The organism is Phycisphaerae bacterium (genome assembly GCA_018003015.1).
Classification (GTDB): Bacteria; Planctomycetota; Phycisphaerae; order UBA1845; family PWPN01; genus JAGNEZ01.
The window spans coordinates 53430-111100 of the sequence record JAGNEZ010000004.1; the positions used below are offsets into that span (position 1 = coordinate 53430).

A 57671-nucleotide genomic window follows, 5' to 3' on the forward strand; every position below is an offset into this window, starting at 1 on the left:
GTGACCGTGACCATGGCGGTCGCGGTTGCCTGCCCACCCTGGCCATCGCTGACCTGATAGGTGAACGTGTCGGTGCCGCTGAAGTTGGCCTCTGGTGTATAGGTGAACGAGCCGTCGGCATTCAAGGTTACATGGCCGTGCTCGGCATCCTGGGTGAGGCTGGCCGACAGGGTGTCACCGTCCAGGTCGGTGTCGTTGGCGAGCACGCCCTGGGCGGCATCCACGTGCGAAGCCGTGTCCTCAGTTGTGGCGAATTCATCAGCTTGGGCATTTGGTGCGACATTGGTCGGAGTCACGGTGATATCGACTGTATCGGTGTGGGTCGTATGGCTGTCGCTCACCTGAAGTTCGAAGGTTAGCACGGTTGAATTGGCCACGTTGGGCGCCTCGAACGTCGGTTGTGATGATGTGCTGTCGCTCAGTTCGACAGCCGGCCCGCTGACCTGGGTCCATTGGTAGTTCAAGGTCGGGCTGTCGGGATCCGTACTGCCTTGTCCGTTCAGGGAGACGATCGCGTGCTCTTCAACGACCTGATCAGGTCCAGCGGATGCGGTAGGGCCGTCATCGACAGCGTTGATGAACACGTTGACCGTATCGACCGAGGTCTTGGCACCGTCGCTGACGTGCAATTCGAATCGGACTGGCTCACTGCTGTCCAACTCTGGTGCCGCGAAGGTCGGGTTGGGGTCATGGGCGTCGCTCAACTCGACTGTCGGGCCGGATACCTGTATCCACTCATAGGTCAGGCCGTTGCCGAGCGGGTCGGTGCCGTTCCCTTCGAGGCTAACGACGTCGCCTTCGGTAACGCCCTGATCAGGGCCGGCATCAGCTTTCGGGGCAAAATCGTCCCGGTTGACGACAATATGCGTGTTGTCGGTCGACACGTGAGTGCCGTCAGACACCTCAACCTGGAAGTCCAGGCTCATGTTGACGTAACCGTCGGGCGCGGTGAATGTCGGGCCGACCGCGCTGGCGGAACTCAATTCCACGGACGGACCCGAAGTCTGGGTCCAGGTGTAATGCAGCAAGTCGCCGTCGGCATCCTGGCTGGCGGAAGCGTCCAGAGTCACGAATGCTCCACCGGCGACGTTCTGATCATCTCCTGCACTGGCCACGGGCGCCGTGTCGGTGGTAAGGACGGTCCCGTCACCGAACTTCAGTGAGGCGATGTTGCTGTAATCGATCGTGAAGTGCTGTCCGTCGTCCATGTTCACAATGACGGTATCGGCGGCCTTGTCGATCGAAGCATCAGCCCGTGAGAAGCTGGACAGGTCGATTGTGTTGGTGCCACCACCGCCATCCACGATGTAGTGAGCTCCGTCGGTTGGCTGGCTGAACGCGAAGGTGTCGCTGTAATTGCTGCCGACGACGCTCTCGATGCTCACCAAGGTGTCGGTGCCTGAACCACCCGTACTCTGAGCGACCGCCTTGGTCAGATCCACGCTGACTGCCGAGGAGGCGGTGCTGTAATCCGCCGTGTCGTGCCCGGTACCGCCATCGAGCGTGTCATTGCCGGCCCCGCCATCGAGCCGGTCATCGCCGGAGCCACCCAAGAGCACATTGGCGTTCACGTCCCCCGCAAGGGTGTCGCCATAGTCGGATCCGGTCACATTCTCGACACCAGTCAGTGCGTCGTTCCCCGCGGCCCCCGTTGCCTGTCCAGCAGCCAGGCTCACCGTCACTGCTCCACTGGCCCCGGCATACGAGGCGGTGTCGGTTCCCGCGCCGCCGTCCAGGGTGTCGTTGCCCAGGCCACCGTCCAGGGTGTCATTACCCGCGCCGGCGGACAAGGTGTTGGCACCATCGTCACCGGTCAGATTGTCGGCGTGATCTGATCCGGCGAGATTCTCGATGTTGACGAGCGTGTCATTGCCGGCCGCGCCGCTGGCAGTCCCCGCAGCAAGATCGACGGTCACCGCGCCGCTGGCTCCGGCGTACGATGCCGTGTCCACCCCGGCACCGCCGTTCAGTGCGTCATCACCCAGGCCGCCGGTCAGCACGTTGGCGTTCGCGTTGCCTACCAGCATGTCGTCATAGGCAGAACCGCTCAGGTTTTCAATCTGAAGAAGGGTATCCTCGCCCGCGGCGCCAGAAGAAGTCCCGCTGGAGAGATCGGCATTCACCGCGCCAGTGGCACTGGCGTAAGATGCGGTGTCTGTGCCGCCAGCGCCGTCCAAGATGTCATTGCCTGCGCCGCCCTCCAGTGTGTTCGCGCTACTGTTGCCCGTTATTACATCGCCGTGCCCGGAGCCCTGCACGTTCTCGATGCTGACCAGTGTGTCCGAACCGGCAGCGCCCGTCACCTTGTTGGTCGAGAGATTGACCGTCACCGATCCGGAAGCGTCGGCGTACGAGGCTACGTCTGTTCCGCTTCCGCCGTCCAGCGTATCATTGCCTAGCCCGCCATTCAGCACATCGTTGCCGCTGCCACCGGACAGCACGTTGTTGCCGTCATCGCCTGTCAGGATGTCCGCTCCGGACCCGCCGGTGACATTCTCAATATTGGCCAGTGTATCGTTGCCTGCGCTGCCGGTTGCCGTGCCCTGGGCGAGGTTGACGTTGACGCCGGCCGAAGTCGATGAATAGTTCGCGGTATCAGTGCCGCCGCGCCCATCCAGGTTGTCGTTGCCCGAGCCGCCGACCAGTACGTTGTTTCCATTATCACCGAGAAGGGTGTCGCTGTAGTAGGATCCGGTGACGTTCTCGATACCGCTAAGTGTGTCGTTACCGGCGGCTCCGCTGGCTGTCCCGTTGGCCAGATCCACTGTAACCGCGCCCGATGCCCCGCTGTAGCTCGCCGTGTCTGTGCCCCCGCCGCCGATCAGCGTATCATTGCCCGTCCCTCCGTCGAGCGTGTCGTTGCCCGCTCGTCCGTCGAGCACGTCGTCTCCGCCCGATCCGGACAGAGTGTTGGCGCCGGCATCACCCTGGAGTGTGTCAGCGTAGTTGGAGCCGGTGAGGTTCTCGAAACCGCTGATAGAGTCCGATCCGTCCGCTCCGCTGGCGGTTCCGGTGGTGAGATCGGCCGTGACCCCGCCCGTGGCTGAACTGTGGCGAAGGGTGTCGGTTCCGGTACCACCGAGAAGGGTATCGTCGCCCAGGCCGCCTTCGATGGTGTCGTTGCCAGATCCTCCGTCGATGGTGTCGTTGCCGGCTCCGCCGACAAGCACGTTGGAGTTCCCGTCGCCGACGATATTGTCATCGTAAGCCGACCCGGTGACGTACTCGATGCTGCTCAGAGTATCGCTTCCAGCCGCGCCGTTGGCGCTGCCGGTTGTCAGGTTAACATCGACGCTTCCACTCGCACTCGCGTACGAGACGGTGTCCGATCCGGAGCCGCCACCGATGGTGTCATCGCCCAATCCGCCGTTCAGCGTGTCGTTGCCGCTTCCGCCCTGTAGGGTGTTGTTCTGATCGTCGCCCGTCAGAACGTCGTAACCGGAACCGCCCACGACGTTCTCTATACCCACCAGGGTATCGGTGCCGGCGGCTCCCGTGGCCACACCGGCTGCGAGGTTGACGTTGACCGTAGACGCCATGCTCGCGTAGGAGGCGGTGTCAGTGCCGGCTCCGCCGTCGAGGACGTCGTTGCCAAGACCACCGTCCAGTGTGTCGTTGCCTAGACCGCCCGACAGCGTATTGGCACCGCCGTCACCGGTCAGCGTGTCGCTGAAATCCGAACCCACCACGTTCTCGAAACCAGAGAGGCTGTCGGAACCGTCGCCGCCCGAGGCTGTCCCGGTCGCGAGGTTGACGTTGACCGCCGAGGCCGCATGGTCATAGTGGACCGTGTCCGCACCTGCTCCGCCGATGAGCGTGTCATCGCCTACGCCGCCTTCCACGTTGTCATCTCCGCCGTCTCCGTCAAGCCGGTTCGCCGTGCCATCGCCGACGAGGAGATCATCGTAGCCCGAACCGGTCACGTGCTCGATGCTGGACAAGGCATCGTGCCCTCCGCCGCCATCGGCCGTTCCGGCGGCAAGGTTCACGTCAACGCCGCTCGTCGCTGATCCGTATGACGCCGTGTCGGATCCGGCGTCGCCGTAAAGCGCATCGTTTCCTGCGCCGCCATCGAGCACGTCATTTCCCTCGCCACCATGCAAGGTGTTTTCTCGAGCGTCACCAGTGATCTGGTCGTGGCCCGATCCGCCGGTCACGTTCTCGACATTGATGAGCGTATCGTGTCCGGCAGCCCCGGTGGATTCCCCCAGGGCCAGGTTGACGGTGACGCTGCCTATGGTGTCGGTGTAGTACGCTGTGTCCAGGCCGATCCCACCGTCAAGGACGTCGTCGCCCTGGCCGCCGACAAGGACGTCATCGCCGTCGCCGCCGGTCAGCACATTGGCGCCGCCGGTGCCGGTCAGCACGTCGTTGTGATTCGATCCGACGACGTTCTCGATGTCTGATAGTGTGTCGCTTCCATCACCCCCGCTGGCGATACCCGCTGCCAGATTGACGGCTACGCCTGTGGATGCATTCGAGTAGACCGCGGTATCCACGCCCTCACCGCCGATCAGCTCATCGTTGCCCGCTCCACCCTCGAGCACATCGTTACCGGTACTCCCGTCGAGCGTGTTGGTGCCTTCGTCGCCTCGAAGCGTGTCATCGTGGGTGGATCCGGTTACGTTCTCGATTCCGATCAGGGTGTCGTCGCCCGCGCCGCCGGTCGCGGTGCCGCTGGAGAGGTCGGCATTCACGCCACTTGTCGCCGAACCGAAATCGGCGGTGTCGCTTCCGCTCCCACCGAGAAGGACGTCATCACCCGACCGGCCGTCAAGGACATCGTCGCCGGCTCCCCCGTCCAGGGTGTTGTTCTGTTCGTCACCGGCAATCTGATCGTCCCCCGTCCCTCCGGTGACGTTCTCGATGTTGACGAGCATGTCGTTCCCTGCGGCGCCGGAGGATGTGCCCGCGTTGAGATCGACGGCCACGTCGCGACTGATGCCGGCGTAGGAGGCTGTATCCGTACCATCACCGCCGTCGAGTTGATCGTCACCGACGCCGCCGTCGAGCGTGTCGTTGCCTGAGCCTCCCAGCAGGGTGTCGTTCCCGGCGAAGGCCGAGAGCACGTCGTCGCCAGCCAGTCCGTCGGCCACGTTGTCGGCAGTATCGCCCATGAAGGAGTCAGCCTGGTCCGTAGGACCGGGATTAACGGTACCCGTTGCGACGTCGGTCCAGGTCACTGACCGGAGGATGCGAGGTTCGAGCCGCACGCCCTTGAGAGGTGCCGGTGTCCGGACCGATGACTCGGTCTCGACACCGGGCGCTGCGGCGGGAGTGCTGGGCTTGGTGGGCTCCTTGACGGGTTCTGTCGCGGAGGTTGTTTTCACCTGTGTGTCCACATTGCACCTCGTTGCGGCCATAGTCTGCGCAGTCCGTGTATCCGGGGCGATTGAGCGGCGAAACTCCCTGGCTGGAGCATACGATACGTGGATGACGGAAGGGGAACTCCCTGGGAGCGATCTGTCGCTGCTCAGTATATGGGACGTGTTTGGAGCAGCTCTGTCCGGGGCAAGCCGCCGCGAGCAGCCGTTATCGGCCAAGTTCAATTTCATAGCCGCAGCGCTTCGGTGGCCTCGTCAACAGCGACGTGCCAGTCGCCGAAGGGTATCATCTCCATGACCGCCGAACCGGCATGCGCTTGGCCTGTGATCTCAGACCCAATCGTCGCGGCCATCGCCTGCCCGAGGGCTCAGGTTCGTGTTGGCGGGCCGTATGCTGCCTGATCTGCGGCCTGGGCGATGTGATCATTGTCGAGCTGTGCGGCGACGACCTCAGTGCAGCCTCCAGAGGTATCCTGATTGGCGGTCGGGGCGGGCCTGCTTGGTCAGGTTCGGAAAGTACGTGTCGCGCGCGAGCTGCTCCGGCCAGGCCAGATGGGCTGAACCCAGGTGGACGGGGACCCAACCTCGCTGTGTGACCCAGTCCACGTGGCCGTCGAGAAAGCCGATGTTTCCGCCCGCCTGCCCGTGATTGTTGGTGGCCTGGTCCGGCCAGTTGTTGTACACATGCGCGCCCAGGACGACTCCTCCCGCGCCGGAATCATCCGGGTCCTGATCGCTGTCCACGAGGATGAACTGGACGGACGGTCTCTTGGTTGTCTTGAGCGTGATTCGTCCGGTTTCATCATAGCGCAAACCGTTAGGAAAGATGCCCGCGCTGTGCCAGGCGAAGACCTCGTAACTGTGGCCGCCCCGATTGGTGAGACGCGTGCCGTTAGTCGGTCCTCTACCGTCGTCGAAGCGGTGCCAGGCGGCGTGCGAGAGGTCTGGGTGGACGGTCAATTCCAGGTAGTACTCGAGTCGGGTCTGCCACGCTCCGCTGTTGTCCTTGACGAGATCGCCGATGGCCAGCTTCTGCTTGGAGGCCGGTCTGGAGAGGCTGACCACGTTACGCGTGGAGGGGCAGACGGCGGTGCGGCCTTCCTTCAGGTACTTCGGGTAAAGGTAGTACAGACCGTCGTCTGCACCCTCACTTGTATAGACATAGACGCCTCTCTTGGCGTCATCCATGGCGTGGAGAATCATGGCCGTCGTGATCTGTTTGACATTGGACCGGCATACCACGCGGTGGCTGCCCTCCCGCGCTCTGTTAAACGATGGTACCAGTATCGCGACCAGAAGGGCGATGATCGCCACGACGACCAGGACCTCGATGAGCGTGAACGCGCCGCATCGGATTGTCTTGAGTCCAGCCAATGCACTCACCTTCAGAGGCAGCCCGGCTCTGCCAGTTCTGTGCCGCTGTAGCAGGCCTGAAGAATGCCGAAGTCGACCTGGTCGACATCCTGATCGCTGTCCAAATCGGCCATCGCGCACTCGCCGCTATAGGGAATCGCCGGGCCCGAGGCGCAGTTGACGAAGAGGGTGACGTCCGCTTGGTCCACGTAGCTGTCACCATTCAGGTCCGGGACTCGGCTGGGAACCAACACCACCAGTTGAGGTGGGAAGGCACCTTCCTTGAGCCAGTGGATCTTCCATCCGTCGTCCGATGCGGACTCGATGATGAGTCCCTTGTCGACTTCGCCGGCCTGCCAGCCCTTGACCGTGTCCGTGATTTCGAACCAGGCTTGGCTGTCCCAGATCAGGCTTTCGGCGCTGGCAATCATCGGTCCGATTGTGCCGCCTTCCTCAGTGGGGCCATTCTCGCCGAAGTCGCTCCAGAACCGCAGCCCGGGTGCGCCATCGGTCAGTGTCCAGTTGAAGTCCACCAGCAGCTGCCGGACATTGAATGGGCCGCCGGTCCGGGTCTGGTAGCTCTCTGAGCGAGGAGCGGTTGTGACGACCAGGTAAGCCTTGAGGATCTGGGCGAGGGGGGGGACCTTGCCGGTACCGTTGCCGAACAAATCGTCGAACTTGACCAGCGCGTGGACCGTGTTTGTTGTGTCGGGCGCCGCGCCGCGTTTGTCAAGATACTCGGTGACGTACTCCTCGCCGAGAGCCGTGAGACCGTCCATCCGCAGCAACGAACACGGCCTCAACCGCCTTGTCTTTGACCAGCTCTTCAAGCGAAGGGTACGTCTTCTCGCAGCGGCACGCTTTGGCCAGCTGGGCACACCGCTCGGGCATGAGATCGCTTACGGCTACGACTCTGACATTAGGATGGTCCTGGAAGCTGAACGCTGCTCCAAATTTGCAGACTCCGTATCCGACAATGCCGACGCGGATCTTGCGGTCGGAGAAGGGCTTCCAGCCCTGAGTGCTGTCCGCGTCGGCAGGCGCTGCCGCAAAACCCGGGATTGGCTTTTCCTCGGACCGGGCAGAGCCCTGAAGTCCCAGCGAGGCGGCGCCGACACCCATTGCCTGCAGGAACGAACGGCGCGTCGAAGAGTCATACATCGCATGTCCTCCTGGAATGTGTCCCCGATGACGATGACTACCCAGCTTTGCCTCGGGAGTCAACAGGAGGAGGTGGTGCTGGGTCCCCGGGGCAGGGCAATCGCATCTGAATCCCCTGGCCCAGGATCCTGATGAGGTAGTCTTCCCGTAAGCCAGCTCGTAGTCGTTTGCTTTTGAGGCTGGCTTTGCAGGCATGCAGCAGGGAGGGGCCTTGAATCTGACCAGAGGAACGGGACGGGGGAACGCCACCATTTGTGGAGCGCGGGGTGAGCAGGGCAGCCCGAGGTCGACGACGGTTCGGCAATCTGGCCGCGGTAGCCCGAGGAACGGGCAACCAGACCGGCACAATGGATCGCCCGAACCGGCCGGTGCCTGGCCACCCAGCGAACCGGCCGAACCCTCCCAATCAGAGCCGCTGGACGGCTGGGAATCCAGGAACGCCCACTGGGGAGACCGACAGTCGACCCGGATCGGATCGGTTTGCCTCAATTCTCGACTCGCTCGGCTACGATAATAAGGACATGGCGGTACGGACCGCCCACTAAGCTAGACGCCCGGGGCAGGATGCGACTGGCGAAGATCTGATCCGATCCGGCGGCACAGAGAATGCTGTCCCGTGAGGCACCTGCGCCCCGTTGACACCAGCGGCTGGAGATGCAGAAGGGAGAACGAGATGTCCAAGTTGAAGCAATGGATGCTGATCGCGGCGGTCATCCTGGGTGGGGTCGTCTCCATGGGTGCCGATTGCGACTTCACACTCCGCGGAAGCGAGGACGGCCTTCGGCTCGACGTCGGCAACGACGACGACGACAACAATCTCCTTGAAGATCTCGAGGACCTCTTCGATTGAGTTCTCCAGCATCCTCAGGTCCGGCATCTGCGGCAACCGGCTGCCGCTCCTCCATTTCCCCTCGTTTTCCGCTTGGCCACCCAACGCGGCGGGGTGACCCCGGCGTGAGGCGGCTTCGGTCTCCAAGCGGCCTGGAGCCTCGGCCAAGAACGGATGGTTGATTCAGCTCGCAATTCGCGTTCCAGGTTCGGCACCCACGACGATTCGGGGGCCCTTCACGGTAAGCCGGGTTGTCGATGGCACGGATCAAGCGCTGTCTCTCGGAGCGGTGGAGGATCTTTGACGGCAGGAAGGGCGAGCCAAGCCGGCGGCTCAGCTCGCGACAACCGTCGTCTGTTGCCGGCAGAGTCCCCCTTCATTCCGATTTCAGCCCCGCCTTGTCCAGAAGGGTCTCGGCTTCCTGCGTCCGGCCGAGTTCCTTGATGGCCCCCGCTCTGGAGCGGATCTCATCTGCACCTGACGCTCTCGATTCGGCGGCAGCCTTGTGAAAGTACTCGTCGGCCTGTTGCTTCCTCGCGAGGGCTTTGTAGCAGCAGCCCAGCTTATAGTGCTCGACGACGTAGACTGGATTGTCGGGTTTGCCCGTTCCGAGGTTCTCCGGATACTCCATCGCAGCCAGAAGGTCCTGGATCGCTTGCTCGTGTCGCCCCTCGCGCATGAGAGCGTCGGCACGTGTACGGTGAGCGCGCAGATAGACCTCCCGCGCCCCCGTCCATCCTTCCCACGGATGGAAGGTGGCGTTTCGCAGGATCTCGAGAGCCTCAGCCTGGCGGTGGTCATCGATCAGAAAGGCTGCTCTCCTGAGCAACAGATTGCAGTTGCGGCCGACGTCGGCAGGAAGCTGGGTGAACAGCTCGGCTCGCCTGTCCTTTCGCCCGGATAGCTCATAGAGGCGATCCAGCGAAACATACAGGTTGGGGTCCTCAGGATCGCACGCGATCGCTCTCTCGTACTCGGCCGCCGCCTTGTCATGTTCCTTCAGTTTGGTCCAGTAGATCTCTCCGAGGTTCCGATACAGGGTCGCGTATTTCGGCGCCCCGGCCCGCGATTGCTGGAGATGGACCAGACCTTCCTGCCATCTCATCCGGGCGCTCAGGAGCGTGCCCAGGTAGTAGTGCAGCTTCCAGTCGTCCGGGAACCACGACAGACCCATCCGAAGAACAGTCTCGCTTTCCGTCCGGAACGGGAAGACATAGTCAGGAGACAATTGCGAGCCCTTGGAGAAGTAATCGCGAGCGGCTGCATCCTCTCCGCGCTTCTGGCAGTAGTACCCGAGATGATAGTATACGAACGGATGCCGGGCCGCGTTTCTTCGCTCCTCGTACAGTTTGAGGGCGGCGATCGCATCATCGATCAGGTTCATCTCTCCGTAATCACACGCCGTCTCGATGTAGTACTGCGGATCATCGCGGAGCAGCCCGAGCTCGTCGGCGCCGCCCTGCAGGTGGCTTTCCACCGCGGCCAACGCGTTCAGCGGATCGTCCTCGAGGACTCCCCGAACGATGGCGGCCGCCTCGTCAGCTGAAACCCGCCGTCTCAACGCCGCGGCGAGAAGGACACGGGCCTTAGGATCGTCCGGGTTGTGCCGAACCGCCTGGCGAAGGTACCGCTCGGCCGCGACCAGATCGTTGCGGCCGACCGCCATCGAGGCCAGGACCAGCGGCGCGACGTGCCGGTGGGCCGCCCGCCGCCCAACCATGTGAAGGTCCTCCTCGGTTCTCTCGCCAACGCCGAGTCCGATCTTGCACAGCGCCCGGTAGTAGCGTGCGGCATGCTGGTCCTCATTTCGTTCCAGGGCACGCTGGAACAGGTCGAGTGCCTCCTTGAGGCGGCTCGTCTTGTAGTAAACGAGTCCGAGCGACTCCGAGGCCGTCGCGAGCCCGGGGTCTTTTCGCAGAGCCTCCTGGAAGCACATCACCGCCTTCTCGATGTCCCATTGTTTCAGGGCGTAGTGGCCCGCCAGCTGCGCCTGCTCTGCGGTGAGCTCGCCGCGGTCAGGCATGACGGGCTGAAGCTCGGGGCGGGAAATCGGCGGCTTCTGGGTCGAGTAGAAGATGATCTCGCGGTCGCCAGCATCGAGGACCAGCAGACGGTACACCGTACCGGTGCCGTGCAACGGGATCTGCCTGACCAGCGGTGTCGAAGGGCTGATATCGACTCGCTCGCTGTGTATCTCCGTCTCGCCACGGAATACCTTGACGCAGCTGTTCGGAAAAGGCCGGGTCACGTTGACCGCCGCGATGACGTCGCCACCCTCAACACGGAAGTTGACCGCGGCATCAGAATTCGCTTTGACCAAGCCCTTCATTTTCTTGAGGGCATACCAGTACTCGTCCCAGCTCTCCTGCATATGAGGCTCGAAGATCCATGTATCGCCCTGAGTGGGGCATCGGCCGGACTGGACTTCGATATACTGTCCATCGTTGTCGGTCAGCATGTCCTCCCATATCGCTCCGCTTCGAGCGGTTCCCCAGGTCCAGAACTTCTTGCCGGGCGATTCCAGGGAAGAAGCGCAATGGGCCATCCCGCAATCGCGGTCCATGTTGTAGACGCCGTTGAAGTCGCCGGGGACACCGCAGAAGTAATCAGCAGGGTAGGGGATGTTCTTGTACCAGGATTTGTCGATCCCTCCGTGGAGAGGCCACGGTTCGGGATTGGCCCGCCGGCTCGCGTAAGTGTAGTCCGTGGGTGGGAAGATGACCTGGGTGTCCGCCCAGGCGTGGCTCGCGGCGTTGGCCCAGAAGTAGCCGTTGTTGTGCGTCAGCGTCGGATTGAACAGGGTGATCCGGGTCCTGAACCAGGACCGCTCCGGACAGACAGTCGTGGCCACGGTCCAACGCATGCGGCGAACCCACTCCGTGGCCCCCACGACGCAGGTCACGCTGCCGTCCTTGCCGCGCATGATCTTGTACTGCACCGGCGAGACCGTGTTCACCGTGTGCCCGAGCGTCGGGAAGTTCCATTCGATGCCGCCGGACAGCCACGCGCCGCGCAACGCCACCAGCCCCGGCTTGATGACGTGGTTGTGGTAAATGAAGTCGAAGTCGCCGTGGGTCTTGTCGTGAGCCGCATAGAGCCGCCCTCCAAGATCCGGCAGAATAAGCACGCGCGTGAAATCGTTTTCCAGAATGACGACTCGATGAGAGACCATTCGCTTGTCTCGCGTGATGTCCGTCTGAGATGGATAGGGGTAGACGTTCTGGTTCCACAAGGGCGGGCTCTTGTCCTCCGGCCCCAGAACGTAGGTGGGTATGTCAAGCCTCGTCTCCTCGATCGAAACGCCGCCCGCCCCAAAGAGCAGGGGGCCGATCGCCAGCATTATCCCTGCTGCCAGGGCAATCGTGTTCGTCATCGCATCCTCCTCCCATCTGGATTACCACGGCTCTCTCACCTCGAGACATCTCAGGCATCTATGACTCGAACGTCGAGCGGCGTCCGTCATTCTACAGCGATTCGTCCCCGTCGCGCTACTCGTCTACAGGAGACACCCTCGTCAGCCGGTATCACCAGCCTCTCGGTCGGCTCCTGGAGGCCGCGGACGCTCCGGCTTTCCCGACCCCCGGCCGATCTCATCTGTCCGCCGAACAACCTCTGGCGACACGGGAGGTGAGCCACGCCGCCGTTCTCATGCCCTGAAAGCAGGGACCGGGCCCTCATCAAGGTTGACGGGTGGTGCCGGATCGCGGCGCAAGCGCCGGCACGGTCTTTCTGCCGGGCCAGGGGTAGTTGTCTCGTCCCGCACTCGCCTCGATCGGACCCTCGGGCAGACTTCTGTGCCAAGCCAGGACCTTGGCCGCCAGCTGTTCCACCAGGTCCTGACGGCGTTCGGCGAGGTTGTTGAGTTGTGTCGGATCGCTGGGAATGTCGTACAGCTCCGTTCGGCTGCGGTCCGGGTTTGTGAGCAGCTTCCAGTCACTTTCGCGGATGGCCAGCATGGGGCTGCGGTGGAACGGTTCGCCGGGTATGTTGAATCGCCATTCCCACATCAGCGGTGTTCGCCGTGGCCGCGCTGATCCCAACAACACATCGCTCATGTCCTCGCCATCCAGGGGGTGTGATGCCGGCGGCTGAATTCCCGCCAGCGAACACATCGTCGGCAGAAAATCGACACCGGCGACGACGGACCGGTCCTCGACTCGTCCGGCGGGAACGTGTGACGGCCAGCGCACGATGAAGGGCACGCGAATGCCGCCTTCGTACAGGCTTCGCTTGCGGCCTCGAAAAGGCCCGGCCGAGCCGACACCGCTGTGCCCCGCGTTCACGATATGGATGTCCTCTGGTCCGTTGTCGCTGGAGAAGATCACCAGCGTCTCATCCGCCAGGCCGAGCTCCTCCAACCCCTCCAGAAGTCGCCCGATCTGCTCGTCAAGGTCGCCAACGGAGGCATAGTAGATGGCCTCTGCGCCCTTGTGCCGGATGCCCGAACCCGGATTGAGGTGGTTGTAGGGCCGCATCTGCTCTTCCGTCGGATTCAGCGTTGCGTGCGGCAGCAGCGTCCAGAGGTTGACGTAGAAAGGTCGATCCTTGTTGGCTCTGATGAAACGCAGGGTCTCATCCACGAGCAGGCGGGTGGATTTCGGCCAGAACTGATCCGGCGGCTCGGACCAGCCGGGATTCACCGAGACCATCGTCCGGGCCTGGTCAAAGCCGTAGGCGGTTGGGTCCGGGGCGCCCAGCCCGGCTCCCAGGTGCCATTTGCCGAAGTGCGCAGTGGCGTAGCCCGCCGTCTTGAACAGAGCGGCCACGTTCGGAACCTCTGGGTCCAGCCAGTTGGACATCCCGCGACGGGCGTTCAACTCATGGCTGGCGAAGTGGCCGTGGATGCGGTGCCGGGCGGGATACTGGCCGGTCATGAACGCGCAGCGGCTCGGGGAGCAGACCGAGCCATTGACATAGAACTGGGTGAACAGCATGCCCTGGGTGGCAAGCCGATCAAGCCACGGTGTCTTCAGCTGCCGGTGGCCGTAGCAGCTCAGATCCCCCCAACCCAAGTCGTCAGCCAGGATGAACAACACGTTGGGGCGCTCGACGGGTTGCCTGGCCCAGGCGAGCTCGGAACCGAAAACAAGAAGCAGCAAAACGAGGGTCCTCATAGACGGTCCTCATGGTCGCCGGCGGAACCACGATCTACGCTACTGCGGCAGTGCCTTTCCGCCCTCTGCGGCTCTGTCGTCGCTGATCGACTTCAGCCAGGCGGCGTGTTCTCTCAGTAGTGCATCGACCACCTCGGGATGCCTGAAGCGCAGGTTAACCTGCTCGCCCGGGTCGCTGTCCATGTCGGATAGAAAGATGCCATCCACTCCTTGAGCGCGCCTGGCCTTGGCGCCTGGATTGTCCTTTGAATGGACCAGATCGACGTAGCCATTGCGAACCAGCTTCCACTTGCCCTGGCGCACCGCCGACTGATTGTCCCACTCAAAGCACAGCGTCTTGTGGCCGGGGGCGTCGGGGTTGAGGAGGAACGGCACCCAGCTTCGGCCTTCGATGGCGCGGTGGACGGGTGCTTCGCCACCAAGGACTTCGGCTACGGTGGGGAAAAGATCCATAGCGATGGCCAGTTGGGAGCGAGTCTGGTTGCCCGTCACGGCGGCCGGCCAGCGCAGAACGCAGGGCATGTGGATGCCGCCATCGAAAAGGCTGCGTTTGTACTCACGGTACGGGTGATTGCTGCCGCCACCCTCGCCGCGCAGAGAAGGAGGCGCGCAGCCGTTGTCGCTGGTCAGGATGACCAGGGTATTCTCGGAAAGCCCGCGTTTGTCCAGATGCTCCAGGATCACGCCCACGGCTTCATCCAGACCAGCGACCAGGGCTGCGTACTCGGCTCTAGCCTTGGGCACTCCGGGGTAGGTCTGGCGGTGCCTTGCCTGCGGGACCATGGGGTAATGCGGGGCGTTGAACGCGACGTAGAGCAGGAACGGGTCCTTCTGATGCTTGTCGATGAACTGGATAGCTTCCCCGGTGAACAGGTCGGTGGTGTGTTGACCCTCCAGGTGGACTTCTTCGCGGTTGCGATAGAGGTCATGAAAGTACGAGTCGGTCCAGTAGTTCATGTGTGAGTAGTAATCCACCAGCGAGGAATAAAAACCGAAGAAGAAATCGAAACCCTGATTATGGGGTGAGGATTCCGGCGTGAAGCCAAGGTGCCATTTGCCGATCGCCCCGGTGGCGTAGCCGGCGGCTCTGGCGAGTTCGCCGAGGGTGGTCTCTTCGGCCGGCAGGCCCGGCTCACCCGACCGGCCGGCCATGTTCTTCTCGAGCGAAAGACCAATGCGGGCGGGGCTTCTGCCGGTGAGCAGGGCGGCGCGCGAGGGGGCACACAGCGGGGCGGCGCTGTAGTAGTGGGTCAAGCGGATTCCGTCGCGGGCGAGCAGGTCGATGTGGGGCGTCCTGATATCCTTGCAGCCGTAGCATCCGATGTCCCCAATGCCCAGATCATCGGCCAGGAAGATGAGGATGTTGGGCTTCTTCCCCGAAACATCCGACGGGCTGAACGCAAGATTGCGTCTGGCCCTGGAATCGATGCCACTCTCTTCCTTTCCCCTCTCCGGATGCTGAGGAAAGGGCAACGATTGACCGCTCGGGAGCGAGTCAAGGGCCGCCATGAGCCTGGTCTGGGCGGCCTTCGCTTCCGAGTCAAGGCTACTGGCGAGGTCCCGCTTTTCCTCCGGGTCGGCGTACAGGTCGTACAATCTGCCGTCGGAGGTCAGCTTGAATCTCCGGTTGCGAATGACCCGTTTCCGGCCGTACTGCGAGTAGATCCAGCCGCGGCGAGGTCGGGGCTCCGGCTCGCCCAGCAGGGTGGCCGCAAAGGACTGGCCGTCGATGGCGATCTCCTTGAGCGGCCTCACGCCGGCGAGTTCGAGAAGCGTGGGTAGAAAATCGGAGAAGTCAATCAGTTCATCGCTCACCCTGCCTGCGGGCGTCTTGCCGGGGTAGCTGATGATCAGCGGGACACAGATGCCGGTCTCCAGGAGCGTGGCTTTGCCGCCGTCGACCAGCCGGCCATTCATCCGGCAGGGCACGCCCTTGACGGTGCCGTTATCCCCGACGAGGATGACCATCGTCTTGTCGCGGATCTTGAGATCGTCGAGGACTTCGAGCAGCTGGCCCACCTGGTGGTCCAGGTAGTCCACCATGCCGGCGAAGAGAGCAGTGCCCTTCAGATTCCGGTCGCGGTTGAGCGGGGTCGTGGTCAGCGGCGTGTGGGTGAGTACCATGGAGTGAAAGGCCAAGAACGGACCGTTGCGGCGGCGCCTCATGAAGTCAATGAGGTAATCGTTGAACACATCAGGGCCAAACTTGCCCGTGCAATCAGGCCGCCGGCCGTCGGTCTGCACGAAGGGGTCGAAGTACCGTTCGGTGACGCGGTTCTGGCCGGCCTCGGCCCCCGGCCAGACGCAGTGTTCGTCAAATCCGTGGTGCCAGAGGGCGTCCGGCTGACGGCGGAGGTCGTTGAGCTGCCACTTGCCGCCGATAGCCGTCGCATAGCCGGCATCACGCAGGTAACGGAAGAACGTGACCTCCTTGGTCCAGTCGAAGTACGGCTCTCCCCAACGCGGCACGTCGTGGTGAATGACCCAGCCGGTGCGGAATGGGTAGCGACCGGTGTAAAGCACGTGGCGACTCGGCGTGCACAACGGCGTGGCATAGCAGTGGGTGAAACGCACACCCGACTTGGCCAGACGGTCAATACTGGGCGTGGCGTGCTCACTGCCGAAGCAGCTCAGCCACTCCGGGCCGAGGTCATCGACGAGAATGAAGAGGATGTTCGGTCGCTCGGCACCCCGGGCGGCGGGGGCAACCAGAGCCAGCAACAGCCAGGCGAAAAGCGAACAAAACCGAACCAGTGCATGGATTCCGGGTCCGAGCATGTGAGGCTCCAGCCTGTACGGTTTACCTGTGCGGGCCGCTTCGGTCAACAAGTGTGACGAACGACAGGGGCCCACCGCGAGCCGGAGGCGATGGGGGCTTGGTCATTACCCCGGATACCGGCGGTATCCGTCGAAACAGGCGGTATCGTGGTGCCATGCCTCGGCGTGTCGGGCTTCAGCTGGCTCAGGTCGGTCGGGTAGCAGTCAACGCAGTGGAGGATTATTCCCGAGGGTCTTCGCTGATGCAACTCCATCGACTCACGCAGTTGTCCGTCACAAGCTTCCCCAAATCTCCGAACGCGTCGAGGCGCCACGCGTTGTTCGCCGGGCCATCACTGCGGACGGCGGGGTGAGGGAGGGGGGCCCATCACGATCGTTTCGCTGTCGGCCATCGGGCACTCCGTTTTCGTTGATTCCGCCATGCAACGTGCGTATGCTCGCCAAGTGATTGGCCCGCGGATGCCGGTCGGTGTGACCGACGGCGGGGGGCAAACACCGGGGTATGGGCCTGTCTGTGGAGGCCGTGACTCCCGGTGTAAGAAGAAGGTGACGCCTGGGATGCGATGGACATGCGCCTGGTCGACAACGCCGAGGTTTCGGTAGATCTGCCATCCTGGCTGGGACTCCGTCACGCGTTTACGATTGATGCCGCCGAGCTGCAGAGCATCTCGCTCAAGCCAGGGGATAGCCAGTCTCGATGTCACGTGGAACACTTGCCCTCATTCGGTTGGTGGCTATCCCGGCCGCCCCGTCGCTACAGAGTGAACTGTAGAGTTTCAACACGGGCAGGTTCGCCCCTGCGTGTGGGAGCTCTTCAACCCGGCGGCGGGTCCGGCTGGTTGAATGGGATGTGCGGACCCGATACGGGTAATCGTGAGCCAGAGCCTCGTAGGCAACGGCCCGAGTGATCGCAGGAGGACATCATGCAACGCTCACGCTTCCTTGGCTCCGGACACGGCCGGAAACGCCAATGGTCGGCATTTTTCATCTCACTGGCCGTTACTTTGGCCGGTGTAGGGCCACATGCACGGGCAGACGACCAGCCTTCGCCCGCCGAAGTTCAGACAATCCTACAACGCGAGGCCCGGCGCAGCAGACCGGACTACATCATCTACATCCCGCGCCACTGGGACGGCTCGGCCCAGGACTCGCACAACGAGCACCTGCTGGTCTTCGAAGGCCCCCGCGGCTGGCTGATGGCGGTCTGGACTCAGTCCCTCAAGAAGCCAGGTCCCGCCAATCGGATCGTCTTCGCACGCTCGAAGGACGGCGGCGCAACCTGGTCGCCACCCGTGCACGTCGCCGGCCCACGCTCAGCCGAAAGCCCATCCCATATGGCCAGTTGGGGTTTTCCCATGGTCTCCCGATCCGGCCGGATCTACGTGATCTACAACCAGCATCAGGGCCTCAGCGGCTGGATTCCCATGCACACCGGCACGATGGACGGCACCTATAGCGACGATGACGGCCAGACGTGGTCCCGGCCCCAGACCATCCCCATGCCCCACAGTCCCTATGATGATCCGGAAGGAAAGACGCCCGCTGAGTGGATCGTCTGGCAGATCCCGAGCCGCGATCTGGACGGCAAGTACTTCGTGGGCTACTCGCACTGGATCAACCGCGAACGGGCATGGCTCAAGGAACCCGAGAACTGGACGCAGATCGAGTCTGTGTGCGAGTTCATGCGCTTCGAGAATGTGGACAACGACCCGGAGGTGAGGGATCTCAAGGTGAGCTACTCGGGATGGGGTGACCATGCGTTGCGCGTGCCGCACTACCTCTATCCCCAGATGAGTATCGCGCAAGAGCCCAGTACGGTCCGCCTGCCCGACCAGCGGCTGTTCTGCGTGATGCGCACAAACACCGGCTACATCTGGTATAGCCTCTCGGCGGACGACGGCAGGAATTGGGGTAACCCCCGCCCGCTGCTTCGTAAGGATCACGGCCGGCCGATCCTGCAGCCGGTCGGCTGCTGCCCGATCTACCGCTTGGCTGACGGCCGGTACGTGCTCCTGCATCACAACAACCGGGGCGACATCACGACAAAGCCCGACCGAACCTCCGAGCCGCGCCGGCCAGCCTTCATCGCTCTGGGTGCGTTCCGCCCGGCCGCCGACCAGCCCCTCTGGTTCAGCGAGTCCAAGCAGCTCATGGACAATGACGGCGTTGGACCGGATGGAGCGAAGGCCAGTCCCGGCCGTCGGGTCAACACGAACATCGGCGTCTACAGCAGCTTCACGACATACGGTGGCAATGACGTGCTTTGGCATCCCGATCGCAAGTGCTTCCTGCTCGGCAAGAAGATCACCGCCGAGTTCCTGGCCGATCTGGTTGTGCCGGGAGGATAGGGGTACGGCTCGGATGCTGCCGCGCCGGTATCCGTCGATCACTGCGTCGGGATATTAGCGCAGTCCACCGGCTGGCCGTTCTCGTAGCAGAACCGCTCAATGGTGCTGGTGGTGCTGAAACCCCCGAGACCACCGGTCAGCAGGTTGGCCAGAAACGTGCCCACAAACGTGGATGTGCCCCAGGCAAGGAACTTCTCGCCCTTGCAGCCGGCGCCCATCAGGCTGACCGTCACCAGAACCAGCAACAACCGAGCAAGCCGTCGTTTCCTAACTACACGCATTGGATACTCCTCTCGCTGAGCCCTTGCGGTGCGTCGACCATGACGTACCCATTGCCTCGCGCCGTGAATCAGGACCGCTACCCGGCGGCCGATCGGCCAGAAGCCGCATCCAGATCCGGCAATTCCACCCTCCGGAAGGATCATCCGTCCGCGCCTGACGGTGAGCCACGCCACTCACCGCCGGGCCTCCTCGGAAGAGACCGCCGGGCGTCCGCGGGCAGTCCCTGCCCCACGATCGGAGGACGATTCCATCTTACCCGGAATCACGCTTGAGTTCCCTCTGCCCGCCGGAGCTTTTCGCAGAACCAGCCGGACCGGCGTCCACTTGGCCTGAAGTGGCCTTGCTGACCTCCAGGTCAGGGGCGTCCTTCCGGTACAGATTCCCGACACCCCGGATCAGGTTCAACAGACAGGTGGGGCCGTACTACAGGGTGATCACTGTGTCCTCCGCAAAGGCGGGAAAGTACTCCCGTCTGGCGGTCTTGTCCTTGGCGAAGAACGAACCAGTGAAGGCCCTGATCATCCGGTCGGTAGCCTTGCCGGTTTGCCAACAGCCCGTTTCAAGAGGCTCCACGCCCCAGTCGTGCTTGGCCCGATCGCACATCACACCCGTCCGTCGAAAACTGGACGCTGTCGGTGGCCTTTTCCCCCTTCTTCAGGGAAAGACCCCATAGGAACAGCTTACGCCGACAGTAGTTCTGAGACACTCGCCCCGAGGCCCCAAGGGGCAAGGAGGGCAAGGGCAGCACGCCTTATCGCGGCGCCCTCCCGTGTTTCAGAATCGAACAGGAAAGCGGGAATCCTGGTCGGGAACCGACAGCCATATAGGGAGAAGGAGAAACTGACTCACCTCGGCGGCCAGACAAACGGAGATCGTCGCCGAGCCTTGATAGAAGGAGATCCGCACATGGTAGCTCCCGCCTCTGCAGAAGTCGTCTTGAGCACCTTGGCCATGAAGCCGTCACGGGCCTCCGCCGCGGCCATCGGGCATCACTATGTCCTCGACGGTGCCCCGTCCGCGATCCGCCTGCGGGCCGTGGATTTGCTCTGCGGCATGGTATGCGATTGGAGCGTGGCCCTGCTCGATGAGTTGATCAACTCACCGCACGCCGACTACGTCCTCCGACAATACGCTCTGCACCGGGTTCACGAACTGCTTAAGGTGGCGATGAGCCGCGGATACGCACACCTGGGCCCGCCCGAGTGCCGTCGCTTGATGACCCGAGCCCGGTGCGAGCTGCAGCACCGCTGCATGCGGGATGGGCAGCCGGGCATGCCGGCGGTGGACGCACTCTGCAGCCACCTGGGGCAAGCGGTGGCCGACGGTCTGTTCGGGGCTCTGCCGGACTTCTGAGATGACGTTGTGCCAGGCCACGTGAGACGGGTACAATGTCCGTCGCCATTTCCTGGCCGATGACCGGGGCGTGGAGAGACGTCGACAGGGACGGAGCCCTCACGTGGCCACGACGACAAGCACCGTCTTGCTGAGCCAGCTGAAGGATGCCCGCAACGACCGGGCGTGGTCGGATTTCGTGCAACGCTACTGGAGATTACTGAACGCCTTCGGCCTGAAACTCGGCCTCGGCCGGGAGGATGCTGCGGATGCCGCACAGGAGGCCTTGGTCGCTTTTGTCGAAGCCTACCGGCAAGGGCGGTATGAACGTGACCGAGGCCGCCTGCGACATTGGCTGTTTGGCATCGCCCGGAACAAGGTCCTGCACATGCTCCGCAGCCGCGCCGCCCAGCACGTCGTGAGCCCCGAGGGAGGCAAGTCTGATCTGCTGTTCAACGTGCCTGACGACCAGAGCATTAGCGAAGTGTGGGAACTCCAGTGGCGTCAGGCCGTCTTGCGGGCATGCCTGGACCAGGTCAAGTCAGAGATGAGCCCCGAGACCATCCGAGCCTTCGAGCTGATGGTGTCGGGAGAGGTGTCTTCGGGGGTCGCTGCAGCCCAACTGGGCATGACGGTCAACGCAGTCATGAAGGCCAAGCGACGCGTGCTCGTCCGCATGCGCGAGGTGTACCGTCAGATGGAAACCGATTGGTGAGCGACAGCCCTCCGTCCAGGACTTTCGGGTGCAGCCGGGAGTGGCCGCCGCCCCTGTTCCTTTGGGGCGTAGCCGGAAGGTGCGGAAACTGACCTGATCGATGTTCCCGTCCTGGGCCAGGTCAAATGAACCGGCTGAACCGGCTGGCTGCGGGAACACATCAATTGAGCCGACGGCTCTCGGCAACCGGCCCCTCGCCCCAGGGCGATGGCGCCGCGTTTCTGCAGAACCGGCCCACGGCCCGTTCAGCCAGGTTTATGACCGTCGAGGCGGTCGTTCGAATGACCAATCTGACAGGCAACAGATACATTGTGTACAAACGGGCTCCCAGCTCGAGTGGGAGCATCAGACCCGGCTTCTGGTTCCGGACGATTGCAAAGACCGTCAACGGCGTCAGCATCCAGGGGATCGAAGGTATCATTATCGGCACCGGCGGCAACGACCGGATCAGCGGGACCATCAATGTGGCTGATGGTCTCTGGCATCATACGGCGATGCCTGATGACCATGATGATTGGCTATGCGGCCAGTTTGGCGTGGCAGCGCGACCCTGCCGAAAGCGACGGTTGGTCCGGTCCCCCGAACGCGATAACCGTCCAGTCACCGCCGTGAGTGTCCTCCGCAGCCGGCTTGACTCGCGCCGCGCCCTCCCGGCTCGACTAGAACCAGCCATCTCCGACTGGAGGCGATCACACGTCGTGATCATGGGCGGGCTACGCAGGCCCACAGCTTCTTCATGCCACGGGGTGGCACGGCACGTCCGCATCCTCGGCGATCCGCCAGGAGGGCCAACCTCCGACCGCCAGAGGCAGATCGCACCTCGCCGTTCGGTCTCGCGAGACCCTCGAGCCGGCCTCCCGCAATCCTCGGGAAAGCCGAGCCAGGTCGCACTACATACGGCCTGCGGATCACAAGCCTTGTGCAAGCGTCTGGCAGGAGCTACGATGAACCCCCTGTGCCTTTCGGCAAGGAGAAAGCCATGCCCCGCAAGAAAAGCGGCTTCAAGTGCGCCAAGTGCGGTCAGTCGTTCAAGATGGCCATGCACCTCGGTCGGCACATGAAGACCACCCACGGCCAAGTGTCCGCCAAGCCTCTCAAGACAAGCCGCAAATCCACTGCCCGCAAGCGGCGGCCCAGGGGCACCGCTGCCATTGCCGGCCTGCAGACCCTGTCGCTCGACCAACTGGTGGAGCTGATCGCCGCCGCCAGGGCAGAGGCAAACCGCCGCATGGCTGAGCTTCAGAAGGCCATCAAGTAGACGCCGACGGCCCGCCATCGCTGCGGAGAGGCGATTACGGGGGACAGAACGGTCGTGCAGCTGATCGCACGCACCGCGAAGCTGTAGACCAGGCGCAAAACCGTGATCCACCCAGGTCCACCCGCGAAAACGGCGGCATCGACCCCGACCTGGGCCGCTGATCCGCCCGAACGGGCGGTCCGTCCGTAGCGCTCGAGGTTAAAGCAATGCACGACAAGAGGATGCGGAGCTTCTTCGCAGCGATCGCCCATGTCCAATCCACGCCCTTCGGAGCGGCGCAAAACGCACCGGCCTCGCATCCCCAGACTGAAACCTTTGTGCCCCTTGGCCGTCCATCTCTACGTAGTCGTCGAAACCACGACAGCGGTTGGAGCACGCAGAAAGGAGACTCTGATGTCACCGTATCGCCGGTTTCTCGTCACCTTGACCCTTGCCGCCCTGACGCCCGTGGTGATGGCCGAGAACAAGCCGTCGTTCACGCTCGGAGGGGGCGTTCCGTCGGACGTGTACATCTACATCCACGGGGCATACAACCCGGAGAAAGAGTATCTTGACAAGTACTGGAAGGACGTATGGACGTCGTTCAAGAAGACCGGGATCATCGAAGACGTCCACACGCTGATCAGCTCCACGGCACCTCCGGCGGATCGCGAGAAGTTCGACAGTTTTTGGAGGCGCGCGGGCGAGTTGATCAACGGCGTGGACTGGGATGCGCGGATCGATGAACTCGTGTACACCAGCCGGATGGGCATACCCATGCCGGAGTACCTGCTTCTACTGCGTTACGAGAGCGATGCCAAGGCTGCCAAGAACGGCGAGGCGTTTGCCGCCGTTTTGAAGGAGATCGAGTCAGTCGCCGGCACAGCGGACGGCCGCTTCACCTGCGATGAGCAGCAGGTCCACGGGGCGACCGTCAAGTCGCTGAAAGCCAGGGATGTGCCGTTCGCCAGTCTGCGGGTCGCGGTGCGCGGGCCGGTGGTGGCGGTGGCCATCGACCGAACACTGCTCGACGAATCGCTCGGCCTGCTGGCCGGCCAGGCCGACAAGAAAGGTCTGACGCAGACGGAACGCTACACCCAGGCAATGGCAAAACTGCCGCCTGCAGAGGACACGGTGGTCTTCTTCGACGTCAAGACGATGATCGAGGGCGTACGCGGCATCATGAAGTTCGGCGGCGAGCAGGCTCCGCAGGACGAGAAGGCCAAGGAAGTCCTCGGTGTGGTGAACAAGGTATTGGACGAGGTCGGCGTGCTTGACTACTTGGCCAGCACCGAACACACCGAAGGCTACCAGCAGCACGATGAGACCATCGTCATGCTGGCCCCGGACGCTCCAAAGAGCCGTCTGTACAAGGTATTCTGCAAACCGGAGCCGATCGAGCGGTTCGACCGTTTTATACCTAAGGAAGCGACCGCCTACAGCGTGACATCTGGCATCGACCTAGCCGCCCTCTACGGCGTGGTGATCGATTTCATCGGAAAGGAAGTGCCCGAGGGCGACAGCGTGCTCGCGAAGTGGGAGCAGGCCCAAAACGAGATCGGTTTCCGGCCCGAGCGGGACGTCTTCTCCTGGCTGGGACACCAGATGGTCTCAGTGACCCTGCCGGCAGCAGCACCCTCGCCGTTCAGTTCCGAGGACTCGGTTCTGTTCATCAAGGTCCGGAACGAGAAACAGGCGAGCGAGAAGATTAAGGCTGGCCTCGACAAGCTCAACCAGCTGCTCACCAGGGCCAACCAGCCGCTGACCAGCCAACCGGCGGAGGTCGTGGGAGCTCAGGGCTTCCGCATGGTCACGCATCCCATGGTCGCGATGTTCCTGCACCCCGTGTACGGCACGGCGGAAGAACACCTGGTCATCGGTAGTTCGTCTGAGGCTATTCAGACCTGCCTGGCCACGGCTCGCGGCGAACATCCGAGCGTGATCAAGAACGAACGAGTCACACGCGAGGGCCTGGTTCCCAAGGGCGCGGTGACGTCCGCGGATTTCGCCGATATGACCAACATGGGTAGGGATGTCGCTCAGGTGCTCGGGGTCATGGGAATGGTCTCGGCGATGATCCCGGACCGGCCGGATACCAAACCCATCCGCGGCATCTTCGGCATGGTCAGCAAACTCGGCCCGGTGGCGATGAAGCTCAACTTCTTCGTGTCGCAGTCGTCGGCGACGACGTTCGAGAAGAACGCATGGCACATCAGGAAGGTGATCAACTACCGCGAGCCGAAACCAACGACGGCGGAGTCAGCCGCCTTGAGTGAGCGGTAGCCGGCATAACGGGGTGCGGCCTCAACCGCCGGCGGTCTCGGGCCGAGCCGCCCGACGACAAAACCAGGAGCCCGTGACCCTCAGAAGCACGAGCTCCTTCTCGTGGGCGTGACTCTCCCAGACGGGGCGCCGGTGCGCACAGAATCATGCGTCCGCGCCGGCAAAGACCCACAAAGACTCACCCGGTCGCCTCGCCCGATGCACGGAGCCGACGGTTGCTGAGTCCGTAGAGAGGTATCCCGGCGAGCAGTATCCCCAGCGCGGCCAGTGCAATCCACGGCTTGTACCTGACGGCGCTGTACGCCAGGAACGCGCAGGTCAGACAGAAGATAAAAGTGGTAAACGGATAACCCCACACCCGATAGGGGCGCTCCACGCACGGCTCCTTGCGGCGGAGGATGATCACTGCCAGGCTCGTCGCCAGATAGAAGAGGTACACGGGAGCGGCCGTGTAGAGGATCGCGTTCAGAAAGGAACCCAACGCCACGATCAGGATGATCGCGATCACCGCCTGCAACAGCAGAGCTCGAACGGGTGTACCCGTGTTGGCGTCCCAGCGACCGAGCGGACGGAAAACCCGGTGGTCAGCCCCAACGGCAAACGAGATACGCGCACCGGTGAAGATTAGTCCGTTGACCGCACCCAGCGCCGATATGCAGACAAGGGCGCTGATGACGGCCGGTGCCTTTGCCGGAAACACCGTCGAAACCGTCTCGGTGGCTACCGCCTGGGAGGTCGCTAATCCTTGGTACCCCAGCGTGTACAGAAACGCACCATTGACCAGCAGGTAGAGTACTGTGACCGACGCGGTGCCCAGCATCAGTGCCCGAACGATGTTGCGACTCGGATTGATGACCTCCGCGGCAACGTAGGCCATCTCGTTCCACCCGCCAAAGGTGAACAGGACCAGGATGAGGGCCAGACTTGCGGGCAGCGGTTCGACAGCTCGAGCGGCCACCACTCCCTGCGGGGCACAGACGGCCACGCCCACGATGGCCGCCAGACCCAGGACTTTCACGCCGGTCAGGACATTCTGCGTCCACTTGCCCTGCCGCACACCAGCGACATTGACCACCGTCAGAACGACCACCGCAAGACAGGCGTAGAGCTGTTGGCTGCAGGCAAGCGGCTCGTCCTTCATCGGATCGTAAATGGCGCAGGCATACGTTGCGAACGCAAAGGCCATCACCGCGATGTCGCCCGGCCTCACAATGGCCAGCTGGATCCAGCCAAACAGGAAACCGGCCCAGCGGCCGTACGCCCTGGTCAGATAGGCATAGTCGCCACCCTCCTGCGGATACGCCGTCGCAAGCTCCGCATAGCTCATCGCCCCGCATAGCGAGAGCAATCCGCCGACCAGCCACAGGGCTAGCAACCCGCCCCCGCCTGACGCCCCTCGGGCAATGTCCGGGGCCATCTGGTAGATGCCCGCCCCCACGATGATGCCCACGATGAGACAAACCGAGTCCAGAAGGGTCAGTTCTCTTCGAGGTACAGCATCCATGACCTGTTCGCTTGGCTTGGATGGCGACTGCGGTGCAGCGGAAACGACCCGCCCGCAACCGGATCGCTCGTTCACCGCTTCTTCAGCGTCATTCCGATGCCTGAACCGCCCAGGTTGACGAACAGCGTCTCGAGCTTGGGATTCGTCGTGATCGCCTTGACGTACGCGGGATCGGCCTGACGGGCACTCATGTTGTGGGCCAGGATGAGGCCGCCTGGGCGAACCAGGGGAAGAAGCTTCTCAAGGTAGTCCAGATAGCCTTCTTTGTCGGCGTCGAGGAACAGGAGGTCGATGGGTTCCTTCAGCTTGGTCACCTCCTTGTGGGCATCACCCTCAACCAGAGTCACGATGGATTCGACCCCGGCGCGTGCGAAGTTCTTGCGGGCCAGGGCCGCACGCCCGGCGTCGACCTCGTACGTGGTCAGCTTGCCACCCGTGGAACGTAACGCCAGACACAGCCAGATCGCCGAGTAGCCGTGGGACGTGCCGATCTCCACCACCTGCTTCGGCGCGATGCTCTCGGTCAGCAGCCGCAAGTAACGACCATCATTGAGCGGGACGCTCATCATCCCTCCTCGTTCGTTCCTGTTCATGTCGTCGAGCACGGCGAGGATCTTCTTCTCAGCGTCATCCTTGGGCAGAGGCGACGAGCTGAAGTCAGGTTGCCCCGCCCACGCTCTGTTGCCCGGCGGGCCTTCCACGCCGCCCGGTCGCCGACCTTCACGTTGCCGTGGACGCTCGCCTCGATCAGGCGGACCGCCCTGGTCCTGCGCGCTGACCACCCATGACAGCAGACCGAGAGTCAGTACGAGAGCCACTGCCGTCCTCTTCATGTCTCTGTTCCTTTCGTTTGTCGGTTGACCAGTCTTCCGAGCTGCCGCACCGGCGCAGACTCAACCGGCAGAACGGTCTGTGGAAAGGACTATTGCCAAAGCCAGTCGCACCCGATGGACTTCGACCGCAGCTTCCGGCCAGATCCTGTCTTAGGACGCCGGCGAGAGCGGTCCTCAGACAGACTATGCCACCCGGCTTCCCTCAACGCCTGTCGCCGGCAGCACAACAGTCACCGCATAGCCGGGGTGAGGACTCACGGTACCCGGCCACCCGTCACCCAGGATTAGGCCGCATGGTATCGTCCTGAAACGCGGTCCTTGGCCTCCCGCTCAACGCCGTCATGCCCGCTCTTACAGCGGTCAGCAGCCTCATCTTCCTCGTTCTCCCCTTGGCCGAGCCAGCGAAGGATGTCATCCTCGGTGGCAACCGGCGTCGTCGTCCCCACAATGCGAAAGATCGTGCCGCACTTGCGGCACCGAGCATGACGGCCGTTGGCCTTGGCCGGCACGCGGTAGGTCGTGCGACACTCGGGGCAGACACATTGGATTTGTTCAAGCATCATTGTCCACCACCTTCCTGCCCAGGCAAGGGCGTCGAAACTGACGGCGACCTCGCCCGACTGGTGTGCAACCGTAGGTACTGTGCCTCGGCGCGATATTAGACACATGTGAACTGTTGACGTTTGGAAAACATCCCCCGAGGAACGGCGCAGGCATCCACAGATCCTGGCCGCAGGCGTGCCCGCAGGCTACTCCTACAACCTGTATGCTGCAAGCGTGGCGACCGAACGAACCGCCGGGGGCCTGTCCCAAGGCCTCACCTGTTGTCGCCCGACGGATCCCAGCCAGAACCGGACGCTTCCATGCGGGCCGCCCAACGAGCCTGCTCCTTCCGCTCTGCCCCGTTGAGCCCACCCGTGCGACCTGCCGCACCTGCCGACCGCGGATCGTTGAGCTGGCAGGGACAGCGGGCAACGGGTCGTCGCAAGCTGTGCGAACACGTGCATTCTCGAGAGGTCGGAGGTAGTCTCTCTTTCATGAGCAGCGACCGTCTGGCCAAAGCGTTCATCTGTTGGCTGGCAGTCCTGGCCCCTGTTCGGGCAACTGCGGCCACACCTGAGGCTCACTCCGCGACCTCCGCGACCAAGCCCGCAGTGCCCCACTATCGTGTCTATCCCCTCCGCAACGGCACCTGCAAGATCGCCGGCAACCACGCGTTTGCCGGTGGGAACAACGCGGAGACGTATGACTACACGCTGTACGTCTGGCTGGTCCTGGGCGGGGACAAACCTATCCTGGTCGACGCGGGGCTCAACAATGTGGCTGAAATGAACCGCGGAGCAGCGCACGTGCTTCGCGAACCAATCAAACAGTGCCCAGATGAATCCGCCCGCGCCCAGCTCCGCAGGTTCGGTCTCAAGCCTGAGGACATCGGCCATGTCCTCGTCACCCACATGCACTTCGACCACGTCGACGGGCTGGACGACTTTCCCAATGCAAAGGTGTACATCGGCAGGAAAGAATGGGGACCCTGGTGCGACGGGCGGATTATGACCCAGTTTGACAGCAACCCTCAGTGGAAAGCCCGGCTTGTCCGCGTCGGTGATGAAGAGATCCTGCCCGGTATCGAGTCCTTCTGGGTCGGTGGTCACACCCCCGGCTCGACGGCGTACCGCATCCAGACCGCCCACGGCCACGCTGTCCTGACCGGCGACACGGTGTCCCTCCTGGCCAACATCGAGAAGGACATCCCGGTTGGCGTCCATGACAACCGCGACGAATGCCTGGCGGCCATGAGGACAATTCGTGAGAAGGCGGACGTGATTCTCCCCAGCCACGATCCCGACACGCCGAACCGCTGGCCGCCGCTCCCCGCTGGTACCCCCAGGTACACTATTCGGGCCATCCGAGTCGGCGAGTGCGAAGTTCGTGACTACATCACATACCAGGATCTGGAGGAGGCCGCTGGCCGGGAAACGAAGACCTACGCTCTCTATGTCTGGCTGATCGAGGGCGGCCCCCGGCCCGTGCTCGTCGAAACCGGCCCCAATCCCAGGTACGTGCAGGCATTCAACCGCGCCACGGCCGCGTACATCCCGGGTGGCGTCAAGCAGAAACCCGAGGAAGATACGCTCCAGGCGCTCAAGCGCGTTGGCGTCGACCCGCTCGCCATCAGTCACGTGATCATCACCCACGCGCATGGTGATCACTACGATTACTACCCCGCCTTTGCCAATGCCCGATTCGTGATCAGCCGGAGGGAGTACGAAGACTGTAAGGATCACCTGGCTGGCGAGGTAGGCAAAGTCCTTGCCGCTCGCCCTGAGCTTCTTCAGCTCGTCGGCGACGAGGAGGTCCTGCCCGGTATTCGTACTGTGCCGCTGGGCTGCCACACGCCCGGCAGCCAAGGCGTGCTGGTTCAGACCCGCCTGGGGCCCGCGATGCTGACCGGCGACGTGGTCTATCGGTACGAGAATATTGAGAAAGACCGCCCTTCGCGCAGCCCCGATCCCAAAGTCTGCCGGGAATCCATGCGTCGAATCCGGTCCCTGGCGGATATCGTCTTGCCTGCCCACGATCCGGAGACCCTGGTGCGCTGGCCGGGCGGTGTGATCGGCCACCCTCTTCCCCCCTGCGCAGACCCGAAATAGCCCAACGCCGGGGACAGTACAATAGGGTCGCTTCGCGGGCGTGCGCCGCGGGAGGCACCCTTCCGACCGGATGATCGGACGGCAGGCGCCAGACCATACAACATGCCGTCTTCGTTCGATGAGCTCAGGCCCACCTCTCGGACGCCGCGCCGGTCATGGGACATCCTCGTGAGTCCGTGAGGCCCCCGCCATCTTCCTCAGACAGCCGTCTCCGCCCGTTGGGCGGTCCAACGCTTGCCTCGTCTGCCGAAGATCTTCTCGATCAGCACGTAGAACAGCGGCGCGAATAGCGTCACCAGAAACGTCGAAGTCACCACGCCACCCAGCACCGCCGTGCCGATGGCCTTCTGGGCTCCCGCGCCCGCCCCGCTCGCAAGCGTTAAGGGCAGAACACCGAATCCGAAGGCCAGCGAGGTCATGACGATCGGACGCAGCCTCAGTTTCGCCGCTTCCAGCGTCGCCTCGATCAGGCCCATTCCTTCGTCCACCCGGGCTTTGGCAAACTGGACGATCAAGATGGCGTTCTTGGTAGTCAGGCCAAGGGTGGTCAACAGTCCGATCTGGAAGTAGACGTCGTTGGGTAACTCCCGGAGGGTCGAGCCGATCACGCCACCAATGACCCCTAAAGGCAAGGCCAGGAGGATCGAGACGGGGATGGGCCAACTCTCGTACAGGGCCGCCAGACACAGGAAGATCACCAGGATGGAGAAGGCATACAGGGGAACCGTCTGGGCACCCGCCTGCCGTTCCTGGTAGGACAGACCGGTCCAGTCATAGCCGAACCCCTGGGGCAGCTGGCGAACGAACTCCTCCATCGCTTTCATGGCCTCCCCGGAGCTACGCCCCGCTGCCGACTCGCCCAGAATGTTGATCGACGGGAAGCCGTTGAACCGCTCCAGCTTCGGGGAGCCGCTGGTCCAATGTCCGGAGGCGAACGAAGAGAAAGGCACCATGCCACCTGTGCTGTTGCGCACGTAAAGCCTCTCGAGATCCCTGGTCAGCATCCGATAGGGAGCATCGGCCTGGGCGTATACTCGCTTCACGCGGCCGCCCTGGATGAAATCGTTGACGTAGGCGCTGCCGAAGGCCGCTGAGATCGTGGCGTGAATGTCGCTGATGGGTACACCCATCGCTCCGGCCTTCTCCCAATCCACGTCAATCCGGTATTCGGGGACGTCCTCCAGCCCGTTGGGTCGGACCTTGGTCAACGCCGAATGCTGGGAGGCCATGCCCAGCAGCTGGTTGCGGGCCGCCATCAGACCGGCGTGGCCCACCCCACCCTGGTCCAGCAGCTGAAAGTCAAACCCCTTGGCTTGGCCCAACTCGACAACCGCCGGCGGCGCAAAGGCAAACACCATGGCGTTACGCATCTGCGAAAACCTGCCCATGGCTCGGGCCGCGACGGCGGTGACCTTGAGCTCCGGGCGGTCGCGGAGCTCCCAGTCCCTGAGCCGCACGAAAGAGAGCCCCACATTCTGCCCCCGGCCGGACATGCTGACGCCGGAAACCGTCATGATCGCCTGGACCGCATCCTTCTCTTGGGTCAGAAAGTAGTCCTTGACCTGTTCCATGATCTCCTTGGTCTGCTCCAGCGTCGAGTTGGCCGGAAGCATGGCCATGACCATCATCATTCCCTGGTCTTCGTCCGGCAGATAGGCGGTGGGCATCTTCTGGAACAGGTATCCCATGGCACCCACGATGAGAAGAAACACCACCACGTAACGCACCTTCTTGACCAGGGAGTGGCTAACCAGCCTCAGGTACCAGTTTCTGGCTCCGAAGAACATGCGATCGAACCAGCGGAAGAACGGCCGCAGCAACCAGATTCCCCCTTCCGCCGCCTCGTGTCCCTTGGGCACCGGCTTCAAGAACGAAGCGCACAACACTGGCGTCAGTACCAGGGCCACTACGACCGAAAGCAGCATCGAGGCGATGATGGTGACGGAGAACTGGCGGTAAATCACCCCCGTGGAGCCGGCAAAGAACGCCATCGGACCGAATACCGCCGAGAGCACCAGGCCAATGCCGATCAGCGCGGAGGTGATCTGGTCCATGGATTTGCGTGTGGCTTCAAAGGGCGAAATCCCTTCCTCGCTCATGATTCGTTCCACGTTCTCCACCACCACAATCGCGTCGTCCACGAGGAGGCCGATGGCCAGCACCATGGCGAACATGGTCAGCATGTTGATGGAAAAGCCGAAGAGACCCAGAACGGCGAAGGTGCCGAGGATCACCACCGGCACCGCGATGGTCGGGATCAGCGTGGCCCGCATGTTGCCCATGAACAGATACATCACCAGAAACACCAGCACGATTGCTTCGACCAGCGTTTTGACCACCTCGATGATGGCCACCTTGACGAACGGGGTGGTGTCGTAGGGATAGACAACCCTCATGCCGGGCGGGAAGAAGTGGCTCAGTTCCTCCAGCTTGGCCCTGACTTTGTTGGCCGTTTCCAGGGCGTTGGCTCCGGCGGCCTGCCGGATCGCCATGGCGGAGGAGGGCTTGCCGTTGTAGAAAGCCTCGATGTCGTAGGTCTCGGTCCCCAGTTCCGCCCGTCCGACGTCCTTGACGCGAACGATCGATCCGTCGGCGTTGGTGCGCAGGGGGATGGCCGCGAACTCGTCAGGGGTCTTGAGCAGACTCTGTACGATGATGGCGGCATTCAGACGCTGGCCTTTCACCGCCGGTGCCCCGCCGAACTGACCAGCGGATACCTCCACATTGTAGGCGCGGAGCGCGAGGACGACATCCTGTATCGTCATCTGGTATTCGGTCAGTCTGTCGGGGTTGAGCCAGATGCGCATCGCATATTGGCTGCCGAATACCTCCACTTCACCCACGCCCGGTACGCGAGACAAGACCTTCTCCAGGTTCGACTGGGCATAGTCACGGAGATCGTTGCCATCCATGCTGCCATCTTCCGAAATCAGACCCACGATCAACAGCCAGTTCCGTGTGCTCTTGCTGACCTTCACGCCCGCCCGCTGAACCACCTCCGGGAGATTGGCCATGGCGAGCTGGAGTTTGTTCTGCACCTGGGCCCACGCCAGGTCCGGATCAGTCCCCGGGGCAAAGGTCAACTCGACACGGGAAGAACCCGATGAATCGCTGGTCGCGGACAAATACAGCATCTTGTCGAAGCCGGTCATCTTCTGCTCGATGATCTGCGTCACGCTGTTCTCGACGGTCTCCGCCGATGCTCCCGGATAGAAGGCACCGATGGCGATGGACGGCGGAGCAATCGGAGGATACTGCGAAATCGGCAGGTTGTAGATCGCCAGACAACCCGCTACCATCATGATGATGGCGATGACCCAGGCGAAGACCGGGCGCTTCAGAAAGAATCTCGATAGCATCGTGCGTCTCCGTCAGTTCGACTGGCCGGCCGGCTGGGAGGGAGTCCCTGGCTGTGTCCCCTGTTTCCGACCGTTCTCAAAGGGGACCTTCTTCACCAAGGCGCCCGGCCGTACTTTCTGAATGCCCTCGACGATCAGCTCATCGCCCGGTGCAAGACCGGAAGAAACAAGACATGTGTCGCCGATCTCGCGGTCAACCGTGATCATCCGCTGCTCGACTTTGTTGTCGCTGCCCACGATCAGGGCGACGGCTTCCCCCTTCGGATTGCGGCTCACGCCTTGCTGCGGGACAAGGATGGCGCGCTCGGCAACCCCCGTCTGGATGATCGCCCTCACGTACATGCCCGGCAACAGCAGCCGATCCGGATTCGGGAACACGATACGCCATGTGAACGACGCCGTACTCGGGTCGACCTTGACATCGCGGAATTGCAGCAAACCTTCCTGGGGATACAGCGATCCGTCATCCAGGAGCAGACGCGCTTGACGCTGGCTGTCGCCGCCGGCGCTGAGCTTGCCGGCCTCCACGCTGCGCTTCAGACGAAGCAACTCGGGAAAGGACTGCTTGACATCCACGTAAATGGGATCGAGCTGGTGAATCGTCGCCAGCGGCGCGGGCTGGTGGGCCGTCACCAGCGCCCCCACCGTGATATTGGACTTCCCGATACGGCCGGAAATGGGAGCCGAGACCGGAGTATAGGACAGATCGATGCGCGCGCTTTCGACCTCCGCCTTGCGCAGAGCCACCGTCGCTTTCGCTTGTTCCAGGGCGGCAGCCGCTTCGTCACAGTCCTGCTGGCTGACCGCTCGACTGGCCAGGGCACTCTGGTAACGCTCTGCCCGCGCCCGAACCGCCGGGACATTCGCTTCCGCAACCGCGAGCGCGGCTTTGGCCCGGTCGTAGGCCGCCTGATACGGAGCTGGATCAATCTGGTAGAGCACATCCCCGGCCCGGACGTCCGCACCTTCATCGAATCGCCGCGATTGAATGATCCCGCTGACCTGAGGACGCACCTCCGCTTCCAGGTAGGGCGATGTCCGCCCGGGCAACTCCGTGGATAGCGGAACCGGCTCCGATGACACCTTGAAAACCGCAACCTCAGGCAACACCATCGGTCCGGCGGGGGGAGGCTGCTGAGAATTGCAGCCCAGGCGGGGTAGTCCCCCGGCCAGAAAACCCAATAGGGCAATTCGTACGTACAATTCAGCCGTTAACATCGCCTACCTCACGTCCTCACGCGACCCAACCAGTAACCACCTTAAGAAGCGGCCGCGTTCGCCGCCATGTTACTCCATGTCCATCGCCGTCGCACTCCACCCACCATCCTCAGGAGGAGCTGCACGCCCGCGTCAATCGCCACCATCCAAACGCCGTCTGCCACCACTCTCCTCCCAGACAAGAACTCAAGAACGCGATGAGACGCGACCGCTTCATCAGACCAGCAGAAAGCCCGCGCCCGGACACAACCACCCTGAGCCTGCCGTTGTACCCAAAGACCAAACCCTGCCCACCCGCCGCCAAACCAGTCAACCTCCGTATTGTTCATACCTGAAAATAAACTACGCGTTAGAGAAACACAAGCAATAACCATAACTGGATTTGAAATACCGGAAAGCGCATGTATACTCAAGCGTCAAGAGAGGTGGAGAATGGCCAACGTCAAGAACAACGCCAGCTCCCAGGAAACTCGGCGCAAGCTCATCGACGCAGCAGGTAAAGTGTTCTCCGAGCGTGGATTACATGCTGCAACACTCAGGGAGATCACCCATCTGGCCGGGGTCAATGCCGCCGCCGTAAACTATCACTTCAGCGATAAGTACGAACTCTACGGCGCAGTCGTTCGCCACGCTGTCGGCCTGACACTCCGCAACCTGCCCGCAGACCAGCTCACGGGTTCTCCCGAAGACCGACTGCGGGCCTTCGTCGCCCACGTGATCAGAGATTCTCACGATCCCGCCCGTCCTGGGTGGCGAACGACGCTCCTCTCCCATGAGCTCAACCAACCAACGACCGCCATGGAGGCCGTCATGGACGAGCTGATCTGGCCTCGTGTCCACTTCGTGAACGGCCTCATTCGCGACATCCTCGGCCCGCAGGCATCAAAGGAGGAGGTCGCGAGGGGGGCGTTCAGCGTGATCGCCCAGATAGTCCACTGCCTCTACAACGCCGGCCTGCTCCGCCGCATCGAGCCGAAACTCGTCGAACCGGAGAACGCCGAGACGCTCGCTGCCCACATCACGGAGTTCTCCCTCGTCGGTCTTCACTCCATGCGCGATCAAAGCCAGAGAAACGCTCCGCAACGCGCGGATCAGGCCGAAGAACGTCTGCCGGGCGAGTGAGCCGCCGGCTCCGTCCACCTTAGCGCAATCTTAACACGATATGAACACGGCCGTAACCGAGCCAAAACATGATGGGGGTGTCGGTCTCGGGTCATCGGCGGTGCTTGGCTTGGACTGGGCCTAAGGGCAACAGGCGGGCGGCCCTCAGAGAAGCCCCCGGCCAGGACTGGGCAAGCACGGCGAACGGGGATTGCGCCCAAGTGTGGGGACGACCCCGCTGCCCTGGCGTGGGGGGCTTGATTGGGTAGTATCCACCTCGCCCGTGTCCTTCGGCACCACGGGGCGATCGTGGGCTCCGGAGAGCTCCGTTCATGACCAAGACACAATGGGCTATCCTGGTCCTGGGGACAGCGGTACTCTGCGGGCAGCCGTGCGCCGGTTGCCGTCGTGACGACGGTCGGACGGTCAATGTGGTCGGATCGACCTCGATTCAGCCCTTCGCGGAGCTGCTGGGCCAGGAATACGGGAAGAAGCATCCCGATCAGATGGTCGACGTCCAGGGCGGAGGCTCGACCGCGGGTGTCCAAGCGGTGGCCAACGGCCTGGCCCACATCGGGATGTGCTCGCGATCCCTCAAAGACGAGGAACGTGACCAGTTCACGCCGATCATCGTCGCCCGCGACGGACTGGCCATCATCGTCCATCCCAGCAACCCCGTCAGCGGCCTCAGTCGCGAGCAGCTTCGAGAGCTGTTCAGTGGGAGCATCAAGAACTGGAAGGAGGTTGGTGGCAAGGACGGACCGGTTCGTCCCATCACCCGCGAAGAAGGCTCGGGCACCCGTGAGAGTTTCGTCAGCCTGGTGATGGGTAAGACGCGGATCTCCCGCGCTGCCCTGACCCAGGAATCTAACGGGGCGGTCAAGGAACTGGTGCGCGGCGATCCGGCGGCCATCGGGTACATGTCCTTGGGGCTGGTGGGGGGCGAAATCAAGGCCCTCTCGGTCGACGGCGAGAAGCCCCACGCGGCAAACGTCCTGACCGGAGGGTACAAGCTCGTTCGGCCGTTCCTGTTCGTAACCAGAGGTGCACCTACTCCCGAGGCCCAGCAGTTCATCGCGTTCGTGCTTTCATCCGAAGGACAGAAGGTCCTGGAGAGCGAAGGGTTGATCAGAGCCCAATGAAACAGGACAGGGTCATCAGTGCCATTCTGACGTTGATTGCGTTCTCGGCCATCCTTGGCCTGGCGGTCATCACGTTCTTCATTTTCAGGGAGGGTCTGCCGATCCTCCTGCGGATCGGCGGGCGGGAGTTCTTCCTCTCATCTGACTGGGAGCCGAAGGAGGAGCATTTTGGCGTCTTCTCCATGATCGTCGGCTCGCTCCTCGTCACCTTTGGCGCTATGGTGGTCGGGGTCGTCTTCAGTGTCGGCCTGGCCATCATGCTGACTCAGTTCTCCCCGCCAAAGCTGACCGCCGTCCTGAAACCAGTCATCGAACTCCTGGCCGGGATCCCCTCGGTGGTTTACGGATTCGTGGGCGTGGTCACACTGGTGCCGCTTGTTCGCGACTACCTCGGCGGACCCGGACTCTCCGTGCTGACCGCTTCGATCGTCCTCGGTATCATGGTCTTGCCCACCGTCACCAGTATCTCGATCGACGCCCTGCGGGCCGTCCCGCGCCCCTACTATGAAGGCTCTATCGCCCTCGGTGCCACCCGGTGGCAGACCACTCACATGGTCATGCTCAAGGCCGCCCGGTCCGGGATTGTGGCGGCGATCATCCTGGGCATGGGGCGGGCGGTCGGGGAGACCATGGCGGTGATCATGATCGCCGGCAACGCTCTGGAGATCCCACACGGCGTCCTTGATCCCGTACGCACGCTGACCAGCAACATCGCCCTGGAAATGGGCTATGCGTCCGGCCATCATCGTCAGGCGCTCTTCGCGACTGGAGTCACCCTGTTCGTGATCATCATGATACTCAACACGATCGCGCTCGCCGTCTCCCGTCGACGCGTCGGGGGAAGGAACTCGAAATGAGGCTCTCGCCGGTCATTGCCGAGCGGATGACAGTCACGTTCATGTGGATCATGGCCGCCGTCACCATTGGCGTGCTGCTGTTCATCATCGCCTTCATCCTGGTCCACGGGCTGCCGCACCTGACCTGGGAGTTCCTCACGCACTCGCCCGAGAGCATGGGTCGCAAGGGCGGCATCTTCCCCATGATCGTCGGCACCTTGATCGTGGCCGGCCTCGCCGTGCTCATCGCCGCCCCGATCGGCGTGGCCACCGCGATCTACCTCACGGAATACACGCGCGAGGGGCGGCTCACGGCCGTGATCCGCTTCGGGGCTGACTGCTTGGCGGGTATTCCCTCCATCATCTTCGGCCTGTTCGGATTCGTCTTCTTCGCGATCACTTTGAAGCTCGGCCTGTCGGTGATCTCCGGGGCCCTGACGCTCGCCCTGATGGTGTTGCCGACCATCATTCGGACCAGCGAGGAAGCGATCCGTGCCGTGCCCTACGCTTACCGGGAGGTCAGTTACGGTCTGGGCAGTACCCGCTGGCAGATGGTGTGGCATGTGGTGCTCCAGTCCGCACTGCCAGGAATCGGAACGGGAATCGTGCTCTCCCTCGGGCGGAGTATCAGCGAGACAGCGGCAGTCATGCTCACCGCCGGCTCCGCCCTCGGTTTGCCGCATTCCCTCTTCGACTCCTCGCGGACGCTGGCCCTGCACTTCTACATCCTCTCACGCGAGGGAATCTCCATGTCCAACGCATACGCCACCGCATCCGTGCTGGTGATCTCGATCCTGGTAATCAACCTCTGCGCCTACTGGCTCATGCACAGGTTCGTTGCCAAGGGAGGCCGCCATGGGTGACACTGGCCGCCAGGCCAAGATGCGGGTTCGGGACTTCACCGCGGGCTTCGGGGGCGAACCGGTGCTCAGGAGTCTCAGCCTCGACATTCTGCCCAACGAGCGACTCGCCATCATCGGACCGGCCGCCAGCGGCAAAACCACTTTCCTGCGATGCCTGAACCGACTCAATGACCTTGATCGCGGGTTCACTCGCACCGGCCAGATTCTCCTCGACGATCAAGATATCTACGAACCCGCGATGGACGTGGCCCAGCTCCGCCGCCGGATCGGCATGGTCTACGCGGTCCCCGTCCCGCTACCGTGGTCAATCCATGAGAACCTGGTCTACGGACTCAAGCTGTTGGGTATACGAGACCGTACCGAACACGACCGGCGGATCGAGGCGGCTCTCAAGGGCGCAGTCCTTTGGGACGAGGTCAAAGACCGCCTCCAGGAACCGGCCCGCAACCTCTCCGGTGGCCAGCAGCAGCGTCTGTGCCTGGCCCGGGTGTTGGCCCTCGAACCAGAAGTGCTCATCCTGGACGAGCCGTGCTCCGGGCTGGATCCCATTTCAACGGCCAAGATCGAAGACGCTCTCCTCGACCTCAAGGCCAGGCACTCCATCGTGCTGGTGACCAACAATACCAAACAGGCCGCCCGGGCGTCGGATCGGACGGCGTTCCTCCTGATGGGAGAGTTGATCGAAATCGGTCCGACAGGACAGCTGTTCAGTCGCCCGACGCATCAGCGAACCAACGACTACCTGGTCGGGCAGTTCGGATAGGCACGGAGTATGGACTACAAGATACAGGTATCGGAACTCAACCTTCACTACGGGGAGTTCCACGCCCTGATTGACGTCAACCTCGCGATTCGGCCCCGGGCGATCACGGCGATCATCGGGCCGTCCGGATGCGGAAAGTCGACCCTGCTGCGCTGCTTCGACCGAATGAACGAGCTCATCGGGGGCGTGCGTGTGACCGGCCGGATCCTCCTCGATGGCTCAGACATCTACGATCCTTCCACCAGCCTCACTCAGCTCCGGCGGAAGGTCGGCCTGGTCTTCCAGCGCCCCAACCCCTTCCCACTGTCCGTCTTCGAGAACGTGGCCTACGGGCTCCGCGTGCACGAGGCACCCGACAAGGCTCGGTTGGAGGCGGTGGTCGAGGCCAGCCTCAGAGCCACTTGGCTGTGGGACGAGGTCAAGGACCGGCTCGACATGTCCGCACTCGGACTCTCTTCCGAGCAGCAGCAGCGCCTGTGCATCTCCCGGCTGCTGGCGGTCGAACCGGAAGTGCTGCTCATGGACGAGCCCTGCTCCGCTCTCGACCCCATCGCAACCGAGCACGTCGAGGAGCTGATGCGGAACCTCGCCGAGAAGTACACGATTGTCATCGTCACCCACAATATGCAGCAGGCCGCGCGGGTGTCGAACGAAACAGCCTTCATGCTGCTGGGCGAGTTGGTGGAATACGGTCCCACCGCGCGCATCTTCGAGAAACCAAGCGATAAGCGGACCGAGGAATACGTGTCCGGCCGCTACGGATGATGAGGGTGAGAAACCGCCTGGAGAACAATCATGGCCACACACCTGCAACGCGAGGTCGAGCGACTGAAGAACAAGATCATTGCCCTCGCAGCTACGGTCGAGAAAACCGTCCAGGAAGCGGTCGCAGCCGTCAACACGCGCGACCGCGACCTCGCCCGGAAGATCATCGAAGGCGACGCCGCGATCGACCAGACCGAGGTCGATATCGAGGAGGAATGCCTGAAGCTCCTCGCCCTCTACCAGCCGGTGGCAACCGATCTGCGTTTCATCGTCGCCGCGATGAAGATCAACAACGACATCGAGCGGGTGGGCGACCTGGCGGTCAACATCGCCGAGCGAGCCCTTTGCCTCTGCGATCAACCACCCGTCAGGGAGTTGTTCGACTTCGCCCAGATGAACAAGAAGGTGCTGGCCATGTTCCGCGGAAGCCTGGACGCCCTGATGCACCAGGACGCGCAGCGAGCACGTCAGGTGCGAGCCCTGGACGATGAAGTCGATGCTCTCAACCGCGAGATGTATGACAAGATCAGGGCCGCACTCCACAAGAGCCCCGATCAGATGGACTCACTGCTCAACTACTCGTCGGTCAGCCGTCTCCTCGAACGCATCGCCGACGGAGCGACCAACATCGCCGAAGATGTCATCTACCTCGTGGAAGGGGAGATCGTGCGGCACAAACCGGTTGCCCCCGCCTAGCCCACCTCCAACCCCAGCGCGGCGAACACCGTCACGAACCCTGGGGAATGATCACCGTAATGCAGGTGCCCTCGCCTAGCTTGCTCCGAAGGGTGACACTCCCGTTCATTGCCGCTACCGCGTGGCGGACAATGGAAAGGCCGAGCCCCGTCCCGCGGTCCGGACCGGTGCGGGCTCGCTCGACTTGGTAGAAACGCTCGAAAACCCGGTCTTGCTCATCCTCGGCGATGCCGCAGCCGGTGTCCTCAACCTCGATGGAGACGGCCGTCGCCTTGCCGCTCTCCGCCGCCAGGCACCGACACGTCACCGAGATCCGCCCCCCCGGGTCGGTGAACTTGACGGCATTGTCGACCAGGTTGTCGATGATGCAGCGGAGCAGGTGCGGGCTGGCGTTCACCGACCTGAGTCCGGGCGCCAGATCTACAACCCAGTGAAGATCCTTCTCCACCAGCCGTTCCTCGAACCGCGAACGCAACTCAGCCAGAACGGCGGGCAGGTTCAGCTCCTGCGGCTTGTACTGGCCCGGCGAAGACTCAATCCGCGACAGATCGAGCAGATCCGAGACCATCAGCAGCATCCGGTTGCTCTGGCGGTCAATCATGCCCAGAAACTGGCGGGCGGCCTCCGGATCCTTCGCCCAGTCCAGGCCCGTCAGCGTCTCAACGGCGCCTCGGATCGCCGAAAGCGGCGTCCGCAGTTCGTGAGAGGCGTTGGCGGCGAAATCCGTCCTCACTCGGACCATCCGGTTGAGCTCGGTGATGTCGGCGAGAAGGACAATTCGACCAAGCGTCTGGCCCTCGCTCGAACCACCCGGCGCCTGGCCCGGATCGGGCAGAACGATATCCGAGGCGGTTGCCAGCAGCACCAGCGCCCCGTCCTCCTCGCCACGGTGGACGCTGATCTTTCTCGTCGTCGTGCTGGCGTGGCCTTCGGCAGTCCCACCAGCTTCGAGCTGCCCGTGAAGACTCTGTAACAACATCTGCTGCAGATCGTGGTGCAGGATGCACTGTTCAACCGGCCGCCCGACAAGCGACTCCGGCCACGCGGCCGCACGGGCGGCGAGGCCCAGCATCCGCATCGCGGCGGGATTCATCAGCAGAATCCGACCGTCCGCGCCCGCCACAATGACACCCTCCCGCAACTGAGTCAGCAGCGATTCCAGCGTACGTCGCTGCCGATCGATCATCGAGAGCTGCTCGGCCAGGTTGTTGCCCATCTCGTTCATCGATCGCGCAAGCATGCCCATCTCATCGTGGCTCTCCACAGGAACCCGGGTAGACAGATCGCCGCGCGCCAGACTCCGAGCCATCGCCGTGATCCGACTGATCGGGCGGCTCCACAACCGGGCCAGCCCCATCGCAAAGGCGGCGGCGGCCACAAGACCAAGAAGAACAATGGTCCAGATCAGCCGGTGAATCGTCCCCTCTCGCTGGCCGATCGTCTGGATGGCCATCGACACCCGGACCACCCCGAGCGGAGCATCGGCCGGTCCTACCCGCGACGCGGTGTATCTCATCGGTCGGTCAATGGTTCGAGAGCGATGCGTGTCCTCTCCCAAGCCGGTGGCCAGGGCCTGAACGACTTCCTTGCGATGGGCGTGTGAGTCCATGGTCGACGGATCCGCCATGGAGTCGGCCAGCACACGGCCATCCCGGAGAATCAAGGTCACCCGCAGCTCATTCTGGGCACCGCGACCCAGTTCCTTGGTCAGGCGGTTCAATTCCTCAGCGTGAGCCGGGTCAAACCGGTCGCAAACGGCGGATCCGATGGTCATCGCCTGCAGTCGGAGATGCTCCGCCATCTGGTCCCCGAGCAGGCGGTCTACCTGGCCCACAATCTGCCATGTGCAAATGACGAGAACGGCCACAATCAGAAACGTCGTCCCCAGGAACAGCTTCCAGAAAAGCGTGCTCGGCCTCCCCATGGGCAACCTCCCAGTCCTTGGGCGACCCGCAGAATGCGCGGCCGATTCCGCGGACGGCATGGATCCGACGGGCAGTTCCACCGGGTACCTTCTGAGGAAAGTGACGCGTGCCTCATGAACTCAACTCGCGAGCCCAGCACTATGCCCCTCACGGTCGGCCCCCGTCAACTCCAGGAACACCCCCGGCCCATGACGGCCTTGAGGAGTCACTCCGAGCCCCGTCTCATGACGCTCGTGTCAGCCAGACCGCCGTTTGCGCCGGTCTTGATCCGCCCCAGACAGAGGCATCATCGTAAGCCCAAGGACTCATGTCAATGCTCGTGGAAGGCACGCAAGGCATGCCCCTGGTGGCGGCGCGCCGCACCCTCATCAGGCATCTCCCTTCGCCAGTTCTCGAAAGTCCTGGTCGCAGGTATGGGCGGCTTGGTCAGCAGCGGCCAGACCGAGGACTCAGAGGTCCGGCATCACTTCCCCGAGCGGCGACTCGACGCGCGGTCTGGTCTCCGCAAGCCCCACCACCGCCAAGAAGCGCAAGACGGACACTCGATCCCCGGCCGAAGCAACCCACTCCTTAATGAGCTACCCCGTGCTGATCGTCTGGTCGTCACCGGACGGCGCGAGACGACCGCTCAGCCTTCGACGAGATGCGCTTCGGCACACGGGACGCCTGAACCTGTTTACGGGTGACCGCTTTTGAAGCGGCGGCGTGCTTGGATCGGACGGGCTTGGATTGGACCGAAGGTATCTGCGTCTTCTTCGCCTTCCCGTGAGACGGGGTGATGTTTTTGGTCTTCGCGGTGGCAACACCCATGATGCGACACGTGGCCACGGCAGGGGCCGACTTCACGAGCACGCACTTGCCGTCACTGCACTTGTACTTCGGAGCCTTGGACGCCGCCCCGGCCGTCGTCGCGAAAACCAAGGCCGCCGAGCAGGCCATGACCACAACCATCAGGACAGAATGCCTTCTGACCACGTCTGCGTACATCTCACAATTCTCCTGGCGTAATGTCGCCATCCAGGCCAGGTCGAGAGGCGCCAACAAGGCGCCGCGGACGAACTCTCAGGAAGATCTCCTGCAGCGCGTTCGGAGCCGGCATTGCACCGGACATCGACACCGGAACCCCTGCCCGTGATGGTCGCGTTGCCCAGGCATACCTTATCACCCGATCGACGACGCGCAAGATCTGCGCCTCGTTCGAACCGTCACCCGATCCGCAGGGCCGATGCCTGACTCCAGCCGGAAGCCTAGCTGGCGTGGGGGATATATCGGCACGTGGCCGTCTTTGTCCGCAGGGGTACTTCAGAATCAAGCGGGGCCAGGGAGTCGCTCCAGATGCATCATTCCTGCCACACCTCACTGCACGTGCCGCCGGGCTACCGACCGGCAGGAGACACCAGCCCGTGAATAGGCGAACAGTGCCCGGCCCCTAACCGACTGCCTGCCAGACTGCCTCCAAAACCGCGGGACGGGCAAAGAACGGTGCGGCCCCGGCGGCAACACGGCCAAACACGAGCTGTCTCAGATGATACAGCCGCGAGACACCCCTGAGACGTCGCGTGTCTCAGATGCCTCGACGCGGGTCACCAGTCTCGCACCAGCCCGACGCGGCGAAGCCCCCAGACAACACAGAAGCGCTGTTTTCCGGCAATGGGCCCGAACGGCACCCGCATTGTTTGTCGGCGGGCAGCGGATATGCTAAATGCGCAGATTGCCATAGACGCGGTCGGTGGCCGATACCGGCGCTGGCGTGCCCTTTCGAGGCCGAGTGCTCTCAACGGAAGAAGGGCTTTGACCTGGGCAGAGAAGCAACCCCCGACAGCCTCACTCGGCCAGCCGGTGGGTGGGCAATGGCTCGGCATCGCTTCCAGGGAGCTTCACGGCATTCAGTAGGGAGTCTTCATCGCGAAAGGATGGTCTTTCAGATGGCTTCAGGATCCAGATTCACCGTCATCGTGCAATCCATGATTCTCGCGCTCACGATGTCCCCCCATCTCGCCAGCGCCCAGGGTACGCCTCGAAGTACCAGATCCCCCGGGACCCCACAACCAGCGGCATCGCCGACGACAGATGATCCGGTCATCACCCGGACCGAGAAGCTGTTTCCGACCGGAGATCGCGCCACCAGCGTCATTCTGCTCGAGAGGACCGCCCCGGTGGAGGTACGCCGCGGCCAGAGCTTCAACTACGAGATCACGCTCACCAATCTGACCCGTGGTGACCTCGGCGAGGTGACCCTGACCGAACTGCTCCCCAAGAGCTTTAAGGCCGAGACGGTCAATCCGGAGCCCACGCGCAGGGAGGGCGAGGCGGCCATCTGGCGGTATGAGGGCTTTCCGGGTGGGGGAAGAACCGTGATCCGGGTGCTCGGATCGACCGACCATCCAGACGAACTGACCTGGTGCGCAACGGTGACCTTCGGCACCAAGCTGTGTGCGACCACCAAAACCGTCGAACCGAAGCTGGTACTGACCAAGACCGCACCCGCCGAAGTCCTCATCTGCGACACGATTCCCATCAAGCTGGTGGTCACTAACACCGGTACCGGCACGGTGCAAGGCGTGAGGGTGACAGATAACCTTCCGCGGGACTGGCAGGGGAGCGATGGCAAGAATACGGTCGCCTTCGAGGCGGGGTCCCTGAGACCAGGCGAATCTCGAGAATTCTCCTTCCAGGCCAGGTCGGCAGGCACCGGTAACTTCGTCAACGAGGCCACGGCCTCGGCCCTCGGCGGCTTCACGGCTAAGGCCAGCACCGAGACCGTCGTACGCCAGCCTGTGCTGGCTGTCAGCAAGACCGGCCCCGAAGTGCGGTTCATCGGCCGTCCCGCCGAATACAAGCTCACAGTGAGCAACACGGGTGACACCGCGGCTAGGGACATCATGCTCGTCGACACCGTATCGGGGGTCGGAGAGTTCCTCAGAGCTAGCGATAACGGGCAATACGCAAACGGCAAGGTCACTTGGGCTCTGGGCACCCTCGCCCCAGGTGCGTCCAGAAGCGTTGACGTAGCCTTCGTCGGTCGCAAGGCGGGCATCATCAGAGATGACGCCGTGGCAACCGCCTACTGCGCAAGTGCCCGAGCCTCCGCGAGTACCCAGGTGCAGGGCGTGGCCGCCATCCTTCTCGAGGTCGTCGACGTCGCCGACCCGATTGAGGTCGGAGCCGCCGAAACCTACATCATCACGGTCGTCAATCAGGGAACGGCCGACGATCGCAACATTCGAGTCACCTGTACGCTGCCGCCCGAGGAGGAGTACATCTCCGCCGAGGGACCGACCACATTCAAGGCCGATGGCAAGACCGTGACGTTCGATCCCTTGCCCTCACTGGCTCCAAAGGCCAAGGCGGTCTATCGCGTGGTTGTGAAGGGCACCAAAGTCGAGGACGCACGGTTCAAGACCCAGCTGACCAGCGATATGTTGAACACCCCCGTGGAGGAAACGGAAAGCACGCACATCTACTGATGACGCTAGGGCACCACGCGATGCTCAGTGTGCCGAGCTTGCGTCCGCTCTCCGGGCCACACACTAAGACAAGATCAGCCCAATTCCCTGCAGGCACCGGCTGGCGGACCCCGAACCCCTCCCCGACCGCCTGCAAGGGATTCTTGTGAACCGCGCTCGGGGACGGTCAAGCCCATGGCCGCAACCCGACCCGACTCGCCGGCCAAGCACTTGCCACCTCTGTTATTCAGATGTGACGGAATACCGTCACGATGGGTGCTTGGAGCCTGCCCGAGGAGGCAGCTCCGCCCCCTCTGATTGCTGTAGCCTTACGGGTCAGAGCCCGTGCCTTCAACTTCGAGGCGGAGCCTCTGCCTGCAATTCCGCTGACATTCCCGCACCGCCAGCTAGCGGACAGTCTCAATTGTGCTAGAATGAGACAGTGTTAGGGCGCTTGTTGTTCGCGTCTCCCCCGCAGCAGCAAGCGGTCAGGCCGATTTACCTTGGCTTCACTTTTCGCTCTTTTCGTGAATGCCGGGCGCGCGGGGCGTGGTCGCCGGGTGGGTGCTACGACGATCGACGCTCCTGCCGTGTCCGGCCGAAACACGACGTACGACCGCAGGAGTCAAAACGCGAGGAGATCAGCGCTGGCTTCCATGTTCGTGAAAGCCCAAGACCAAGCCGTTCCCGCCGATCCGAGTTCCCTGCGCGTGGGCCCAGGAATTCGCGATGGCGGGACACAGGTCAGATCTGGATCAGGTCGTGTTCGGGCTCGGCCTGCGGCTCTAGCTGTCGTCTCGGACGCGTTTGACTGGGGAGAAATGCCGTATGCAGGAGTCTGACGCCACCGAAGCGGAGTTGCGCGGAATGCCTGCTGAAGCGGGGGCTCCGTTCCTGGAGGCTCAGGAGACCCTGCAGGCCATCCGCAGCGGCGAAGTCAACGCCGTCGTGGTCGATAGACCGGCGGGCGGGCGGATCCTTACCCCCCAAAGCGCCCAGCTGCCGTACCGCATCCTCGTCGAGCAGATGCAGGAGGGAGCAGCCACCTGCACCGCGGACGGCATCGTCCTCTACGCCAATCGTCGCTTTGCCGAAATGCTCCGAATGCCGTCGGAGCGGGTCGTCGGCGCTTCCCTGCACTCCCTTGTTGTGGACCGTGACCGGCGTGCCCTGGAAGCGCTGCTCCTCTCTGCCCGCGGGGCGAACCGGAACACCGGCCAGGAGGAGCTCTCGCTCCAGACTTCGGATCGGATCGCCATACCGGTCCGTCTGTCGGCCAGCACCTTGACGGTCGGCGACCAACGGGTCATCTGCCTGGTCGCGAGCGATCTCACCGACCGCAAGCTGGCGGAGGAGACCGTCCGAAAGCTCCATGAAGAACTCGCTTGCGGCGTCGATGAACGGATCAGCCGTCTTCAGGCCACACTCCGCGACTTGGGTAACGAGTTGAGGACGCACCAGCAGATCGAGCAGAACCTCCGCACAAGCGAGCAGCAGTATCGCGCGATCGCCGACTCCACATACGACTGGGCGAGCTGGATCGGCACGGACGGACGGCCGAGATGGATCAGTCCCAGCGTGGAACGGATAACCGGCTGCTCGGCCTTGGAATGCCTGGCCATGCCCGACTATCCCTTGCCGCTGGTCCATGAGGAAGACGGCGAGCAAGTGGCCCTCTACCACCGAAAGGTTCTGGAAGGCCAGACCCTGAATGACCAGCCGTTCCGCGTCCGCACCAAGGCCGGCTTGGTTCGCTGGGCGGCCATCTCCGCCCAGCCGGTCCGTGACCATCAGGGCACTTGTATGGGATGCCGATCCAGCATTCGGGACATCACCGAGCGCAAGCGGACGGAAGACGCATTGAAGCGGATGAGGGACGATCTGCGGAACATCCTCGACAGCTCACCGGATATGATCATCTCCGTTAACCTTGACCGCCGGATCATGAACCTTAACCCGGCCGCCCAGGCCGCCTTCGGCTACTCGCCCGACGAATTGATCGGCCAGCCCGTGCAGATCCTCTACGCCGAACCCGAGGAGGCACGCAGGGTCCAGGAGTGCATGGAGAAGACCGGCAGGTTCTGCGGCGAGATCGTCAATCGCACCAAGAACGGAAGGTGCTTCTTCGCTCATCTCGAGAGCTCGCCACTCTATGACGAACGGGGGAATGTGTGCGGGGCCATGGGTGTGTCGAGGGACATCACCGAGCACAAACGGGTCCAGGAGGCCCTTCGTGAGAGCGAGGAACGCTTGACCCTGGCCCTTCGTGGAACCCACGAAGGTGTGTGGGACTGGAATCTGGAGACCGACGCAGTCTGGTATTCCCCCCGGTACAAGGAAATGCTGGGCTACGCCGAAGACGAGATCGAGCCGAACGTTAGGGCCTGGGAACGCCTGCTCCATCCGGACGACCGAGCCCGGGCCTTGGCGATGGTGGACGGAGTCCTGCACCATGCCCAGGAATACACCATGGAGTTCCGCCTCCGGCACAAGGACGGCCATTACATGGATATTCTCTCGCGGGGCTTCCCCGTCCGGCGAGAACCAGACGGGCCGATCATCCGCATCGTGGGGACCCATCTCGACCTCACCGAGCGCAAGCAGACCGAAGAAAGACTCCGCGCCAGCGAGCAGCGGTTTCGGCTGGTGCAGGAGATGTCCCTCGACGGCTTCACCATCCTCGATGCCGTACGGGATGAACACGGCGCGATCGTCGATTTCAGGTGGGTGTACGTGAACCCGGCGGCCGGACGCCTGCTGGGGCACACGCCCGAGGAGCTGGTCGGCCGGCGATTGCTCGACGTGCTGCCCGGTAACCGAACCAATAGCGACCTGTTTGATCGTTACGTGCGTGTGGTCGAGACCGGCCAGCCCCACGATTGCGAGCTGCAGTATGAATCAGAGAAGATCCGAGGCTGGTTCCGCAACATGGCGTTCAAGCTCAACGGCGGAATCGCCGTCCATTTCTTCGATATCACCGCTCGCAAGCGGGCCGAAAACGAGCGCGAGACCCTCTTCGCGGAGATGCGGAAAAGCCATGAGAACCTGCTTTCGATCCTCGATCAGTTGCGGCAGGGCATCTTCATGACCGATCGTGAGGGCCGCATCACCTTCGCCAACCAGGGTTGCCGGGTCTTCCTCGGCGACAGGGTGGACAACGCATACGGTCACCGGTGGTCGGAATGGTGCCCCTTCACTCCGGAGGATAAGGCGGCTCTGCAGGAAATGATCCAACGCCCTCCCGGCCAGAGAACCAAGATCGGCATCGGCGTCCGCAGAGAACCGGGCCATCGCCACTTCATGGAAGTCGACATCCTCGATGATCCCCGCGATCCCGACAGGAGACTGTTCTTCGTCTACGACCTGACCGAGGTCCGCGATCTGCGCCGTATGCTGGATGCCAAAGGCACCGTCCACGGTATGGTCGGCCAGAGCCAAGTCATGCAGGCCGTCTACCGGCAGATCGAAGATCTCGCCGCCGTGGACTCCACCGTCCTGATCGAGGGAGAAACAGGAACGGGCAAGGAATTGGTCGCCCAAGCCATCCATGCGACAGGAATACGGTCCGACAAGGTCTTCCTGCCGGTCAACTGCGCAGGACTGACCGACTCGCTGATCGGAAGCCAGCTCTTTGGTCACAAGCGCGGGGCGTTCACCGGGGCGTTCACCGATCACCGCGGAGTGTTCGAGACCGCACACGGCGGTACGGTCTTCCTGGACGAGATCGGCGATATCCCCTTGAGCATGCAGACCAACCTCCTCCGGGTGCTTCAGGAGAAGGAGATCACCCGGCTGGGCGAATCCACGCCCCGCCGCGTCGATATCCGGATCATCGCCGCCACCAACCAGGATCTGGACCAGCTCGTCCGCGAGGGGCGATTCCGCCAGGACCTCCTCTACCGCGTCCGCGTGGCCCGGGTCGTCACCCCGCCTCTCCGTCAACGTCGCGAGGATATCCCCCTGCTCACCGAGCACTTCGTGTCCGAAACACGAAAGCGAATCAACAAGGCGGTAACCGCCATCAGCGACCAGGCCATGGACAGGTTGCTCGCCTACCATTGGCCGGGCAACGTACGTGAATTGCAGAGCGCCATCGAGTTCGCTTGCATCGCCTGCCGGGGGGTGGTCATCGGCGTCAGAGACTTGCCCCCGGAACTCTCCACCCCCTGCGCCCCCCTGGGTCCCGCCCCCAACGCGGAGGAAAACGCCAGGGATCGCCTGCTGCGGGCGATCCAGGCCTCGAAAGGCAGTCGCACCGCTGCCGCACGCCTCCTCGGCATCAGTCGGGCTACCCTGTACCGCCGCCTGCGGGAGCTGCATCTGGATGCCGGAAGCCTCCCCTGAGCCAGCGTCTTCTTCACCGCCCCTGGACAATGGCGTAGGCAATCGTTCAATTCAACCGTCTCGCGTGATACACTTGTGAGACACTTCCGAGGCGCCTTCTGTGTCAAGAAGGCCGCCATTCGACTGCGTCGCGTCTTTGCCCACCCCAACCCAAGGCGAGAAAACCGACACGAATCCTGTGCTAGGTCGCGGCTGGCATGGAAGATGACACTGGTTTCACGCGACGGCAGAGGCCGGCGCGGCAACGCCTAGCTTGTCAGGCGACAGACCGGCGTCCTCGCCAAGACCCTGAGTGGTTCGCAGGCTCCCAGATCATCGCCACCATGGGTAGCCCGCTCCGCATCCTGCACGAGTCCGTCGGCCGGAGGGGCGGCAACCCTGACCGTAGAACCGGCAAGCCCGTCGCGCCCCTCGCCCCCCATAGCCAGACGCCGCGTGCGTCGCGGGGGGATGAGGGCACAGGCAACCGGGCCTGCGTTCGCCCTGGTTCTTCTGTCGAGCACAAAGCCGGACAGAAATCGCATGGTCACACTGGAAGAAAACGCCGTTCGCCCCCTCGGCGGCTCGAATCCTGGCTTTGCAGGTGTGCCCGAGACAGGTGAACTCGATGACGTGCTCCGTGGCCTGCCCGGCTTGCAGACAGTGCTCAAGACGATCCGGGATTTGGCCGGGCTCGAGGTGCCGGTTCTCATCCAGGGAGAGCCCGGAGTGGGGGTCGATTTCGTTGCCCGCGAGATACACAACCTCAGCCAACGGCGCCTTCGCCCATTCATCGTTGTCTCATGTGCAGGCGTCTCGGAATCCAACTTGGCAAATCAGCTCTGGGGGTACGACAAAGGGGCCTTCCCCGGGGCGACCGCGGACCATCCGGGTCTTTTCGAGTTGGCTGACGGGGGCACCGTCTCCTTCGAAGAAGTCCGCGATATCCCCTTCGGCCTGCAGATTCAGTTGGCCCGCATGATGAGAACGTGTGAGACTGCCCGGATCGCCCAGTCCCAGTCTCGCCGAGTGAACGTCCGGCTCGTTTTTGGCACGAAGTTCAACCTGGTCGAGGAGACCGCCAGCGGGCGGGTCGACGCAGACTTGCTCTATCGGATACGGGTCGCCCAGATTCAGTTGCCTCCGCTACGCGAGCGGCTCGGCGACGTCGCTTCGCTCGCGGCGTTCTGCCTCCATCAGAGCCGCCTCTTGCCCGAAAAGCCCCTGCCCAACTTGAGCGACGAAGCCATGGGCGTCCTTTTACGCTACTCCTGGCCCGGCAACATGACGGAACTGCAGAGCGCCATCCAGTTCGCGGCCCTCCGGTGCAAGGGATCCACGATCACGGCCGCAGACCTCCCCCCGGAGATGCGCGTTACCCGCGGTACGCCGCGTCACCTCAGCCCCGCAAAGCAGGAGAAAGAACGCTTCCGAGCGGCCATGGGGGCGGCCAAGGGTAACCGAACACTGGCGGCCAGACTGCTCGGAATCAGCCGGGCGACGCTTTACCGTCGCCTGAAGGAACTCGGGCTCGCGACGCGCGGGCAGGCAGCCAGGGGCGTCTCATGCCGTACACATATGAGACCTCCGTAAGGTCTCTCGGGCTTTGCGCCGGCGGATGGGCCGCATTCTCGGTTGCTGCAGGTCCCGGTGTCCGTGATGAACGCCAAAAAACCTGGGTTGAAGGACTTATGTGTCCGATAGTAGAATTGGCACGGTATTTGATATGAGGGAGAGTCATGAAGCGACAGCAAACAGGATGTGTTTGAAAATGAGCCAAATGCGCTTGACTCTTGCCCGCATGTCGCTTAGGTTGATCGCCGTTCAGCGATGACGCCCGGCGGGCGGCCGGCGCCGTCTGCTGTGGCACTTCGCACATGATGGCTGTTGCGCGTGGAAGATGTCAGGACAGGAAAACCTCAGAAACCTCGGCTCGCTGTTCTGGACGAGAATCGAGGATGCGCCTAACGTAGAGAGACAGGGACTCTTTCTAGTGGTTTAGTTGGTCATAGGAGTATACCTCATGAAGGTCAGACACGCATGGAAAGTGGTGTTCGGAATAGGCCTATCTGTTGCCGTAGGGATCGGCCTGGGGTGTCGGGAGTCGATGCCCCATTCGCTCACCTGGCCGGTCACGGGAGATACCGTGCCGACGCATCCCAAACCGCCGGAAGGTGGGTATCACAAGGACTGGGATCCGTATGCGGCCACCATTGAGCTCACGCCGGCTACCGACGTGAACCCGGTCAGAACCCAGCACGTTCTTGTCGCGACGGTGAAGGACAAGGAAGGCAAACCGCTCCCGAATCGGCGCGTCGAGTGGATCATCTCCAACGGCAGCGTCGGCGACATCGTCGAAGTCGACGAGAGCGGGTTCCGCGCCAGCCGCGGCTACAAGGTCGACAACCACTTCGCCGTCTCGCATACCAACAACTTCGCCCATGTCCTGGATCGCGGCAATAACGACGCGTCCGATGACATCCACCTGACGCCCGGTCAGACGTGGTGCGTGGTCACCTCGCCCGTGGAGGGCGACACCCACGTCGTGGCCTATGCGCCGGGAATCTATGCCTGGGACAAGCACAAAGTCTTCGCCGTCAAGCATTGGTACGACGTCAAGTGGGAGTGGCCACCGGCGGCAACCAACCCAACCGGTACCACCCATCAGTTCGTGACCAAGGTCATGAAGTACTCAGATGATTCGCCGCTGCCTGGCTACGTGGTCAACTACAAGATCACCGGCGGGCCGGCAGGTACGTTTGATCCGGGTGGCGGCACCACGGCGTCGGTCAGGACCGACGAGCAGGGCATCGCCGCCGTCACCCTCAAGCAGGTCAAGCCTGAGGCGGGAACCAACGACGTCGCAATCGAGATCATCCGGCCAGATAACCTCCAGTGCTGCAAGCCGGCTGTCCTGATCGCCACCGGGGCTACCCAGAAGATCTGGGTGGCGCCGCAGATCGGCATCAAGAAGTCCGCGCCGGCAACCGCAATGGTCAACGATCAGTTCAGGTATGACATCGTCGTGTCCAGCCTGTCCCAGGTGCCCGCGAACGAGGTCGTCGTGACCGACACCATTCCGGACGGCATCGACTACGTCTCCAGTCAGCCGGAAGCCCGCGTCAGCGGTAAGACGCTGACTTGGTCTCTCGGCACGATGGCCGCCGGCGCACAGGCCACCATCGCTGTCGAAGTCAAGGCCACCAGAACCGGTAAGTTCACCAACTGTGCCGAAGTGACCGCCGCTCAGGGACTGTCAGCCCGCGACTGCGCGGACACCGTCGTGACCGCCCCGGCGCTCGCTCTTGAGAAGCAGTGCCCAGGAGAAGTGGTGCTCTGCGAGATCATCCCCTACACCTTCGTCGTGACCAACAAGGGTGATGGCCCGGCCACGAACGTGAAGGTCAGCGATACCCTTCCCGATGGGCTGACCACCGAGGATGGCAAGACCTCCATTGTGATGGACGTTGGCGATCTGCCTGCCGGACAGGCCAAGAAGTTCACCGTCAACGTCAAGGCCAATAAGCCTGGCCAGTACAACAACAAGGCTACGGCGACCGCCGACAAGGGACTGTCCGCCGAGGCCGGCTGCTCGACCGTGGTCCGCCAGCCAACCCTGGTCGTGACCAAGACCGGTCCGGGCGAACGGTACGTCGGACGTCCGGTGCCCTTCGAGATCACCGTGACCAACAACGGCGATGCAGTCGCTCGCGACACCGTCCTGACCGACCCGCTGCCCGCTGGCACCGAGTTCATCGAAGCCAGCGACGGCGGCCAGTTCTCCGGCGGAAAGGTAACCTGGAACCTCGGTACCCTCGAGCCCAACGCCTCGAAGAAGGTCACCGTCACCCTCAGGGCAACCACACGCGGCGAGATCAAGAACACCGCGACCGCCCAGGCCTTCTGTGCCCAGGCCGGGGCTGATGCGGCGCTTCCTATCAAGGGCGTCCCGGCGATCCTCCTCGAGGTAGTCGATGACCCAGACCCAATCGAGGTGGGCGGCAACACAACCTACACCATCGAGGTCACCAACCAAGGCTCCGCCGATGACACCAACATCGTCGTCAAGTGCACCTTGCCCGACGAAGAGGAGTTCGTATCCGGCGATGGGGCCACCAAGGGAACCGCTGAGGGTAAGGTCGTGACCTTCGCTCCAGTGTCTTTGCTGGCCCCCAAGGCCAAGGTCACCTTCCGCGTCGTCGTCAAGGGCGTAAAGGAAGGCGACGTGCGGTTCAAGACGACCATGACCAGCGATAACCTGAAGATCGCCCCGGTTGAGGAAACCGAGAGCACGCATATCTACTGATCATGAAGTCTGATGGCTGAACAGACGGGGTGCCGGAAACAGGTTCCGGCACCCCGTTTTCCTTAGGGGGGTGAACGGGTACATATGGCTTCTTCACAACGAAGGACGCTTCTGCCAATCCTGCTTGCGGTGATCTGTCTCAGCGGCTGCGCTTCACCGCAGGTCAGATTCCTGTCATCGCGTTGCGAGGCCTCCAGAGAAAAAACACGCCTCAAAGCTCTCGGTTTCGTGTCCTCGCTCGAGACGACAGGCCTCCAAGGCGAACAACTCATCTATCAGGTACGACTGTTCGATCGCAGCCGGGCGCCCCTGCGGTCGCGGGACGGACGTTTCCAGGCAGCGGACGGCACCGTCGCCGCGACGACCACGATGATGGTTCTGCAGTCGCCCGAGACGGTCAAGGACGTGCGAGTCTCGATCCCCGCGGGAGAACTCGGCGTGCCGCCCAACCACCTGCCGGTTCTGGCGGAAGTCGCAGTCTTCAAAGCCACGGGCGAACGCGTCGCACGCGTCTGGTGCGCCGTCCCGCCCCTCAAGGTGGCGGAGATCATGCCGCCAATGGAAACCCGGCCGACCCCCTATTGGTTCGTCAAGGTTGCAGACCCCAATCGCCTGCCCGTCCTCTCAGGCCCCTTCGCAACGCTGGCCGAAGCGCAGGCCGCCGCGACCGGGGGAGCGGAAGCGCCGCGGCAGGTGAACTCGGATGAGTCCCTTTGGTTTGTGCCTTTCTACGATCCGGGCAAAGACGGGAAGGCAATCCTCGTTGGACCCTGCTTAACGGAGAAAGACGCTCGGGACATCGCGGCCCTCGCCGCCCAAATGCCGGATCTGGTCGCGAGGGGCCTCGTCGCCGGCGCTCCGGTCGAGGTCCAGCTCACCCAGTGGCTGAAGGAGCGGGAAGTCAAAGGTATTCTATCCTCGCACGGCGCAGAGGCTGCAGAAAGTCCACCCGGAGAACGACCACAGTAAGAAAGACCAGCCACTGGCCCGCCATAGCGATCGACGCCTTGGCCGGCGGGAGAACCAGGCCGCCCTTGGCATGGTTCATCACCCGCAGAGCAAGAGCAGGAGCGAGGTGTTGTCATGATGCGCACGTCCACACGGCTTTCGGTCATCCTCCTCGTCGGCTTGGCCGCGGGATGCTCTACCGCGAAGCGACCGGAAGTCCGCGCCGTGAACGTCGCCATCAAAAGCATCGATTTCAGTGGTGTCGGAACGGTCTTCAACGTCGAGGTCTACAACCCTTACCCCGTTCGGGTCAAGAAACCGAAACTCCAGTATAGGATGGATATCGCCGGGACGGAGTTCATCCGCGCCGAACACTCGACCGACATCGACTTGCCCGCCAGCGGCGTGGGCACCATGCCGCTTCCAGTCCAATTGGACTATTCACGATTGCGGGCAGCCTTTGCCCGCCTGAGGGATGCCAGCGAAGTCCCCTATCGGCTCCACGGCGCGATCCTGGCCACGGGTCTCGATTACCCTTGGGATGTCCCCTTGGATCATGAGGGGACGCTTCCGATCCTGCGCCTGCCGTCGTTCTCGGCCGCCCGAGTGCGATTCGCCGATGCTTCCCTGACCGGCGCAAGGGTCGCCTTGGAGGTCGACGTCCACAACCCCAACATCTGCGATCTCGGCTTTGCCGAGGTCAGCTACAGCCTGTCCTTCGGCCCCGTCCCGGTTGGTCGCGTTCAGGCGTCGGCCCTCGGCAATCTGGCGCCTCGATCCATCGGCAGGCTGTCGTTGGTGGGCGAGATCACAGCTGCTGGAATACTGAGCCAATTGGCTCGAGGCGAAAAACTGGGAGGGTTCGTCATGGCGTGGTCGGGTACCGTCCAGACACCCTACGGCAGGGTGACACTCCAACCCGGCCAGCTGGGGATCAAGCCCTGAGCCGCGCCGGCCCACAAGACGATCATTGCTTCAATGCAGTCCAATACGGCATCCAAGGAATCATCCAACCAAGGAACGCCGCCGCAGTCTGCCAAGCTTGACGCCCTTTCACACATGTGCGAGGATCCGGTCGACCGCAGGCACGGCGATTGATGGCCTTCAATCTAGATTGACCGGAGCCTCCATGATGCAAACGAGCTCAGCCAGTGAGCACCTACATGACAATGTGCCTGTTCAGAAGCCCCCACAGTTTGCGGAACGGTTCGTCGACCGCCGTCAGGCGGAGCACTACCGCGACCGCTTCAAGAAGGGCCGGCGAGCACGCACCAACTGCCTCGAGAACGCTCTTCTGCGGCAGTTGGGAGAACGGATAGGTCATGTCCAGGTCGCCCTGGATCTTCCCTGCGGCACCGGCCGGCTTTCCCGCACCCTCCTGGAGTTTGCGGATAACGTGATCCTCGCGGACTCGTCATCCGCGATGCTGGAAGTGGCCAGAGAGGAATTGCCCGATCCGCGGGTCAGCTGCCAGTTGATGGACGCAGAGAGCATCAGCTTGCCGGATGCAAGCGTCGACCTCGTATTCTGCCATCGGTTCCTGTACCATGTGACCAGCGAGTCACGAAGAGCCCGCATGCTCAGCGAAATGGTCCGTGTGACCAGGCGATACGTGATCCTGTCATACTACCCACCAGGGTTCCTCAATCGCTGGCGCCAGTTCAGGCGTCGCCTGCTGCGCCGCAGTACCTCGGGCGGGTCGCAGTTGCCCGAGAATCAGTATCGCGAGGAAATCCGGGCGGCACGGCTGCGGTTCGTGCATGAGGTAGCCTTCCGGCATTTCCCTGTCACAGGTGTCTTCTTCGTGCTTGAACGCGCCTGAACCGGCTCTCATCCCGGGGCTACTTGGGCGCCAGCCGTCATGCCGCGCGCTAGCCCCCAGTTGCACAACAGACGGCCTTCCGACTGCCGGAACACCCTGCATGGCCCCAGGCCCCCGGCTGGCTGATGGGGCGACGCGTCGGCCACCGGTGCTGGGGAAACACCGTTAGTACCAGCACGGCGGGACCCTCCTGTCTCATGTGAGACACTAACGATGCGCGCTTGAGACATCGCCCTGTCTCAGAAACGAGCCCCGCGTCACGCAGTCCGACCGCTGATCGGGAAAACGGCGATTCCGAATCACGGCCATGGCACGCCACGTGAAAGGTCAACTGCCCGTACGCGTCCACGGAGATTCCAGGCTCCGGCCTCGGGTCAGGGTCGGCCCGACCCCTCGTGACCGCTACGAGGCCGA

At 62.9% G+C, this 57671-nt stretch carries 38 protein-coding genes; 21 read left to right on the forward strand and 17 right to left on the reverse strand.

Annotated features, from left to right (window positions below):
• The 4 genes from KA354_02830 to KA354_02845 form a co-directional block, all read right to left on the reverse strand.
• Window positions 1–5330: tandem-95 repeat protein (locus KA354_02830; protein ID MBP7933561.1), on the reverse strand; the 5330-nt coding region annotated here is incomplete at its 3' end.
• A 444-nt stretch (window positions 5331–5774) separates the two neighbouring features.
• Entirely contained in the window at window positions 5775–6680 is a 906-nt protein-coding gene (locus tag KA354_02835; GenBank protein MBP7933562.1) for a type II secretion system protein, read from the reverse strand.
• A 29-nt stretch (window positions 6681–6709) separates the two neighbouring features.
• Window positions 6710–7456 carry a DUF3298 domain-containing protein gene (locus KA354_02840; protein MBP7933563.1) on the reverse strand — a complete coding sequence of 249 codons (747 nt, stop codon included), beginning with the start codon at window positions 7454–7456 and terminating at the stop codon, window positions 6710–6712.
• Window positions 7407–7838 carry a Gfo/Idh/MocA family oxidoreductase gene (locus KA354_02845; GenBank protein ID MBP7933564.1) on the reverse strand — a complete coding sequence of 144 codons (432 nt, stop codon included), beginning with the start codon at window positions 7836–7838 and terminating at the stop codon, window positions 7407–7409. The genes KA354_02840 and KA354_02845 overlap by 50 nt, the downstream gene beginning before the upstream one ends.
• A 673-nt stretch (window positions 7839–8511) precedes the next feature.
• On the opposite strand from KA354_02845, the gene KA354_02850 reads away from it, so the two are divergent.
• Window positions 8512–8688, forward strand: coding sequence for a hypothetical protein (locus KA354_02850; GenBank protein MBP7933565.1), 177 nt, complete (start codon window positions 8512–8514; stop codon window positions 8686–8688).
• Window positions 8689–9043: 355 nt separating this feature from the next.
• Here the strand turns inward: KA354_02850 and KA354_02855 are convergent, their stop codons facing one another.
• The 3 genes from KA354_02855 to KA354_02865 form a co-directional block, all read right to left on the reverse strand.
• Window positions 9044–12040, reverse strand: coding sequence for a DUF5107 domain-containing protein (locus tag KA354_02855; protein MBP7933566.1), 2997 nt, complete (start codon window positions 12038–12040; stop codon window positions 9044–9046).
• 304 nt (window positions 12041–12344) lie between these two features.
• Entirely contained in the window at window positions 12345–13781 is a 1437-nt protein-coding gene (locus KA354_02860; protein ID MBP7933567.1) for a sulfatase-like hydrolase/transferase, read from the reverse strand.
• Between the two features lie 39 nt (window positions 13782–13820).
• Complete coding sequence (locus KA354_02865; GenBank protein ID MBP7933568.1) at window positions 13821–16559, reverse strand: sulfatase-like hydrolase/transferase; 2739 nt, start codon at window positions 16557–16559, stop codon at window positions 13821–13823.
• 923 nt (window positions 16560–17482) lie between these two features.
• Between KA354_02865 and KA354_02870 the strand changes: the two genes are divergently transcribed.
• Window positions 17483–18907: an exo-alpha-sialidase gene (locus KA354_02870; protein MBP7933569.1), complete on the forward strand. Its 1425-nt coding sequence runs from the start codon at window positions 17483–17485 to the stop codon at window positions 18905–18907.
• A gap of 38 nt (window positions 18908–18945) precedes the next feature.
• On the opposite strand, the gene KA354_02875 is transcribed toward KA354_02870, so the two are convergent.
• Window positions 18946–19188, reverse strand: a complete 243-nt coding sequence (locus KA354_02875; GenBank protein ID MBP7933570.1) for a hypothetical protein — start codon at window positions 19186–19188, stop codon at window positions 18946–18948.
• A 424-nt stretch (window positions 19189–19612) separates the two neighbouring features.
• On the reverse strand, window positions 19613–19792 hold the full coding sequence (locus tag KA354_02880; protein MBP7933571.1) for a hypothetical protein: 180 nt from the start codon (window positions 19790–19792) through the stop codon (window positions 19613–19615).
• A gap of 303 nt (window positions 19793–20095) precedes the next feature.
• Here KA354_02880 and KA354_02885 point away from each other — a divergent pair, with 303 nt between their 5' ends.
• From KA354_02885 to KA354_02895, 3 genes are all read left to right on the forward strand, one after another.
• On the forward strand, window positions 20096–20542 hold the full coding sequence (locus tag KA354_02885) for a hypothetical protein (GenBank protein MBP7933572.1): 447 nt from the start codon (window positions 20096–20098) through the stop codon (window positions 20540–20542).
• Between the two features lie 103 nt (window positions 20543–20645).
• The gene (locus KA354_02890) at window positions 20646–21236 is read left to right on the forward strand and encodes a sigma-70 family RNA polymerase sigma factor (protein MBP7933573.1); all 591 of its coding nucleotides are present in this window, start codon (window positions 20646–20648) and stop codon (window positions 21234–21236) included.
• 979 nt (window positions 21237–22215) lie between these two features.
• Entirely contained in the window at window positions 22216–22494 is a 279-nt protein-coding gene (locus KA354_02895) for a hypothetical protein (GenBank protein ID MBP7933574.1), read from the forward strand.
• Here KA354_02895 and KA354_02900 read toward each other — a convergent pair.
• The gene (locus KA354_02900; GenBank protein MBP7933575.1) at window positions 22476–22745 is read right to left on the reverse strand and encodes a hypothetical protein; all 270 of its coding nucleotides are present in this window, start codon (window positions 22743–22745) and stop codon (window positions 22476–22478) included. The genes KA354_02895 and KA354_02900 overlap by 19 nt on opposite strands.
• 142 nt (window positions 22746–22887) lie before the next feature.
• Here KA354_02900 and KA354_02905 point away from each other — a divergent pair, with 142 nt between their 5' ends.
• On the forward strand, window positions 22888–24756 hold the full coding sequence (locus tag KA354_02905) for a hypothetical protein (GenBank protein MBP7933576.1): 1869 nt from the start codon (window positions 22888–22890) through the stop codon (window positions 24754–24756).
• A gap of 178 nt (window positions 24757–24934) precedes the next feature.
• On the opposite strand, the gene KA354_02910 is transcribed toward KA354_02905, so the two are convergent.
• From KA354_02910 to KA354_02920, 3 genes are all read right to left on the reverse strand, one after another.
• Window positions 24935–26260, reverse strand: coding sequence for an amino acid permease (locus KA354_02910; GenBank protein MBP7933577.1), 1326 nt, complete (start codon window positions 26258–26260; stop codon window positions 24935–24937).
• Window positions 26261–26331: 71 nt separating this feature from the next.
• Entirely contained in the window at window positions 26332–27093 is a 762-nt protein-coding gene (locus KA354_02915) for a class I SAM-dependent methyltransferase (GenBank protein MBP7933578.1), read from the reverse strand.
• 284 nt (window positions 27094–27377) lie between these two features.
• A complete protein-coding gene (locus KA354_02920) occupies window positions 27378–27656 on the reverse strand; it encodes a hypothetical protein (protein MBP7933579.1) in 279 nt (92 codons plus the stop codon).
• 474 nt (window positions 27657–28130) lie between these two features.
• Between KA354_02920 and KA354_02925 the strand changes: the two genes are divergently transcribed.
• Window positions 28131–29744 (forward strand): N-acyl homoserine lactonase family protein, encoded by a 1614-nt coding sequence (locus KA354_02925; GenBank protein MBP7933580.1) that lies wholly within the window; start codon window positions 28131–28133, stop codon window positions 29742–29744.
• Window positions 29745–29941: 197 nt separating this feature from the next.
• On the opposite strand, the gene KA354_02930 is transcribed toward KA354_02925, so the two are convergent.
• Together KA354_02930 and KA354_02935 are read right to left on the reverse strand one after the other, a co-directional pair.
• Window positions 29942–33103, reverse strand: a complete 3162-nt coding sequence (locus KA354_02930) for an efflux RND transporter permease subunit (protein ID MBP7933581.1) — start codon at window positions 33101–33103, stop codon at window positions 29942–29944.
• A 12-nt stretch (window positions 33104–33115) separates the two neighbouring features.
• Window positions 33116–34321 (reverse strand): efflux RND transporter periplasmic adaptor subunit, encoded by a 1206-nt coding sequence (locus KA354_02935; GenBank protein MBP7933582.1) that lies wholly within the window; start codon window positions 34319–34321, stop codon window positions 33116–33118.
• 432 nt (window positions 34322–34753) lie between these two features.
• Here KA354_02935 and KA354_02940 point away from each other — a divergent pair, with 432 nt between their 5' ends.
• The 7 genes from KA354_02940 (at window position 34754) to phoU (ending at window position 40487) form a co-directional block, all read left to right on the forward strand.
• On the forward strand, window positions 34754–35443 hold the full coding sequence (locus KA354_02940; protein ID MBP7933583.1) for a TetR/AcrR family transcriptional regulator: 690 nt from the start codon (window positions 34754–34756) through the stop codon (window positions 35441–35443).
• Window positions 35444–35754: 311 nt separating this feature from the next.
• Window positions 35755–36564 carry a phosphate ABC transporter substrate-binding protein gene (locus tag KA354_02945; protein MBP7933584.1) on the forward strand — a complete coding sequence of 270 codons (810 nt, stop codon included), beginning with the start codon at window positions 35755–35757 and terminating at the stop codon, window positions 36562–36564.
• Window positions 36561–37421: a phosphate ABC transporter permease subunit PstC gene (gene pstC, locus KA354_02950; protein MBP7933585.1), complete on the forward strand. Its 861-nt coding sequence runs from the start codon at window positions 36561–36563 to the stop codon at window positions 37419–37421. The genes KA354_02945 and pstC overlap by 4 nt, the downstream gene beginning before the upstream one ends.
• Window positions 37418–38263 carry a phosphate ABC transporter permease PstA gene (pstA, locus tag KA354_02955; protein ID MBP7933586.1) on the forward strand — a complete coding sequence of 282 codons (846 nt, stop codon included), beginning with the start codon at window positions 37418–37420 and terminating at the stop codon, window positions 38261–38263. The genes pstC and pstA overlap by 4 nt, the downstream gene beginning before the upstream one ends.
• A gap of 19 nt (window positions 38264–38282) precedes the next feature.
• On the forward strand, window positions 38283–39026 hold the full coding sequence (locus KA354_02960; GenBank protein ID MBP7933587.1) for a phosphate ABC transporter ATP-binding protein: 744 nt from the start codon (window positions 38283–38285) through the stop codon (window positions 39024–39026).
• Between the two features lie 9 nt (window positions 39027–39035).
• The gene (gene pstB, locus KA354_02965; GenBank protein MBP7933588.1) at window positions 39036–39791 is read left to right on the forward strand and encodes a phosphate ABC transporter ATP-binding protein; all 756 of its coding nucleotides are present in this window, start codon (window positions 39036–39038) and stop codon (window positions 39789–39791) included.
• A gap of 30 nt (window positions 39792–39821) precedes the next feature.
• Complete coding sequence (phoU, locus tag KA354_02970) at window positions 39822–40487, forward strand: phosphate signaling complex protein PhoU (GenBank protein ID MBP7933589.1); 666 nt, start codon at window positions 39822–39824, stop codon at window positions 40485–40487.
• 31 nt (window positions 40488–40518) lie between these two features.
• On the opposite strand, the gene KA354_02975 is transcribed toward phoU, so the two are convergent.
• Window positions 40519–42411 (reverse strand): HAMP domain-containing protein, encoded by a 1893-nt coding sequence (locus tag KA354_02975; protein MBP7933590.1) that lies wholly within the window; start codon window positions 42409–42411, stop codon window positions 40519–40521.
• Between the two features lie 604 nt (window positions 42412–43015).
• Window positions 43016–43399, reverse strand: coding sequence for a hypothetical protein (locus KA354_02980; protein MBP7933591.1), 384 nt, complete (start codon window positions 43397–43399; stop codon window positions 43016–43018).
• Between the two features lie 938 nt (window positions 43400–44337).
• Here KA354_02980 and KA354_02985 point away from each other — a divergent pair.
• The 7 genes from KA354_02985 (at window position 44338) to KA354_03015 (ending at window position 57257) form a co-directional block, all read left to right on the forward strand.
• Window positions 44338–45879: a DUF11 domain-containing protein gene (locus KA354_02985; GenBank protein ID MBP7933592.1), complete on the forward strand. Its 1542-nt coding sequence runs from the start codon at window positions 44338–44340 to the stop codon at window positions 45877–45879.
• An 807-nt stretch (window positions 45880–46686) separates the two neighbouring features.
• Window positions 46687–50202, forward strand: coding sequence for a PAS domain S-box protein (locus KA354_02990; protein MBP7933593.1), 3516 nt, complete (start codon window positions 46687–46689; stop codon window positions 50200–50202).
• Window positions 50203–50724: 522 nt separating this feature from the next.
• Window positions 50725–51774 carry a sigma-54-dependent Fis family transcriptional regulator gene (locus KA354_02995; protein ID MBP7933594.1) on the forward strand — a complete coding sequence of 350 codons (1050 nt, stop codon included), beginning with the start codon at window positions 50725–50727 and terminating at the stop codon, window positions 51772–51774.
• 430 nt (window positions 51775–52204) lie between these two features.
• Window positions 52205–54487, forward strand: coding sequence for a DUF11 domain-containing protein (locus tag KA354_03000; GenBank protein ID MBP7933595.1), 2283 nt, complete (start codon window positions 52205–52207; stop codon window positions 54485–54487).
• 84 nt (window positions 54488–54571) lie between these two features.
• The gene (locus KA354_03005) at window positions 54572–55456 is read left to right on the forward strand and encodes a hypothetical protein (protein ID MBP7933596.1); all 885 of its coding nucleotides are present in this window, start codon (window positions 54572–54574) and stop codon (window positions 55454–55456) included.
• A 114-nt stretch (window positions 55457–55570) separates the two neighbouring features.
• The gene (locus KA354_03010; GenBank protein ID MBP7933597.1) at window positions 55571–56380 is read left to right on the forward strand and encodes an LEA type 2 family protein; all 810 of its coding nucleotides are present in this window, start codon (window positions 55571–55573) and stop codon (window positions 56378–56380) included.
• Window positions 56381–56564: 184 nt separating this feature from the next.
• Entirely contained in the window at window positions 56565–57257 is a 693-nt protein-coding gene (locus KA354_03015) for a methyltransferase domain-containing protein (protein ID MBP7933598.1), read from the forward strand.
• Window positions 57258–57671 lie beyond the last annotated feature (414 nt).

What these genes read in the sequence shown, in the direction of transcription:
- KA354_02975 (MBP7933590.1), bottom strand. Translation starts at nt 42,411, where the DNA reads ATGGGGAGGCCGAGCACGCTTTTCTGGAAGCTGTTCCTGGGGACGACG.
- KA354_02945 (MBP7933584.1), top strand. Translation starts at nt 35,755, where the DNA reads ATGACCAAGACACAATGGGCTATCCTGGTCCTGGGGACAGCGGTACTC.
- KA354_02870 (MBP7933569.1), top strand. Translation starts at nt 17,483, where the DNA reads ATGCAACGCTCACGCTTCCTTGGCTCCGGACACGGCCGGAAACGCCAA.
- KA354_02855 (MBP7933566.1), bottom strand. Translation starts at nt 12,040, where the DNA reads ATGACGAACACGATTGCCCTGGCAGCAGGGATAATGCTGGCGATCGGC.
- KA354_02910 (MBP7933577.1), bottom strand. Translation starts at nt 26,260, where the DNA reads ATGGATGCTGTACCTCGAAGAGAACTGACCCTTCTGGACTCGGTTTGT.
- pstA (MBP7933586.1), top strand. Translation starts at nt 37,418, where the DNA reads ATGAGGCTCTCGCCGGTCATTGCCGAGCGGATGACAGTCACGTTCATG.
- KA354_02935 (MBP7933582.1), bottom strand. Translation starts at nt 34,321, where the DNA reads ATGTTAACGGCTGAATTGTACGTACGAATTGCCCTATTGGGTTTTCTG.
- KA354_02860 (MBP7933567.1), bottom strand. Translation starts at nt 13,781, where the DNA reads ATGAGGACCCTCGTTTTGCTGCTTCTTGTTTTCGGTTCCGAGCTCGCC.
- KA354_03005 (MBP7933596.1), top strand. Translation starts at nt 54,572, where the DNA reads ATGGCTTCTTCACAACGAAGGACGCTTCTGCCAATCCTGCTTGCGGTG.
- phoU (MBP7933589.1), top strand. Translation starts at nt 39,822, where the DNA reads ATGGCCACACACCTGCAACGCGAGGTCGAGCGACTGAAGAACAAGATC.
- KA354_02940 (MBP7933583.1), top strand. Translation starts at nt 34,754, where the DNA reads ATGGCCAACGTCAAGAACAACGCCAGCTCCCAGGAAACTCGGCGCAAG.
- KA354_02895 (MBP7933574.1), top strand. Translation starts at nt 22,216, where the DNA reads ATGCCCCGCAAGAAAAGCGGCTTCAAGTGCGCCAAGTGCGGTCAGTCG.
- KA354_02930 (MBP7933581.1), bottom strand. Translation starts at nt 33,103, where the DNA reads ATGCTATCGAGATTCTTTCTGAAGCGCCCGGTCTTCGCCTGGGTCATC.
- KA354_02960 (MBP7933587.1), top strand. Translation starts at nt 38,283, where the DNA reads ATGCGGGTTCGGGACTTCACCGCGGGCTTCGGGGGCGAACCGGTGCTC.
- KA354_02915 (MBP7933578.1), bottom strand. Translation starts at nt 27,093, where the DNA reads ATGAAGAGGACGGCAGTGGCTCTCGTACTGACTCTCGGTCTGCTGTCA.
- KA354_03015 (MBP7933598.1), top strand. Translation starts at nt 56,565, where the DNA reads ATGATGCAAACGAGCTCAGCCAGTGAGCACCTACATGACAATGTGCCT.
- KA354_02990 (MBP7933593.1), top strand. Translation starts at nt 46,687, where the DNA reads ATGCAGGAGTCTGACGCCACCGAAGCGGAGTTGCGCGGAATGCCTGCT.
- pstB (MBP7933588.1), top strand. Translation starts at nt 39,036, where the DNA reads ATGGACTACAAGATACAGGTATCGGAACTCAACCTTCACTACGGGGAG.
- KA354_02920 (MBP7933579.1), bottom strand. Translation starts at nt 27,656, where the DNA reads ATGATGCTTGAACAAATCCAATGTGTCTGCCCCGAGTGTCGCACGACC.
- KA354_02885 (MBP7933572.1), top strand. Translation starts at nt 20,096, where the DNA reads ATGGTAGCTCCCGCCTCTGCAGAAGTCGTCTTGAGCACCTTGGCCATG.
- KA354_02875 (MBP7933570.1), bottom strand. Translation starts at nt 19,188, where the DNA reads ATGCGTGTAGTTAGGAAACGACGGCTTGCTCGGTTGTTGCTGGTTCTG.
- KA354_02840 (MBP7933563.1), bottom strand. Translation starts at nt 7,456, where the DNA reads ATGGACGGTCTCACGGCTCTCGGCGAGGAGTACGTCACCGAGTATCTT.
- KA354_03010 (MBP7933597.1), top strand. Translation starts at nt 55,571, where the DNA reads ATGATGCGCACGTCCACACGGCTTTCGGTCATCCTCCTCGTCGGCTTG.
- KA354_02925 (MBP7933580.1), top strand. Translation starts at nt 28,131, where the DNA reads ATGAGCAGCGACCGTCTGGCCAAAGCGTTCATCTGTTGGCTGGCAGTC.
- KA354_02980 (MBP7933591.1), bottom strand. Translation starts at nt 43,399, where the DNA reads ATGTACGCAGACGTGGTCAGAAGGCATTCTGTCCTGATGGTTGTGGTC.
- pstC (MBP7933585.1), top strand. Translation starts at nt 36,561, where the DNA reads ATGAAACAGGACAGGGTCATCAGTGCCATTCTGACGTTGATTGCGTTC.
- KA354_02865 (MBP7933568.1), bottom strand. Translation starts at nt 16,559, where the DNA reads ATGCTCGGACCCGGAATCCATGCACTGGTTCGGTTTTGTTCGCTTTTC.
- KA354_02905 (MBP7933576.1), top strand. Translation starts at nt 22,888, where the DNA reads ATGTCACCGTATCGCCGGTTTCTCGTCACCTTGACCCTTGCCGCCCTG.
- KA354_02900 (MBP7933575.1), bottom strand. Translation starts at nt 22,745, where the DNA reads ATGGGCGATCGCTGCGAAGAAGCTCCGCATCCTCTTGTCGTGCATTGC.
- KA354_03000 (MBP7933595.1), top strand. Translation starts at nt 52,205, where the DNA reads ATGAAGGTCAGACACGCATGGAAAGTGGTGTTCGGAATAGGCCTATCT.
- KA354_02985 (MBP7933592.1), top strand. Translation starts at nt 44,338, where the DNA reads ATGGCTTCAGGATCCAGATTCACCGTCATCGTGCAATCCATGATTCTC.
- KA354_02880 (MBP7933571.1), bottom strand. Translation starts at nt 19,792, where the DNA reads ATGTGCGATCGGGCCAAGCACGACTGGGGCGTGGAGCCTCTTGAAACG.
- KA354_02995 (MBP7933594.1), top strand. Translation starts at nt 50,725, where the DNA reads ATGGTCACACTGGAAGAAAACGCCGTTCGCCCCCTCGGCGGCTCGAAT.
- KA354_02845 (MBP7933564.1), bottom strand. Translation starts at nt 7,838, where the DNA reads ATGTATGACTCTTCGACGCGCCGTTCGTTCCTGCAGGCAATGGGTGTC.
- KA354_02850 (MBP7933565.1), top strand. Translation starts at nt 8,512, where the DNA reads ATGTCCAAGTTGAAGCAATGGATGCTGATCGCGGCGGTCATCCTGGGT.